The following is a 57,671-nucleotide window of genomic DNA, read 5'->3' on the forward strand; positions in this document are numbered from 1 at the left end:
TCTGGCAGTTCCTAATTCATAATAGGTTACACCGCCTGTTCTGCCAGCAGTATTGACAAAAGAATAAATGTTTTTATTTTTGAAAGCATCAAATTGGGTGTAGTGTGAATTGGCTTTTTCTAAAGCTTCTAATGAGTTATAGTAGGAAGGACTAATCCAGATAGCCGCATCCTTGGCTTTATCAAAAACTACTTCAAAATTTAAAGCTAAACTTCCTTTGCTTTCCGAATTTTTCCACAAATAATCTACGTTGGCATCTTTTAAAAGTTGCGCTTCTGGACTTGTTCCGCTTGGTAAATACCAAATGTCTTTATGCATGGCGCCACTTAAAACACTTGGTTTGCTGGTGGCATTTTCAGCTAAATTTTTAGCTTCTAAATAAGCGGTTTCAATTGATTTAAAAGCAGTTTCAGCTTCATCACTTTTATTATAAAGTGCCCCAAAAAATTTAACCCATTCTGCTTTTGCTAATGGCGAAGTTTCTACCCAATCACCATTGTAAATAACAGGAATTCCTGATTTTCTGATGGTTTCAAAACTTTTATTATTACCATCAATACCAAAACCAATTACCACATTTGGGTTTAGTTCTAACAATACTTCGGTATTAATGCCTTCATTTTTACCGAGTTCTCTAATGGCTTCAGATTCAATTAATTTTCGTGTTTTTTCGGAAGAAATATAATCGGTTCCTGGAAATCCAATTAAGGTGTTTTCAACCTCTAATAATTCCAATGCAGGAATATGCGTTGTAGATGTGACCACCATTTTCTCAACAGGAATAGTAATAATGCCATCGTAATCACTTTTGTTAAATGTACTTACAGCAGCTTGCGCTTTTGTGAGCAAAAGATAACGGTAGTTTTTATCAGAATCTGGCCAAGGATTGTTAATAGTTAGAAGTGTGTAATTTTCATAATTTGTAATGGCAAAACCTGTGGCATAATCAATTTTTACAGATGATTTACTGGTTTCGGGCAGGCTAATTTCTTGCTTGGCTTTGTCTTGACAATTCCAGAAAAATAAACTCAATAGAAGCGTAATGAAAACTATCTTTTTATGTAACATTTGTAACGTTTGAAGAATTAAAAATCACGTAAATTTATAGAAAATTTTTAACTATGCGTGACGGTTCAAATGTAACATTATATATAGTAGCTGGCGCTGTAATCTTTCATTTTTTAGCAGGATTTATTTATTTACTTTATAAAATGACCAAGAAAAAATAGGCTTCATGGTGCTAATCTGAAAAGAATAATTACTTTTGCCGTGAATTTGGTTTGATAGTAAATCAGCATGTTTTTAAGTGGTATTTAAATCCTGTTAAAAACGTTCACGATTGCTACAATTAAAAGGGAATCTGGTTAAAATCCAGAGCTGTTCCCGCAACTGTAAGTTTATACTCAACGCAATTGAGTATCTCTATTTAGAGATGTTATTACTTCAATAACCACTGGTTTTATTACTGGGAAGGTTTAATAGCATAAAACAAGTCAGGAGACCTGCCAACTTCATAACCTAAAAAACGAAGAGCTTTCGGGTAAAAGGCTTCATGGATATGAAACGGCTTATAATTTTTATTTTTATAGTAGGTATTCAATTTGGTGCATGGTCTCAATCAGCGTTAGACTCATTGCAGCAATTAGATGAAGTGATTTTAAAAACCGATATGGGTTTAAATCGCTTTTCTGAAACTCAAAAAACCGAACAACTTTCCGATACTATTTTAACACGAAGTGCCGCATCATTAACCGATGTTTTAAATTATAATTCGCTTATTTATTTTAAGGAGAATGGTTTGGGCATGGTATCTTCGGCTTCATTTCGAGGAACCACCGCACAACAAACGGCTGTTGTTTGGAATGGTATTAATATCAATTCGCAATTTACGGGTCAAACGGATTTCAACACCATAAACATCAGAAATTTTGATGATGTTACTGTAAGGAGTGGCGGCGGAAGCGTGCTGTATGGCAGTGGTGCCATTGGAGGCAGTATTCACTTAAATAATCAGTTGAAATTTAATCAAGGTTTTAAAAACAGCCTGTATTTACGTTACGGCAGCTTTAATACTTGGGATGGCAGTTTTAAATCGGGAATATCTACGGATAAATTAGCTGTTAATTTTGAAGTGAGTCGCAGCAATTCTGAAAACGATTATGACTTTGTAGATTCTAATAAAAAAAACACTAACGGTGCGTATTACAATCAGAGTTTTTCGGCGAATATAGCATACAAATTCAGTGGAAAAAACACCTTAAAATTCTACAGCTATGTGTATGATGGTGAGCGCCATTTTTCGCAAATATTTCCTTCCGAAACACCTACAAAATATCAAGATTTCAACACCCGGAATTTATTGGAATGGGTTGGCTTATACAACCAATTTACATCCCGATTAAAGTTGGCCTACATAACGGAGGATTATAATTATTTTGCAAACATAAACAAGAAAAATTCAACAGGAGCCGAAGCTAAAACACTTATTGCCAAACATGACTTGGCTTTTAAAGTAAATAAAAATCTGCTGCTTAATTCGGTTATTGATATGACGCAAACAACGGCTGAAGGGTCTTCAATAATAAATGAATCGCGTACCATAACAGCTTTCAATCTACTTTTAAAACATAACATAACATCCCGATTGTTATATGAAGTGTCCTTCAGAAAAGAACTCACGGAAAATTATAAAACCCCATTTTTATTTCATGTAGGTGTGAATTATAAACCATTTGATTTTTATACGATGACTTTGAATGGTTCTCGAAATTTCAGAATGCCAACCTTTAACGATTTGTATTGGGAAGGTAGTGGAAATACGGAATTAAATCCCGAAGATTCTTATCAGGTAGAAATGGGACACGCATTTCAATATAAAAGCATCTCATTGTCCGTAACCGGTTATTATAATGATATTCAAGATATGATTCGTTGGGTACCAACAACCTCCTTTTGGAAACCCATTAATACAGACCATGTTAAAACCTATGGTTTAGAAGCGAAACTGGAAGTTAAACAGCAGTTTCATCAGCACCAATTCAGATTAGGAGCCAGTTATGGTTATACCGTTTCCGAGAACCAGGAAACTAAAAAACAACTTATTTATGTTCCCAATCATAAAGCTACGGGTTATTTTAATTACACATTTAAGAGGATGTCCACCTATTATCAACTTCTATATGTTGGAGACGTTTTTACGTTATCAGATAACAACCCAAAATACACGCTTGATGCCTATACAGTTTCCAATGTTGGCGCTGAATATGCGTTGGGTGCAACCAAACAATACAGGTTTGGTATACAACTTAAAAATCTATTTAACGAAAACTACCAGAGCGTAGCAAATCGCTATATGCCTGGTATTAACTATAATTTTTATTTTAACCTCAATTTTTAAACTATGAAACACGTAATTAAATTTTTAATTTTTAGTCTGTTATTTGCATTTGTATTCACATCCTGTAGTAGTGATGATGACAATTTTTCAGAACCCCAAGTGTCACTGGGAGATTATGAAAACGGCATTCTAGTAAGTGCTGAAGGTGGACCCTCATCTGTATCTTATATTTCCAATGATTTTTCTACAATAGAAAACAATATCTTTTTTAATGTAAACGAAGAAGATTTAGGTAATTATTTACAATCAGTAGGATTTAATGGAAATCAAGCTTATATTATTTCTGACAATGTAAACACCATTAATGTGGTTGATCGATATTCATTTAATAAAAAGAGTAGCATTACAGCTGGGTTATATACTCCAAGATACATTGGTTTTGCAAACGGTAAAGGTTATGTAACCAATTGGGGAGATGGGAATGACGCTGATGATGATTTTATTGCTGTAATTAATTTATCTACAAATACAGTAGAAAGTACGATTCCTGTTGGCGAAGGTCCAGAGCAAATAATTGCAAACGGTAATACATTGTATATATCGCATAAAGGAGGGTATGGCGTAAACAATATTATTACGGTTCTTAATACGAATAATAATTTAATATCCACTATTACAGTTAACGATGTCCCAGATGAGATGTTAATTAATGATGAAGGCAATTTGGTTGTATTAAGTGAGGGTGCTAATCAATATTGGTTGTCACCACCAAATATTACGCAAGGATCCATAGCAACAATAAACATGACAGATAATACTATTATGGATTTACATGTTTTTGAGGTTGGCAATCACCCTAGCCAAATGAGTTACGGTAATGGTACTATTTATTATGTTTTGAATAATGAAATTTATGAAATGGCTGACGCAGCAACAAGTCTGCCAACAACATCACTTATTAATTTAGGCGCTATAACAACCTATGGTATGGCTGTAAAAAATGAACATATTTATATTACTGACGCAAAAGATTTTGCATCGTTAGGCGATTTATTGGTTTACGAATTAAGTTCAGGCAATTTAATTCATACGTTTGAAGTAGGTGTAAATGCTTCAAAAATTTATTTTAATTAGACATACAGTTTTAAGCACGTGCTAAACGCCTAAAATTGATAAAAACCACGTTTTCAACTATATGGAAATGTGGTTTTTTGTTTTTCTATAAACGTTAAGGTTTCACGGATTATTCAGTAAAAATTTTATATTTTAAGATGTATTCTGAATCTACTTATAGAACTCCTATGAAATCGATAATTTATTAAGAATTATATTATGCATGCATAAAAAATTAACATCCATTTAACGTTTAAATAAAGCTGTTTGTCGATAACAATCTCATCTATATGGTATAACCTTTTTAATTGTAATATATTGGAGCACTATTAATTTAAAACCAATTTAAAAAATGAAAAAATTTACATTATTATTTTTCACTTTCATATTATGCAGCTATTCGTATGCACAGTGTGATTTTGATGGAAACTCTTATGCTTCCTTGATTCTCGCGAACAGTGGAAATGTGGAAGAAGTTGATTCCTGTAACTTCTTTGGCGAATATTCAGATATTTCAAACCTAACAATAGGTGATAATTATGAATTTGCAGCAGCCGGAGGTTTTATAACCATTATTGATGCTGGAGATGGCGTAAGCGTTTTAGCTAGCGGTGTATCGCCATTAAGCTGGGTAGCAACTGTAGGAGCTGTTGAAGCACACTGGGCTGCTGATGCCGCATGTACATCTGGATCATCATGTGTGGTTACAACTGTACAGAATTTAGATGGTACACCTCAACCAGCTCCTGCCAATGACGAATGTGTTAACGCAGAAACTATTAGCTGTGGTGATACGGTAAGTGGTCAAACTTTAACTGCTACAAATAGTGGAAACAATACAGCTAATGATGTGTGGTATGTGTTAGCTGGAACTGCTAATGGAGAAGAAATTACAGCTAGTTTATGTGGTTCAGATTATGACACGCTTATTAGAGTATTTGATGCTTGTGCAGGAACTCAAGTTGCATTTAATGACGACGCTTCAGGAGTTTGTTCCCCACAATCTCAAGTAACCTTTACTTCAGATGGAGCAACAACTTATTATATTATGGTAGAAGGCTTTGGATCAAACAATGGTAATTTTGATTTAGCTATTACATGCGTGCCACCACCAGCTTGTGTGCCAGCTACTTTTACTTTAGCTAATGGAGTTAACAATTGTCCTACCGAAGAATTCTTTATTGATGTAGTTGTGACTAATTTAGGTACTGGATTATCTGTAGATATTTCAGATGATAGTGGTGTATTAGAAACGGCTGTTGGTCTAGGAACATATTCTGTTGGTCCTTATGCTGCTAGTACTGTAGTTAATTTTACTGTGGAGGATGCAGCAGGTGATACCTGTAATGCTACTGATACTTTCACAACTATAGCAGCGTGTCCTCCAAGCAACGATGAGTGTTCAAATGCTACAGCTTTAACTGTGGATCCAGATTATTCTTGTGCAAGTGTTGTTTCAGGAACTACTATAGCCGCAACACAAAGTTTAGCAGGTTGTAGCGGTACAGCAAATGATGATGTTTGGTATTCTTTTGTTGCAACAAGTACGGATCATAGAATTACAATTACTAATACTGGTGGTGCAACTGATATCGTTACTCAAGTTTTTGATTCATGTGGTGGTGCAAGTTTAGTATGTCAAGATACGCCTAATTCACCAATTAATTTATCAGGTTTAACACCAACAAATACGTATTTCTTTAGAATTTATACGTATAGTTCTTCTGCTTCGACTAGAACAAGTTTTGATGTATGTGTTGGAACCGCGCCAACATGCTATGTGCCTGAAGATTTGGTTGCATCTTTTGTTGCGCCAAATATGGCAGACTTAACTTGGTCAGCTCCAACTAATGGAACAGCTCCTGCAAGTTATAATTGGGAAGTTGTACCTCAAGGAAGCCCTCAAGGTACTGGTGTAGTTGCTAGTGGAAATGTTGCAGGAACTGCTGCTTCAGCTACCGGTTTAACTCCAGATACGTTATATGATTTTTATGTGCAGTCTGATTGTGGTGGCGGTGATTTAAGTGCGTTTGCAGGTCCAGTTACATTTAATGCAGGATACTGTATTCCAAGTGGAACTAACGTAAATACGTATATTGATACATTTACAACTACAGGTCCAGTAAGCAATATTAATAATACGGCTTCTGGTTTATCAACTGATAATTATGGTGATTTCTATGCAAGTCAATCAGTTGCTTTAGCTGCTGAACAAACTTTTGATTTTAATGTGGAAATCGTTTCCGGAACTGTTGGCTGTGCCATTTGGATTGACTGGAATAATGATTTCATTTTTGATGAAGCCACTGAAACAGTATTTAATACTACTGGATTCGGATCAGGTCCGTTTACAGGAACTGTTACAGTGCCATCTGGTACTGCAAATGGTGATTACAGATTGCGTGTTATGATTGATTGGAATGACTCAAACCCTTCGGAAGATGCTTGTGGATTAAATTCTGGTAGAGGTGAAGTGGAAGACTATAAACTAATAGTTGATTCTACTTTGTCAACAGATAGTTTTGATTCTCCAAATGCGTTTACGTATTATCCGAATCCAGTATCAAATGTGTTAAATGTGAAAGCACAAAATAATATTAGTAATGTTGCTGTTTACAACATGTTAGGTCAAGAAGTACTTCGTACGGCTCCTAATACAGTTGCAAGTGAGGTAGATATGTCTAACTTACAAACAGGTGCTTACTTTGTTAAAGTAACTATTGGTAATGCTACCAAAACAATTCGCGTTATTAAAAACTAATAAAACGAAGTAGTTACTAAACTATAGTGTATTGAAAAACCCAGACGAAAGTCTGGGTTTTTTTATTTCAATTAGAACCGCATTTTCCTTCTCTATCAAATATTTGACTCCTTTTTTATTATTTAATCTTTTATAAACGAGGCTATTACCGTCTATGTTGTTAAACTATGAAACTGTTATGAATATTTTAACATCTATAATAAATGTAGTATATTACAAGTCTATTAATTTAATTAAACAAATTTTAAAATGAAAAAAACTACAATTCAAATTTTTATGATTTTAGCTTTTGCCTTCACGTGGCAGGCTAACGCGCAAACGGTCGTTATTGGCTCTGGAACAGATGTTACGGGCTCTACGGCTGCTGACCCAATTCATGGCTTTTATAATGCCATGAGATACCAAGTAGTATATACGGCTGCAGAATTAAGTACCATGATGACGCCCTATGATGAAATTTCAGCTTTAGGCTTTGATATAGTGGGGGATTATGCAGGTGGAGCTTTGTTAGGTTATACTATTAAAATTGGCCATACAGCAGCCATAAATTCAGCAGCGCATAATACATCACCTACCGCAACGGTTTTTGGACCAACAGATTATGATCCTACCGTAACGGCATCTGGTGTTTATGATATGATAACGTTCACATCTAATTTTGTTTGGAACGGTGTTGATAATATAGTAATTGATATTTGTACGGATGGACAGAACCCATTTTCAGGACCTTATGGTCAAGTAGCTACAACTGCAAATACGGCAAATGGCGCTAGAACAGTTAGAAGAGACGGAACAACAGCTTGTGGGTTACCTACTTCAGATGTAATAAACAACAGACCTAACATTCAGTTTAACTATATAGATGGAACGCCTCCTACCTGTACGTTTGCAGTAGTAGACTCTTCTACAGTGGTTCAAGACTGTGCTGCTTCCCAGTATTCTGTAGATGTAGAGTTTACAACTGTTGGAGATGCCACAGGTGTTTCCGATGGAACGACAACATATCCAATTTCAGGAACAACGTCTACTGCGGGTCCTTTTGCTATAGGGAGTACACAAACATTGATGGTGGTTCATTCCGATAATGCATGCGATTTCACTTTAGGAGATTTTTCGTATGATGAATGTCCTAGTATTGTTACGTGCGGAACGCCATTAAATACAACATTTTGTTATGTAGCTAATGATAACACAGACTTCGTTTATGAAAGTAGTGATGGATCTAACTTGAAAGTTATTTTTAATGCAGGTTCTATTGAAGATTGTTGTGATGATTTAGTAATTATAGATAGTGATGGCGTAACGGAATTATATAGAGGTGGAAATGGTGGAAACTTAAGTGGTTTAGAATTTACTGCTTCCGGTTCTTCTATTACGGTAGCTGTAGATTCTGATGGCTCTATTCAAAGTTGTGCTACTGGCGTGGACTGGGATTGGGATGTTATTTGTTTAAACTGTACACCTGGAACGGCCACTACTTCAGTCATTGAAGATTGTGGAACATCAACATACACCATTGAAGTAGTAGTAACTGATGCCGGAGATGCAACAAATATTACAGATGGTGTTTCTCCGCAAGCATTTACAGGAACAGTAACATTTGGTCCTTATGCATTTGGTGTTGATACAACATTAAATGTAGAGCATACAGACGCTGGATGCGATTATACATTAGGAACTTTTGGTTTAGATACATGCCCTCCAACTAATGATAACTGTGCGAATGCAGAAGTTGCTCCTATTGGAATTGGTTCTTGTGGAACAACAGTAACTGGAAATAACACAGGCGCAACAGACTCTGGAGTTGCTCAAGCAGGTTGTGCAACAGCAACTTATGCGGGCGGAGATATATGGTACCAATTTGATATGCCAGCAGGTGAAACAGAACTAGTGTATACTAGAGGTGTTTCTGCTTTTTCTACAACACAACTTGAGTTATTTAGTGGTTCTTGTGGTTCCTTGGTAGAAGTTGGCTGTACTACAGCCATAACAGCTAGCTTTACAGGTTTAACGCCTGCCGCTACATATTATGTAAGAATTTACGATTGGGGTCATGATGATTTTGGTGATGTAACATTTTGTTTAAACACACCGCCAACGTGTCCTGAACCAACAGGTTTAAATGCAGCTAACTTAACAGAAACTACGGCTGATTTGCAATGGACTGAGAATGGAACAGCAACAACTTGGGACATAGAATGGGGAACAGAAAACTTTACGTTAGGAACTGGGACAATGATTACGGGAACTACAAACAATCCGGAATCACTTACAGTTTTATCTGCTTCTACAGCTTATGATTTCTATGTGCGTTCAGATTGTGGAGGAGGCGATACCAGTATTTGGGTAGGACCTTACACATTTAATACACCAGGTCCACCTCCAGCAAACGACGCGTGTTCGGGAGCAATTGCAATTGCAATTGGAAGTACAACATCTGGTACAACTTTTAATGCAACAGGTGCATCCTCAACTTCTTGTAATGGAACAATAGGGAATGATGTATGGTACACGGTTGTTGGAGATGGTGGCGATTTAACTATTACAGTTGATTCCCCTAGCGAAGATTCACAAATAGGTATCTTTGCAAGTCCTGATTGTGCAGGAATAACTCTAGGTACTTGTGATTTTAGTGTAGATCCATTTAATAATCCTGCTGTTTTGACATTTACATCAGTAGTTGGAACTAATTATTATATTCAAGTAGGAGCTTGGATAAATACAGGAGATCCGTCAACTCATAATATTACAATTAATACAACCTTATCAACGCAAGATTTTGAGATTGATTCAGCTCTAACGTATTATCCAAACCCGGTTAATAATTTATTAATGTTAAAAGCTCAAAAAGCAATTCAACAGGTGGCTGTTTACAATATGTTAGGACAAGAAGTACTTCGTACCTCTCCTAATACTGTTGCAAGCGAAGTAGATATGGCTAACTTACAAACAGGAGCTTACTTTGTAAAAGTAACTATTGGTAATACGACTGAAACAATTCGTGTTATTAAAAACTAATAAGTGAAGTAGTTATTAAATTATATTTTATTGAAAAACCCAGACGAAAGTCTGGGTTTTTTGTTTTATAAATTCAAATAGTGTTGGATGAATACGTAATAGTATAATTTTCTAACAACTAACAACTAACAACTAACAACTAACAACTAACAACTAACAACTAACAACTAACAACTAACAACTAATCTACATACATGCCAACAGAAAAAGGTAAGAAATCCGACTTGTCTCCAATTAAATCTAAAGGTTTAATATTAGGAAATGACATACGACCACCATCTAAAATAAGTTGTAAAGCTGTTGCTAGAAGCGGTTCAGTTTCAGAACCAAGTGTTCCCATATTACCGTAATTTTCAGGCTGTGATATAGCAGGAAATAATCCTTGACTATAATCTGTGTTACCAACGGCATTCAATGATTTTAATACTAGAGGTTGCATAGCATATAAATGTGAAGGATTTGCATTCGCTCTGCGAAAATCAGGTGCATCATAAAGCGTAATGGATGCTTGAAATTTACCAGCAGTTTCGGTTCCAATATGAATCACATCTATATAAGGATCTAAACTATTTATAACTAACTCACTAGCAGATGCCGATCGTTTTGTGGTTAAAACATACACCTTGTTCAGATTTAAAATATTTAAAGGTGCGCCAGCATCATTATCTGTAAAATAATTGGTGGTTTGGTCTTCTGATAATTGGGATTGAATATCAGAATTCCACTCCTCTGTACTAAACACATTCCCTGTTTGTCCAGCTATCATACTAGACAATAAGATTGCCGTATTTACAGAACCACCAGAATTGTAACGTAAATCCAAAACCAAATTCTGAATATTATTTGCTTGAAACTCCCCAAACACCGCATTCAATTGTGAATCAAAATCTCTTGTAAACCCATTATACATTAAATAACCCACGTTTTTACCTGCAACTTCAAATATGTCTGTTTTAAAAATAGGATTTTCTGTAATGGCAGATTTTGAAAGTGTGATGCTTTGACCATTTGGTGTAATACTATCATCGCTCGTTTCAGAGGTTCCATTATCATCATAATCAGCTAAATTAATAGTGTAGGTATTGTTTCGTAATAAACTATTAAAATTAGTTGTTGTAAGCGGTGTGCCATCAATAGCATAAAAAATAGTTCCTCTGGAGACGCCTTGATTGTTAGCGCTAGAATTTGGCAATACATAGCCAACATATCCAAATACGTTTTCTGAACCGTTTGGATAGCGCATAAGGCCGTAATCCATGCCGTTGTTTTGTGTTGTACCATTTAATAATTGTTCCAATTGAATGTAATTAGACGTTATCCAACTAAACCTATCTACCGTTTGTGGTTGATAACGTAAATATTCAAACAAGGCTTCAGGTGATGGATAACTGTTTAAAAACGCTTCATAAGAACCTGCATCAAATCGGTCGTTTGCTAAATCTGGCACATTATCCTTGTAGAGATAATAGGTGTTTAAGCCTCGCCAAACAAAATCATTTAAGTCTTGGGTGGATGCTGGATTATCATCTATATCTTCAAAACAACCCGTAAATAGAGCAGATGCGCATATTATCAGCAAGTAAATAGATCGGTTTTTCATAGCCATTTTCATTTTAATTTTTCTTTTTGTCGAATTAAAAGTAGTTACTTTATAACATAATAAAAATTATTTGTAACAAATTAAGTTATCACTCGTCGTAATAGTAAGTAGCCAAAAACCAGCTATTATTGATTAACCACAAATTATGACACAGACAGAATTTTTAAATATTGTCATGCCATTTAAAGATAAAGTCTTTCGTTTAGCCAAACGATTGCTTGTGTCTCGGGAGGAAGCAGAAGATGTCACTCAAGAGATTATCTTAAAATTGTGGAAAAATCAAGAGAAAATAAGCGACTATAAAAACATAGAAGCCTTTTCAATGACCATGACAAAGAATTTTTGTTTAGATAAATTAAAATCCAAACAAGCACAGAATTTAAAGATTGTACACAGCAATTATGAAGATCATAATGTGTCTTTACAAAAGGAAGTTGAGGTCAATGATAGTTTGGAATGGGTAAGCAAGATTATGGCAGATTTGCCAGAACAACAAAAAATGGTTGTTCAGTTACGAGATATTGAGCAATATGATTATGATGAAATAGCTAAAATGCTAGATATGAATCAAACAGCCGTTCGCGTAGCTTTATCAAGAGCTCGAAAAACAATACGTGAAAAATTAACTAATACACATAATTATGGTATTAAATAATATAGAAAAATTACTTGAAAAATATGAAAATGCCGAAACCACGCTTCAGGAAGAAGCACAATTGAAGGCGTATTTTGCACAAGATGATGTAGCACCACATTTAGAGATGTACAAACCTATGTTTGCCTACTTTAAAGCAAATCAGGAAGAAGTCTCTATTAAAGAATTGCCTTTGAAATCGCGAACCATATTTAATTATAAATGGCTGACAGTTGCGGCAATAGCAGTACTTTCAATAAGCTTATATTTCAATAATCCGTTTCAAACACAAGAAGATTTAGGAACCTATGACGATCCCATGTTAGCTTATAATGAAGTGGTCAAATCACTCGAAATGATATCCACACACATGAATAAAGGTTTCGAAAAAGTAAATTATTTGAATGCTGTTAATGATGGCATGTCTAAAGTCAATTACTTAAAAGAAATGGAGAATTCCACAAATAGAATATTTAAAAACAAACAATAAACAGAAATGAAAACAATAGATAATAACAACTATAATACAATCACTGACCGTGAAAAATTAAATAATTTAAAAACAAACCCTATGAAAAAGTACACCCTTATTTTCGTTTTGGCACTTATGATGATGCCATTTGCTTCTCAAGCACAAGATATTTTTGCTAAATACAGCGAAAGCCCTGAAGTAACCTATGTATCCATTAAGCCTAAAATGTTTCAAATGTTAGCAAAAATGGATATTAATACGGATGATCCAGAATCACAGGAATATATCAATATGGTGAATAGTATTACCAGTTTTAAAGTGATTTCAACAGGAGATAAAGCCATTTCTGCCGATGTATCTAAATGGGTGAAATCGAGAAAAGGTGGTTTAGAGGAATTAATGGTCGTTAAAGATGACGGAATGAATATGACATTCTATGTTAAGGAAGGTCGTGATTCGGACCATGTAAGTGAATTCCTGATGTTTGTTGATGGTATTGGAGCTGTTACAAAAGATATGGATATCAATATGAATGGTAAAAAACGTGAATTTGAAACAGTAGTAGTGTCCTTAACAGGAGATATTAACTTAAATCAAATTTCTAAATTGACCCAGAAAATGAATATTCCAGGTGGTGAGCATTTGGAAAAGAAAGATAAGAGATAATAATCAGCATGAAAAAATCAATCAAATATACCCTGTTCAGCTTGTTAGTGGCTATGTCACTAATAAGCTGTAATTCGGGCGAATCATTACAAACGTATTTTGTAGATAATCAGGAAAAAGCCGATTTTGTTACAGCTGATATTCCAACGTCTATTGTAGAGTTGGATGAAGCTACTTTAACCGATGAGCAAAAAGAAGCGTATAAGTCTGTTCAACGCTTAAACTTTTTAGGTTTTAAAGCAAGCGAAACCAATATGGCAACATATAACACGGAATTAGCAAAAGTTAAGGCTATTTTAAGTGATGTAAAATATACAGAACTAATGGAGTTTAGAGACAGTGGGATGACCTTCGTAATTTCCTATTTGGGTGATGATGACAGTGCTGAAGAAGTTATTGTCTTTGGAAGCTCCAAAGAAATGGGCTTTGGCGTTGTTAGAATTTTAGGTGATAACATGCGTCCTGAACAAATTGGAACATTAGCTAGTGCAGTTCAAAATACTAATTTTGAAGATTCTGATCAATTAAAAGATATTGTCAATTTCTTTAAATAATTTTCAGAAAAATAATCTTAAAAAAAGTAGTCTGAAAAGTAATCTCCCATTGTCAAATTGAGCGCAGTCGAAGTTTTTAGTATTGCGAAAATCAGAACATTTCGACTGCGCTCAATGTGGCATTTAGAGTAAAAATTTACTTTTCAGACATCCTTTTTTTGTTTTTGGTTTAAGTCGTTTTGGTCATCCTTCTTTTTATGATGCTTTGTAAGCGTAACAATTATATTGACCAAAATGACTAAGAATAACGCAATGAAAATCCCGCTTACCATATAGTTTTCCAATAAACCGCAAATCCCAGCAACTGAAAATCCGACTCCTACAATTCCACAAAGGATTAGCGATTGTTTATCTGTTAACATACTTATATTCCTGTATAGTTACTAGGTGTAATAGCCTTTAACTCCTTTTTAATTCCATCAGAAACTTCTAATGTATCAATAAAGTTTGCAATGGATTGTTGATTAATTTTTTCATTTGTACGTGTTAAACCTTTTAGAGCTTCATACGGATTTGGATACCCTTCACGACGTAAAATAGTTTGAATAGCTTCAGCAACCACAGCCCAATTGTTTTCTAGATCTTCGGCAAACTTACTTTCGTTTAAAAGCAATTTATTTAAACCTTTTAAAATAGATTTAAAACCAATAATAGTATGTCCAAAAGGAACACCTACATTACGTAAAACCGTACTATCCGTTAAATCGCGTTGTAATCTGGAAATTGGTAATTTGGCCGATAAATGCTCAAAAATAGCATTGGCAATACCTAAGTTCCCTTCGCTATTTTCAAAATCAATAGGGTTTACTTTATGTGGCATGGCCGAACTTCCTACTTCACCTGCTTTGATGCGTTGTTTAAAATAATCCATAGACACATAAGTCCAGATATCACGATCTAAATCAATTAATATGGTATTGATTCGTTTTAAGGTATCAAATAAAGCGGCCATGTGATCGTAATGTTCAATTTGTGTGGTAGGAAAAGAGTGGTGTAACCCTAATTTTTCCTGTACAAATTGACCACCAAAAGCTTTCCAATCTATTTGTGGATAGGCAACATGATGTGCATTAAAGTTTCCAGTTGCACCACCAAATTTTGCAGCACTTGGAATATCATTCAATAAATCAAATTGTGCTTCCAAACGTGTTACAAATACTTGAATTTCCTTACCTAAACGTGTAGGAGAAGCAGGTTGTCCATGTGTTCTAGCTAACATGGGAATGGATTTCCAATCTTCAGTAAGCGTTTTTAATTTATTTAAAACTTCAAAATACTCAGGAACATACACATCATTCATAGCATCCTTAATACTCAATGGAATAGATGTGTTGTTAATATCTTGAGAGGTTAATCCGAAGTGAATAAACTCTTTATATTTTGAAATATTTAAGGCATCGAATTTTTCTTTGATAAAGTATTCAACCGCTTTCACATCGTGATTGGTTACTTTTTCAATCTCCTTAATGGCAGATGCATCAATAGATGTAAAATTTTTATAAATAGCCCGTAAATCTTCAAATAATGCCGTGTTAAAATCGGCTATCTGTGGCAGCGGAATTTCGCATAATGCAATAAAATATTCAATTTCTACTTGAACGCGATATTTAATTAGCGCTTCTTCAGAGAAGTAAGGGGCTAATTTTTCAACTTGATTACGGTACCGACCATCAATAGGAGAGATGGCATTTAAGGAAGATATAGACATGATTGTTGTTGTGTTTTAAAAGCCGCAAAGATACGGAAATCCAAAAGAATAGACAGATTATGACATGTAATTTTTAACGTGATTTTTTTACCCAGAGTGTTGATTGCATAATAAATTCAGCTACTTTTTAATCTTCGTTAAAATATGTTTTGCTCGTGCCTTAAAACCCGAACTCTGCATCTGAAAATCGCGTTCTAAGATTATAACGAGTTCGGGGTGAATCCAATCATAATCGGTTCCAAAAAGATATAAGGTATTCATGGAATATGCTTTAGGTGCAATTTTTTCGTCACGAATGAGATAATCAAAACAGACTTCAATAATACGTTCTTGATGCTGTTTTGTTAGATTGAGTTGAACGGCATTTCGTGATTTTGAATAATATGCTTTGGCTAAATACTCACAAATTTTAGCAACAGGTCTGACAGCAGGATCCAAATGAACTTGATGCATTTTCTCGGTAAAAACATCTAAATGCGGAATCAAATAGAATATATTTTGCCCACACATAAATTCTAAAACCCAAGCTGCTCTGCAGGAAATTTTATCATCAACACGAAATAATATCTCTATTAACTTCGGAATTAAATTTGGGTTGTCTATTACCAAATTGGCATAATGTAATCGTTTTTCTCGTGAATGGTTTACATAATTTAATTCGGTGTAGAGTTGGTCTGTAGTCACTAGTTTTCCCTATTTTTGATAGATAAAATTACATAAAATGAAAATAGTAAAGAAAATTCTGATTGCTTTATTAATTGTATTTGTTATTGCACAATTTTTTGGTCCGGAAAAAAACACAGGCGATCTTGCTTCAGTGCAACCGTTTTTAACGGAAACAAATCCACCAGAAGATGTTGCTGCTATTCTTAAAGAAACCTGTTTTGACTGCCATAGTAACCACACGCGTTATCCTTGGTATGATAATATTACACCTGTAAATTATTGGTTGGCAGAGCATGTGAATGATGGAAAAAAGCATTTTAATGTTTCTGTTTGGAATGATTATTCTGTAAAAAAGAAAGATCATAAATTAGAAGAATTAATAGAGATGGTTGAAGAGAAAGAAATGCCATTAGACTCTTATTTGTGGACGCATGAGGAAGCAAATTTAACGGATGCTCAAATTGAAAGTGTCATGAATTGGGCTAATAATATGCGTGTAATCTATGGTTTAGTGCCAAGACCCGAATAGATTTTTATTTGTTATATGACTAAAAAACTCCTTATAATTGGTTGTGTTTGGCCTGAACCAAAAAGTTCAGCAGCTGGTACACGTATGTTGCAACTTATAAAGCTTTTTCAATCAGAAGATTATAAAATCACCTTTGCAACCGCCACATCAAAAACAGAAAACGCGTTCAATTTATCCACACTCGGAATTCCGGAAGTCGCTATTCAATTAAACGATTCGAGTTTTGATAATTTCATTAAATCTGAAAATCCAGATATGGTATTGTTCGATCGGTTTTTAACTGAAGAACAGTTTGGATGGCGTGTAGCCGAAAATTGCCCGAATGCTTTCCGATTATTAGACACCGAAGATTTACATGGCTTACGAAAAGCACGCGAGTTAGCTTTAAAAGCTAATGATGCCGATTTTAGAAAATACCTCGTAAATGATACGTCCAAACGTGAAATAGCCAGTATATATAGATGCGATTTAAGCCTCATTATTTCCGAAGCGGAAATAGAATTACTTAAAAATTTCTTTAAAGTAGATACCAACTTAATTCATTATTTACCATTTTTATTAGAGACTATCTCTAATGAAATTTCTGAAATGTTACCCGATTTTCATGCCAGAGCAAATTTCATAACCATTGGAAACTTCTTTCATAAACCCAATTACCAATCGGTTTTATATTTAAAAGAAATGATTTGGCCTGGAATCCGTAAGCAATTACCACAAGCGGAACTTCATATTTATGGTGCGTATGCAAGTCAGAAGGTCACGCAATTACACAAAAAACAAGATGGTTTTTTGATTAAAGGTTTTGCAAATCAGGTTTCAGAAGTCATGCAAGCGTCACGAGTCTGTTTGGCGCCATTACAGTTTGGCGCTGGATTGAAAGGCAAATTAATTGATGCTATGCAAAACGGAACGCCAGCAGTTATGAGTTCGATTGCTGCGGAAGGTATGTTCGGGACATTAGATTCCAATGGATTTATTGCTGATGATCAAGACGAATTTATCAACAAAGCCGTGGAACTTTATACCACTGAAACGACTTGGAGAACCAAACAACAAAACGGATTTCACATTATAAATAACCGATTTAATAAAATGCCATTTGAATCTTCTTTTATAGAAACTATCAATAGTTTAAGAGCCAATTTACCAAATCACAGAGAAAATAATTTTACAGGTCAGATGCTGCACCATCAGTCACTCCAAAGCACGAAATTCATGAGTAAGTGGATCGAATTAAAAAATAAATAAGCACTTCAGAATATTTACTAAAATTGACGCGCTTTTTCATAGCTTTGCGCCTTTAAAATTAAAGCCATGATTTCCGTAGATAATTTAGCAGTAGAGTTTAGCGGTCACACCTTATTTAGCGATGTGTCCTTTACCATAAATGAAAATGATAAAATTGCCCTTATGGGTAAAAATGGTGCTGGAAAATCGACCATGATGAAAATTGTGGCAGGTGTTCAAAAAGGAACGCGCGGCCATGTACGTTTTCCTAAAGATGCTGTTATTGCTTACTTACCGCAACATTTATTGACTGAAGACAATTGTACCGTTTTTGAAGAAGCATCCAAAGCCTTCGCTCATGTTTTCGAAATGCGCGACGAAATGGAAGTCTTAAATAAAGCCTTGGAAACCCGAACGGACTATGAGTCGGATGACTATATGAACATTATTACCAAGGTATCCGATTTAGGTGAAAAATACTACGCTTTAGAAGATGTTAATTATGATGCGGAAGTGGAAAAAGCTTTAAATGGTTTAGGTTTTAAACGTTCAGATTTCGCCAGACAAACAAGTGAATTTAGTGGTGGTTATCGTATGCGAATTGAATTAGCTAAAATGCTGCTTCAAAAACCAGACTTAATTTTATTAGATGAACCTACCAACCATATTGATATTGAATCCGTTATTTGGCTCGAAGATTTCTTATTGAACAAAGCCAATGCCGTTATGGTTATTTCCCATGATAAGGCATTTATTGATAATATTACCAATCGTACAATTGAAGTGACTATGGGGCGTATTTACGATTATAAAGCCAACTATACACATTATTTACAATTGCGTGAAGATCGTCGAATTCATCAAGTGAAAGCTTTTAAAGAACAGCAGCGATTTATTGCTGATAATATGGCGTTTATTGATCGTTTTAAAGGAACATTCTCCAAAACGAATCAGGTGAATTCTCGTGAGCGTATGTTGGAGAAACTGGAAATAATTGAAGTAGATGATATTGATACATCCGCTTTAAAATTACGATTTCCAGCCGCACAACGATCCGGTGATTATCCTGTGACAGTAAAGGATTTATCTAAATCTTATGATGATCTTGTGGTGTTTAAAAATGCTAACATGTCCATTTCTAGAGGTGAAAAAGTATCTTTTGTTGGACGGAATGGTGAAGGGAAATCAACCATGATAAAAGCTATTATGGGTGAAATTCCTGTAGATGGTACCTGTCAATTAGGACACAATGTCAAAGTGGGTTATTTTGCGCAAAATCAAGCATCCTTATTAGATGAGAATTTAACCATTTTTCAAACAGTTGATGAAGTTGCACAAGGCGATATTCGAACCCAAATAAAAAATATTTTGGGCGGTTTTATGTTTAAAGGTGATGACATTGATAAAAAAGTAAGTGTGTTATCTGGAGGTGAAAAAACACGTTTAGCTATGGTAAAATTACTTTTAGAACCTGTTAACTTGCTCATTTTGGATGAGCCAACAAACCACTTGGATTTAAAAAGTAAAGACGTTTTAAAAGAAGCCCTTTTAAATTTTGATGGTACATTAATTTTGGTATCTCACGATCGTGATTTCCTCCAAGGCTTATCACAAAAAGTCTTCGAGTTTAAAGACCAACGCGTCATTGAGCATTTTGAAACGATTGATGATTTCTTAATCCGTAATCGTATGGAAAACTTAAAGCAAATCGATTTAAAGAAATAATTAGTTTTAGTTATTTTGGATGTATAACTTCCCAAAATTGACCTATCAAAGATTGATTGTAAAACTTGACTCCTGGAAACGTCAGTTCGAGTGATTTTGAGGCACGAAAAATTGTATCGAGAATTGATTTTAGAACACAATTCTTATTCTCGATACAACTTTTACTCATTTCAATCGTAAAACTCACTCGAATTGACGAATTGTTATTTTGAATTTACCTTTTTATATAAATGTGAAATAGGAATTTGAAAGGCAATTAAGTACCTTTCAATCAGTCATTAATCCTTTTTAATCCATATCATGAAAAACACATTCCTCAAAAAAATGGTTTTACTGCTCTTTGTAGCTGTCTGCGCCATTCCAGTTCAATCCCAAGTTTCAACCAAACAAATAGACTCTGTAGTTAATTATGCTATGTCTAAATTCAACGTTGCTGGTTGTGCAGTGGCTGTGGTAAAAGACGGAAAAATAATTCATGAAAGCGGTTACGGCGTCAAATCTATTGATACCAAAGAACCCGTTAATCCAAACACTAATTTTGCCATTGCATCCAATAGCAAAGCGTTTACCACAGCAGCTTTAGCCATGTTGGTGGAAGAAGGTAAACTGAATTGGGACGATAGAGTAAAAACCCATATTCCAGAATTCACCATGTATAATCCATATGTGGAGGATAATTTTAATATCATCGATTTAGTAACACATAGAAGTGGTTTGGGTTTAGGAGCTGGCGATTTAATGTTTTTTCCACAAGGATCTAATTTTACCATAGATGATTTACTAGCTAGTTTTCAGTACTTTAAACCAGAATCGGCATTTCGTACCAAATGGGATTATGACAATTTATTGTATGTCGTTGCTGGCGAACTTATTGCTAGAAAAAGTGGCATGACTTGGGAAGCCTTTATAGATTCGCGGATTTTTGAACCGATAGTCATGGACAATTCTTATGCATCTTTTGCTGAAATTTCAGACACAAGTAATTTATCCGCTTCACATTCCACTGAAACGGGAACCATGCGTATTATTCCAACGTTTGAAGAAATGATAAATGGTGCAGCAGGTGGTATTTTTTCGAATGTGAATGATATGTCAGCCTGGATGCTATTACAATTACATGCTGGAAAATATGGCGAAGGATTGAAAAAGCAATTGTTTACCGCAGATAATCATTACGAAATGTGGAAAATCCATACCATTATGGACGCGAATACCAATCCACGATACAACAGTCATTTTGCAGGATATGGTTTAGGTTGGTTTCTTACAGACGTAAAAGGCAATATGCAAGTAGAGCATACAGGTGGTTTGCCTGGTATGTTATCTAAAGTGGTTATGATTCCCGATTTGGATTTAGGTATTGTTGTTTTGACTAATACTAGTAATGATGGTGGTGGCATGTTTTCGGCAATTACCCAAACTATTATAGATATGTACCTGGAAATGGACGATTTTCAGTGGATTGATAAATATGCAGCTTATATGAAATCCAATGAAAGTGGCGCAAATGACGTTGTAGAGAAAGTTTGGGATTCGGTTGCTAAAAATGATCAATCTAAAATAAAAACAAGTAATTACATTGGTATGTATGAAGATGTTTGGTTTGGAAAAATGGAAGTGTTTATGAAAGACAAGCAATTGTGGATTAAAAGCCATCGTTCGCCATTGCTAAATGGACCATTACAGTTTTTTAAAGATGAAACTTTCGCCATTAAATGGGAATACCAAGACATGAATGCGGATGCTTTTGCCATGTTCACTTTAGGTGAAAACGGAATAGCAAATGGATTTACTATGAAAGGGATTTCGCCTTATATTGATTTTAGCTTCGACTTTCAAGATTTGGATTTAAAACGGATTGATTAATGGTTTCAGCAATACGAAGAATCAGAAAGAGACTGCTTGAACAAAACCGATTTAAACGTTATGTTCTCTATGCCATAGGTGAAATATTTCTGGTGGTTATTGGAATATTGTTAGCCTTACAAATCAACACGTGGAGTAAAGAAAATCATAATCTTAAATTAGAAAAGACACTATTAGAAGATTTTAAATCAGATTTCATCATTCAGAAAGAATTGATCATTGAGCAGATTGATTATGAGATAGGTATGATGGCTCAAATAGATTCCGCACTTCAATTTATGAGTCCTAATTATAACAAGGCAACTTTGCCAAGAAAACTTCATGAATTAACAGCACGACGTACCTTTAAAGCCAATCGCGCCACATTTAATAATATGATAGCCAGTGGCAGTGTTAATTTAATTTCCAACACAAGTTTACAAAATACGATTATCCGTTATTTTCAACGTTTGGATTATGTGGAATCCGTTGTAAACAATAATAATTTGTACATGGTGGACTCTAATTTTGGGGAGTTTGCTTCTAACAATGCTTTGGGTTTTCAAATAGATGAAACCGGTAAATTTGTTGATACTATTGATTTCACCAACGAACAACGCTATTTATTGGATATGCAATTACGATATAGAAATGGCGCGTCAAAAAGCATAAAACAGATAAGTACAATACTGTTAGAGTTAACCGAAGAACTTATTCAAACCATTGATGCTGAATTAAAACATTAGGTTAACTGTTTTTTATCAACTCAATAGCTTCCTGAACACCTGATGTAGCAGGTTTTGAAATAACTGTTAATTGTTTATTTCTCGTCATACTTGGTTTCGGGTCTATAAAATAAGTTGGCGTATTTTCTGGGACATAATGCATTAAACTAGCAGCAGGATACACTTGCATACTCGTGCCAATAATCATTAAAACATCTGCTGTTTCGCAAACGTCCATAGCTTTTTCTATCATGGGAACCGCTTCACCAAACCATACAATATGTGGTCGCATTTGGTAACCGTTTTGGCACATATCACCAAAATTGATGTCCGTTTTGCAGTCTATAATGGAATCGTCATTAAAGGTGCTTCTAGCTTTTAATAGTTCGCCATGTAGGTGAATGACGTTGGTACTGCCAGCACGTTCATGTAAATCGTCTACATTTTGAGTAATAATGGTGACTTTAAAACCGGTTTCCAATTTCGCCAAATCCACATGTGCTTGATTGGGTTTCACGCTTAAAAGCTGTTTGCGTCTTTGATTATAAAAATCTAGAACCAATTCCGGATTCACCCGAAAACCTTGTGGTGAAGCCACTTCCATAACATCATGGCCTTCCCATAATCCGTCCGCATCGCGAAATGTTTTAATGCCACTTTCGGCACTAATTCCGGCGCCTGTTAATACAACAATATGTTTCATAGACCTTAAAAATATAAAATTGCGTACGAAATTCATATAATAATACGTTTCCGTTTTCAAATACTAGTTTAAATTGTAAATTTATGGCAGATATAAAAAATGTATTTATGAAGAAGTCCTTTTTAATGGTTGTGAGTATTTGCGCCATGTTAGTTCTAACAAATTGTGCAAGCGATGACAATATTACCGAATTAGAATCCAAGCTGATTTCTACAACATATACGTTAAATCCTGTTTCAGATCCAGCAATTATTGGTGATGCGCGCATGATAAAAAACGAAGACGCATCTATTACCATAGAAATTAAATTGTCTGGAACAGCACCAGGAGAAACATATCCAACAGATTTACGAGTCAATACGGCAGCCGAAGGTGGAGTAACAGCCATAAGTTTAGAGGGCTTGAACGGTACAACAGGAAGAAGTACAACCACGTTTACAACCTTGGATGATGGTACAGATATTACCTATGAAGATTTGTTAGAATTTGATGGGTTTATAGATGTCCGATTAAATAACAACGCGCCAGTTACCGTTTTAGCCCAAGGTGATATTGGTCAGAATGAATTAACAGGTGTTTCAAAAACCTATACATTAAGCACACGTGATATTCCTGAAATTAATGGAAACGCCAAATTTTCCGAACGTAAAAATGGCGAAGCACTCGCGCGTATTGAATTAACCAATGCCATTCCGGGCACAGAACATCCTGCACATATTCATTTGAATACAGCACTTGATGGTGGCACTATTGCCTTTACGTTTAATACTATTGATGGTGATACAGGTTTAAGTAGAACCAATGTGTCTGCTTTAGATGATGGAACATCATTTGGTTATGCAGATTTGATAGCTTTTGATGGATATGTAAACGTGCATTTAAGTCCAGCAGATTTAACAACTATTATTGCTCAAGGTGATATTGGAATAAACGGCTTAACAGGTGAATCAGTAGTCTATACGTTAAACGAAGTTGACACACCCGGAATTCAAGGAACAGCAACGTTTTTCAAACGTGAAAGTGGTGATGCATTAGCGGTTTTAGAAATTGAAAATACCATAGCTGGCGATTCACATCCAGCGCATATTCATGCAAATGATATTGTTACGACTGGCGGCATTTTATTGACTTTTAATCCAGTGGATGGCGAAACAGGTATGAGTCAGACTAATATAATTCAGTTAAATGATACCACGCCTTTTGGATATGACGATGTACTTCAAGTTAATGGTTATATCAACGTACACGAAAGTGCAGCTAATATAGAGACGATTATTGCTCAAGGCAATATTGGTGTGAATGTGGATAATTAGAAAAAGCGCTTATATACTAATAAAAACCTGATGTCATGTCAGGTTTTTCCTTTTTACCAATCATGATAGATTTACAATTACTAAACCATTTAGAAGGTTTTTTAACCGATAGCAGACGCGAGAAATTTCTTCGTGTGTTGTCAGGTCGTACCAAACATTTTACGGTAGCAACAGAGGATGTGTATCAATTGCACAATACAAGTGCCGTAATCCGAAGTTGTGATGTGTTTGGAATTCAAGAAGTCCATATTGTAGAAGAAGTAAATAGCAAGCGCATTGATAGCGAAATTGCTATGGGCGCGCAAAAGTGGGTCGATTTAAAACGCCATCACAGTGTTAACGATGCTATTAAAAAATTGAAACAAGAAGGTTATCAAATTATTGCAACCACACCTCATACCAACGATTGCGACTTGCATGAATTTGATGTGACAAAAAAATCTTGTTTTTTCTTCGGAAGAGAAACAGAAGGATTATCTCAGGAGGTTTTAGATGCAGCTGATGGCTTTTTAAAAATACCAATGGCGGGATTTACCGAAAGTCTGAATATTTCTGTTTCCGCAGCTATTATTTTGCAACATGTAACCACCAAGTTAAAACAAACCGATATTCTTTGGGAACTTTCCGAAAATGAAAAGTTAGAAAAACGTCTGGATTGGATTAAGAAAACGGTTAAAAGTTATGATGAGATTTTGGAGCGGTATTATGAGGATAAGAATTTGTAGTGAATTAGCAGAGGCACTTAACCATTTATAAAAATTTGTTTTCTATTATTTTCCAATCATACATATAACCAAATTCTGAAAGTGATTTTGGTTTAGCACTAAACTTTAAAATGTTAGTTTTTTCATCTTCCTCTGAAATATTTCCTATTCGCGTAATGATTTCGTCTTTTTTAAAATCAAAGGAATCAAATTTATAATTTCCAGTGGTTGCATGTATATCATTACTTTCAGCAGATGTTATTAGCAATTGATTACTATTCCATTCAAAAGTATAATTTTGATTTGAACGCGTATACTGATAATAAATAATAAGCTTACCTTTTTTAATTTTTAGTTCGGGTTCTAAATATGGAAGCATACCACCTTCATTGCTTCTGGCAATAAATTTGTTGTTTTGGATTGCGACTATGAGACTATCATTTTTATTAAAAAGAACAAGTATAATTCGTGCTTTATTTTTTAAAATTTTACAGTCATTGCATCTTTTTTCGAAAATACTATCTGTAGATTCTAATATCAAAGCGAAATCCTCAAGTCCATCTTTATTTAAGTCTCCTATGGCCTTTTGAATGGTTTTCCAACCTAAATTATTTTCAATTGATTGTAGATTTTCACCTAGAAAATTTGGTAAAACGTATTGACTTTCTTGAGCATTTAACAAGAAACTGCTTACTAGAAATAAAAATGATACTAAATTTTTAATAAATTTTAATTTCAATGCTTAAATATTTTATCGCTTCTTACGACTACGGCTTAACACTTTGTATTCCTCGTAACATTCGCTAATAGCATCCAATATTTGAAGATCGTTGGCGCTATTTATAAAATCGGCAGAATAGTTACATTGACGCACTATTTCATCTAAATCCACACGATCTACTTGTAGTAAAACTGTTAACATTTCCCGATCAAAACGCGAAGCTAGGAGGTTTCTAATTTCATCATCTTGCTTCATCTGTTTGAGTTTTTTCATCTCATTCGGATTTTTCCCAAACATTTTATAGAGGAAATCAGCAGGATTAAAAATAGCACCCAATGCTTTGGTTATGGCATTGCTACGGTTTCCAGCTTCATAACCTGTAGATGGTAAACCAGAAATACTGTAGCGGTAATTATTATTGATGGGCACATTCATGATATCCACTTCTAGAATCCCTGTTAAGCGGAAGTCATTAATGACCACTTCTTCTAAAGCTAAGGCTAATTCATTTAATTGAATGGTAGAGGTTCCAAACTTTATCCAGTCATTCGTTACACGAACTTTAATGGATTTAAAGCCTAAATAGGAGAGGTGGAGCGTATCATTTGCTTTGGCACGCAAAGTAAATTCACCTTCCACATTGGTTGTGGTACCAATTACCTGTGTTAAATTTACAATATTAACACTTTCCAAAGGTTCCCCTTGTGATGCGTTTATAATAACACCTTTTACATAGGTTTGGTCCTGTGCGAAACCAATAGAAAAGGTAAACAATGCAATAAGTAGGAATAGGTAGTGCTTCATGCTGGCTAAATTAAACAATAAAAGTACTAAACAAAAAAATAGATTTCTCATTTAGTACTTTATTTGACTTATTATTAACAGTTGTGTTTAGCGTCTAGAACGTCTAGGTCTTTCAGAACCTGAATCGTTGCTAGATTCTGTACGTCTTGGTTTAGAATCGCTATCGCTTCTACGGCTACGTCTGCTTCCAGAATCACCACCACGATCACTACGTCCACCAGACGAACGACGTTCGCTTCTTGAACTATCGTCACGTTTACGTCCACCACCAAAGCCGCCTCCGCCACTTCCGCCGCTACGACGTTTGTTTCTGCTAGTTCCTTGACCTTTATCTTCACTCACTTCAACGTTTACAAAACGACCATCGTGCTTGAAATCTGTAAAGAATGCCAATACTTTTTCTTGTAAGCCTTTATCAGTTGTAAAGAATGAAAAACTTTCTTTAACATCAACTTTAAACACGTCATCACGACCTAGCTCTAATACTTCTTTTAAGAAATCTTTTAGCTTCATCCAATCGTAACCGTCTTTACGACCTACGTTTATAAAGTAACGTGTATCATTGGCATTGCTCGTGTAACCACGACCTCCACCATCGCCAGCGCTATCACTTCCACGAGATTCGGTTACATTTTGAATACGTGATTTTGAATAGTAATTAAAGAAACGTGTAAACTCTACCGAGAAGAATTTTTTAATTAATTCATCTTTAGTGGTATCAGTAAACAATTCATTGATACTTTCTAAATACTTATCAATTTCAGGATTGATCTCCGTTTCGTTAATTTTATTTGCAAGCGACATTAACTGTACTTCGCAAATTTCCATACCATCAGGAATTTCTTTTTTAACGAAGTCTTTTTTAATGATACGTTCAATACTTTTTATTTTACGAACCTCACTTTTGGAAACAATAACCATAGAAATACCTGTTTTACCAGCACGTCCTGTTCTTCCAGAACGGTGAGTATAAATTTCAGGTTCATCAGGTAATTGATAATTTATTACGTGTGTAATATCATCTACATCAATACCACGAGCAGCAACATCTGTTGCCACAAGCATTTGTATTTGTTGGTTTCTGAAAGATTTCATCACCAAATCACGTTGGTTCTGACTTAAATCACCGTGTAATGCGCCAGCACTGTAGCCATCTTCAATTAACTGTTCAGCTACTTTTTGCGTATCACGTTTTGTTCTACAGAAAATTACTGAAAAGATATCTGGATTCGCATCTGCCAAACGTTTTAAAGCTGCATAACGATCACGTGCATTAACTAAATAATACTCATGAGATACTTGACTCGTGCTTTCATTTTTATTTCCTACCGTAATTTCAATAGGGTTCGCCATGAATTTCTTGGCAATATTGGAAACCTCTTTAGGCATGGTAGCCGAGAATAACCAAGTGTTTTTATCTTCAGGTGTATGAGATAAGATATCAGTGATATCCTCTTTAAAACCCATGTTAAGCATTTCATCAGCTTCATCTAAAACGGCATATTCAATTTTAGAAATATCTACTAATCTACGCTTAATCATATCTTTCATACGACCAGGAGTAGCAACAATAATTTGTGCACCTCTTTTTACGTCGCGTGCTTGATCTGTAATGCTAGATCCGCCATAAATAGCTACAACATTTAAACCTTTACAGTGTTTACCGTAAGCTTTCATTTCGTTGGCAATTTGTAAACACAGTTCACGTGTTGGCGACAGGATTAAACCTTGTGTTGTGCGACTATCCATCTGGATTTTTTGCAACATTGGAAAACCAAATGCAGCAGTTTTTCCCGTTCCAGTTTGCGCTAGGGCAACCAAATCGGTGTCTTTTTCTAATAAAATTGGAATTGCTTGTGCTTGAACGTCACTAGGGGTTTCAAAACCCATGTCAGTAATAGCTTGTAAAAGGTCGTCATTAAGACCTAAATCTTGGAATGTGTTCATTCGTGTTTAATAAGTAATCGATTATGTTTTGTAGTGTTACAAAAGAAGAGAATCGACATACTTAACCTAAACTTCCAGTAACACATCCTCACCCTGAGGAATTAATTTAACAGAACGTCAGGTTCCACCAAATTTCGTGCAAAGGTACACTTTTATTTGGAATAAAATTATTATGAAAGCAGAAATGTCAAAAATTGAGGTTAGAACTGATGTTGTGGTCGCCTAACGTCTCCCCATTATTGATTTTTTAGCTTTAATTTTTAGGAGCTCTTTTTATAATTAATCGAATTTGTCCCATATGATTTGCTTGATGTTCCATAACATGATACCAAGCCCAATGGTTGTTCATACTAGAATTTTTTACTTTTGAATTAAACCACTTATCATCTTTGGTTTTTAAGAGTCTCAAGGTTTCTTTTCTAACTTCATCCCAAATATCTAGATAGTAGCTAATAGGTTTATTTACTAGTTCGTTTCTTGCAGGTTCGCCTAATTCCAAAGGCAATAACCACGTTTCGTTTTCTTCATTGTTAAAGCTTCTATTTTCAAACGTATATAATTGGTAATACTTTTCGGTGGCTGCCAAATGTAAAATCATGGCGCCAATGCGGTTCGCATCATCATCTAATAAAAAATCGACTTCATTTTGATTCAGATTCACAACACTAGTAGTAACACGCGCTTTTAAATCTTCCAGCATGGACACCATATTTCCTATCTGTGTAGAATAGCCTTTCGGAGCTTCAATTGTATTTTGAGAATATAAATTACTGCTAAAGCATATTACTATGATTGCGAGGTAAAATGCGAATTTTTTCATGAGTGATTTTTTTAGTTGAAATTAGGTTTGAAGTGCTTATTTTACTGCGTTTTATGGAATAGTTTTTTGTGTAATTTTAGTTTAATATTATTTTTTTCTGTTTTATTAAAATTGATTTAACCTTCTTCCGAATTAAATTTGTTCTTTATAGCAGATTCTACTCTAATAAAAAGCACAACAACAAGTGCAATCATGAAACTGATACCAATTAGTGTGGCTGTTTTTTCATTGGCGTGAATTATAAAACCCAGCAACCCAGTTAATGCCAAAATGACTCCCAATTTCATCATTTCTTGAGCGGAATAGTGCTGTGCAAAATCCCATCGCGCTTGGTTTTTCATAGAACTTGACGTGCGATAGCCATACAGGCCATTTATTTTTTTAGGCGGAAACTTCATCATGATGAATCCAACGATTAAGAAAATTAGTCCTGTAGACACAGGTATTATAAATAACGGGTTGCTAGTTGGTAGATCCATTTTATTCTGTTTTTCCACTTTCAATTTAGAGAATTAATTTCTAATTCAAATGATAGGTTGTGTATTTAATATCAAGACAATCAATTTATTGATTTAAATTTTTACTTTTTTCAACATTAAAACTCCCCAAGTTGCTAATACAAAAGGAACAGTTAATGTAATTAATCCTGTCACGGCTATACCTGTTAATGTTCCATTAAATCCATAAAGCCCGTTTTTAATATCGTCTTTTGGATACTTCAAGACATGAGCCGTAACTGTACTTATTATTGTGCCAAATAAGGCTGCCAATCCAAATAACCAAGCGTTGTAGAAAATTCCAATTAAAAATAATAGTCCATAATTTATATTATGAAGACCAGGTTTTAACTTGATCCTTACTAGAAATCTAGACCTTGCTTAAAATGTTTTTTCCAGTAATGGCAATACTGGTAAGTACACCTGAAAATAAAGCACCTGCAACGCCTGCTGTGGCAATGTCTTGACCAGTTAGGTAAAAGTTTTTGATAGGTGTTCTTGGTTTTAAAAAGGGTTGTCTAAATCTTGAAGGACTATGGTCTAATCCATAAATTTCGCCTGTTTGATAATTAACAAAATGCTTGGTAGTTAGGGGCGTTGATAATTCTTGATGAACTATTTTCCCTTCAACTTGCGGTAATTTTTTATACAATTCTATTAAGAGTCTATTGGTAATATTTTCCTTAATGGCTTCGTATTCATCACCTCTTTTTTTCCAGGAGGTATCAGACCATTTCTCAAAGGTTTCATAGGGAATAAGGGTTATAATATCGATAGAGCTTTTTCCCGGATACCGATTAGACCAATCCGGATCTTTAGCACAAGGAAACGAAATATAAACGACAGGAAAAGGTTGTGATAAATCGTTTAAATAATTTTCAACGCAAGTATCATGATCGCCTTCCGCTGGATAAATCCATTGATTTGTTTTCGGAATTTGAAGCGCTTCGGGCGTACCTTCTAAACCTAAATATAAACTCACATGAGCTACAGACGGTTTTACTTTTTGCAACTGTTTATTCAGTTTGTGTTTTATAACAGTAGCTTCGGGCAATAATGTTGTGTACGTGGTTACAATTCCAGCACTACTTACAATGTTTTTAGCGTTAAAAACATGACCATCTTTCATCTGGACACCAATTGCCTTATTGTTTTCAACAATGACTTCTTTAACCTCGGCACTTATTAAAATAGTGCCTCCAGAAGCCGCAATAACTGGATCGATAGTATTTACAACTTGTGATGAGCCTCCAATAGGGAAACTTCCACCTTCAAAATAATGACTAGCCACAGATGCATGCATAGAAAAACTACTTTGTTTTGGTGGTAACCCGTAATCGCCATACTGACCCGTTAAGACTTTTATTAAAGCTTCATTATCGGTTATAGAGCGCAGCACCTCGTACGTTGTTTGATCTGAAAATTTATGAAAAGGGCGTTTTAAATACCATCCAATTAACGTGTTTAAAAACGGCGGAATGGCTTTCGTTAAGTAGAAATTTCTACTTGTTTTAGCCGCTTTAAAAACGGTGTCAACATAGGTGTTTATAGCATGTTCTTCGTCTGGAAACGATGCTATCATACTTTCTTTAAAATTAGAAACACCTTTTACAAAGTCGTAAGGTTTATCACCAATAATAATGCGATCATAAATGGGACCCATATCTGCCCATTCCAACCGGCTATCACTGACATAATTAAAAATTTTGCGTAGGATACTTTTTTCGCTTTGCACGTTTCCTATATAATGAATTCCCACATCCCACTCAAAGCCTTTACGTTTAAAAATATGTGTAAAACCTCCAGCTGTGTAATGACGTTCTAAAACCAAAACCTTTTGTCCTTCTTTGGCTAAAATAGCAGCTGTTGCTAGTCCGCTCATGCCAGATCCAATTATAATAGTATCGTAAATTTCTTGTAATTGAGGTTTTTGCTTATAGGATTGGATCATTTAATATATTTTCAACCAAAATACTATAATTAAAGCAGTTTTTAAGAAACATGATGCGTATTAATTATAACTAATTTAACAAGATGTTTATGTCATGATGCTATTGGAAGTACTTCAGTGGTAAGAGAATCAATTTTTAGTATCCATCCTGATTTAAGTGTATTGCTATCAATTACATAGAGTCAATACTATATTCTTAATTCAATATTTTAGAAACCAAATTGTAATTCTTCGGAAATAATTCCATCAATTTTTTCTAATGAATTAATTGTAGATTTAAGAAGACTAGCTAGAGATATTGACAGTTAAAGATTATCGAAAAGCTGATAAGATTTTAATTGTTTTTTTTACCACAGTTCTTTGTTGTGCTTGCGTTATTTAATAGTTTCACTTATAGAGAGGTCAGTAATTTCAGTTAATAAAACCTTTGCTTCTCTATATTTTTTTTCTAATACACGAGCATTGAAGATATTGTTTTCTATTTCATTTTCAAACTGAACTTCTTGTAATAAAGCTAGATTATTAATATCAAATTTAGAATTTTGAGTATTGTCTTTATAAAAGTCAATATTAACTATTGAGCCTTTTGTCTTTATAATATTTATTGGACCATCATTTGATGTTTCTAGCGCATTTTGCCATTCTAATATGTCTTCATAAAGCCTTTCCCATTTATATAACAACTCTTTTAGTTCTACGTCTTTAATATCAGATAATTTTCCAGAATTTTTAATCTCATTCAAAGTAAATGTACTTGGATTCCAGGTTGGTAATTCAATAGTTTCAAATAAAAGACTATCAATATTTAATTCAGGGATATCCATTTTTTCCTTTCCAAAATAAGTTAGTAATTCGTTACCTGCTGAAATTTTTCTTTTCATGCGAATTAAATCTATTTCTAACTCTTTTAAATTGGTTGTAAACTCGTTGTGTAGATTTTCTGTAAGAATTTTTAAAGAATTCTTTTCGTTTCTATTTTCATTCCAATTATTTATTTGAAGCGCAATTAAAATCCCAACTACTACAAGTATTATTTCTCCTATTGCATATTTAAAATACCTGGCTGGCGGCAAGGCAGGCTTTCCCGTTTTGTTTTCCATAAGCAAGTTTTGGCGAATTTTCCTGAAGAACTTTATCATTGTTTAGCGGTTGGTCATAATGAGGGCTAACGTGTTTATGTATAATTAGTGGCGTGTTTGAGCACCTAATTTAGTGAATAAAACACAGATAGAATCTTCGGCCGGAATGTTCGTAAGTCAGTGAGAACTAGCAATAAACTATATAGGGTGTTGTGTTTCGTTTTTTAACCATCAAAATCACCACAATCGTGAGTTTCAAACTTCATTAAGTTTTCTTTAAATGTATAAAATTCACTAATTCTTAAACTCCTTTTATTAAAGTCATAATTTATTATGTCTAATTTAAAAATTGGTTCTTTTTCAACTCTTGAAAATAGTAAAGTGAATTTTTTAGTTTTAATTTCAATACTTTTTTCTTGATTTTTTAATTCTAAAATATCAAAGATTAAATATTCATTTATATCACAAACATTATAAATAAAAACTTTTCCATTTTCAATTCTAAATTCAGCTAAATCACAATCATAACAATTTCCCGTAAACTCTAACCCATATTTTTTATAAACATTTGTACTTTGTTTTTTTAAAATTTCAATTGGAATTAAGGTATCTAAACTTATTTCAGCTTTTTTTGTTTCTAAAATAATTTTAGCTGTATTATGATTATTCGATTTTAATGTATCAATTTTTGTGCTATGAATCCGGCTTTTAATTGTATCTGTGTTGTTTTTATTTTGTTTACAACTCAAAATAATAGAAAGTGTTAAAAAGAAAATAAAGCGTCTTGTCATGTTTTATGTTTAAATTCGATTTTTAGTGACTCACAACCTGTTTGTGAATGAGTAGTTGCTTAGTTGGCAATGAATTTAGTAAATAAAATATAGATAGAATATTCCGCAGGAATATTCGTAAGTCGGTGAGAACTAGCAATAAATTATATAGGGTGTTGTGCTTTCGTTATTTTTCCGTTCCTTCTAACATTTTTTGAAGTTCAGAATTTGTTTTTTCTCCAATAATGTCAGTTAGTTTTCCTGTTTTGTAATTATACTTTTTAATTATAGTCGGTTCGTTTAAATCTTCGAATTTCCCATCATTGTTTTTATCAATCCCAAAGCTTATAATTAAATCTTTACTTTCATTTAAGAACTTATAAGAAACTATATCCATTTCCGAATTTTCAATTTTCTTTAATTCCTTTTTATTTAATGAATAAATATAAAGTGATTTAAAATCCGATAAATTAATTACTCCATCTTTATAAGTATCTTTTTCAGCAACTTTAAAAAGCAAAAGGATTTCATCAGAAAAATATTCTGAATCAATATTATTGAAGTTAACTCTTTTGTCAAACAATTTGTTTGTCAAATCATTTTGTTGATTATAAATAATCAGGTTGTTATATGCTCCGTAATATTGTCTAGAGTATCTACTGTCATTTGATTCATAACTGCTGCTAGATGTTTTTCTAATATTCAAAAGACCATTAATATTTTCTGACTCATTCAGGTTTTTATGAGAAACAGGAATTATATAAATAGAATTTATAGTATCAATTAGTTTTGGGTTTTGATATGAAATAACTTGCTCTCTTTTATTTTCTTTTTGTAGTTTCTCAATTTTATCATCTGAAAGAATTCCAGTTTCAATATCATCATAACTGTTAAATCTCAAAAGCTCTGAAATAGCTATTCCACCTATTCCTAAAATTGAAACGATAACTAAAATAATAGCAAGTGTTCCAAGAATTGCTAGAATTTTTTGATTGTAGTTTTTTACTTTTTCAATTTTCATTTATAGTTCAGGTTTAATGAAGCGCAACAATTAAATATAGCCAAAAGGCTAGATCCAACTTATACATTCCAAATCTAATCATTTCAAATAAGTTTATTTATAAGTAGTTCTACGTAATTTTTCACAACTCATTTATAAAGGTTACCAATTGCATAATAGCTTTTCCACGATGGCCAATGCGATTTTTTTCGTCTAACGCTATTTCTGCAAAGGTTTGGGTGTAACCATCCGCTTTAAAAATAGGGTCGTAACCAAAACCGTCGACTCCATATTTGGTTTCTGCAATGCTGCCTTTGCAAATACCAATAAAGGTTTCTAACGTTCCATTTAGGTGTAAAGCAACTACGGTTTTAAATTGGGCATTCCGGTTGTTTTTATTTTCTAAATTGGCTAGGAGCTTGTTCATATTATCATGGGCATCGCGTTGTTCACCTGCGTAACGTGCGGAATAAACACCCGGTTCGCCATGCAAGGCTTCAACTTCCAAGCCCGTGTCATCAGCAAAACAGTTATAGCCATAGTGGGTTTTTATATAGTTTGCTTTCTGGATGGCATTGCCTTCAATGGTATTTTGGGTTTCTGGAATATCTACATCACAACCTATGTCTTTCAGACTCAATAGCGTAATATGCTCGGGAATTAATTGTTGAACTTCTTTTAATTTATTTAAGTTGTTTGTAGCGAAAACGAGTTGCATATTCTATAATTTAATGTATTTTTAACTGATAGCAAATGTACTTTAAAATCTGGAATCAGATAAACTTTAACCTCCTTATGCGCAACGCTTTTCTACTTTTTACTTTCTTTTTTTTGTGTTATTTTTCAATGCAATCGCAAATATTGAAAGACGTCGATTCCACCAAAGTGTATAAGATGGTCGATAGCTTGTTTATTGATCGGGATTTAGAAAATTATTCGGTACGGCTGTTTTCAAACTACAAAGTCAAACGTTTTACCCTTCGTGATGACGATTCAAAAACACGTTTTATTCCAAGCAATCCGATTGGTGTTGGCGTTGGTTTTGCCAGTAGAAAAATAGTAGTTGATATTGCCTTTAATCTGAAAAGCAATAAGGACAGGATTACTAATAAGTTTGATATGCAAGGCACAACTATTATTGGTAAGAATCATTTTGTTAACTTCTATGTGCAAACTTACAAGGGTTACAATGTGAAAAACAACTATAATGAACCTACTGTTTTTCGAGGTGATATCAAGTCGGCAACCGTAGGTTTTAACTACCTATTTACATTGTCTGAAATTGAATTTTCTTATGCCATGCTAAAAGCCGGTGTTTCAAAACGGAATAAAAACGTGCATATAACAGGTGGTTTGGGTACTTTTGCTGTTTTCGATTACTTTTCAGGGAATGAAACTATTTTATCAGATCAAGGTGCCTTGTATTATAATGAGCAAGCCAATATAAAACGCTATAGCTCTAATGGAATTGGTGTTTTAGCCGGATTTATTTCAGCTTTTATGTTGCCTAAAAACTTGATAGCTTCCTTTAATGTTATGCCAGGAATTGCCGTTATGAATAAACGTGTAACTATTGTAGATGACACCTACAGACCATCCAACCCAATGCTATATAAAATAGATTACACAGCGGCTTTAGCGTATAATGCGGAACGTTATTATGTAAGTCTTATTTATAATGGCAGTGCTTATTCTACAAGCTTGGATTTTGATAATAAACAACTTTTTAGTTTAAGTAAAGCTAAATTGGCTTTTGGCTATAAATTATGGGCTAAAAAGAAGAATAAATAGTTAATCCTTTGATAAAATTAAGCTGAAATACGAAATAATTGGTATTTTTATGTAAATGATATACGATATATGAGTATATATGATACATATCATATTTAAATTGACAAGTAGATAGTAAATTTGAATATTAACAATCCAAAAATCTTATAATTATGACAATAAACTTTCAATACGTTAATCTAGATACGAGTGAAGCTTTGACTGCCTTTACTACAGAAAAATTACAATCGCTTATAAAAAAATACGACTGGTTAATTAATTGTGATGTACAGTTTAAAAAAGAACACAGCACCAAAGAAGAAGGTTATATTTGTAGTATGGAATTAAGTTTGCCAGGACCTAGAATTTATGCTATTTCTAATGAAAAGAATTTTGAAGCGTCTGTAAAAGAAACCATCAACGATTTAGAAAAACAACTTAAAAAACGCAAACATACATTTTCTGTTAAATAACAAACATCTTACCTATGGTGATACGGTTCGTTTTTTAATATGGTAAACGCACGATAAAACTGCTCCACCATAAACAACCGTATCATCTGGTGAGAAAATGTCATTTTTGAAAGTGATAACTTACCTTGGGCCTTTGCGTAGACAGTTTCCGAAAATCCATAAGGTCCACCAATAACAAATACCAATTGCTTTATTCCAGAATTCATATACTTCTGTAAGTATTCTGAAAATGCAACAGAATGCATTTGCTTGCCATTTTCATCTAATAATATGAGCGTGTCTGTAGCATTGAGTTTGGAGAGAATCAGTTCGCCCTCTTTGTCTTTTTGTTGGGCTTCACTTAAATTCTTTACCTTTTTTAAATCAGGTATTATTTCAAATTCAAACTTGATGTAATGAGATAGTCGCTTTTGGTAATCGTCTATCAAGGCTTGTAGTTGTTTATTATCGGTTTTGCCAATGGCAAGAAGTTTTATAGTCATGTGCAAATTTATCGATTTTTTCGGAAATTATAGTTTGAAAATATGGGATGGTTTAGTCTATTAAAAACCTGTAAATGTATCAGGTTTATTTTTTTTGAATTCATTAAGTCGGTTTAATTAAAAATGCTATATTTTCGTAGTGTCTAAAATAATAAAAAATGATAACCCAAGACCAATTCAATACAGAAATAGACTTAATAATAACCAATGCCATTCGTGAAGACGTTGGTGATGGCGATCATAGCTCATTAGCCTGTATTCCAGCAGAAGCAACAGGAAAAGCAAAACTACTGGTTAAAGACAAAGGCATTATTGCAGGTGTGGAATTTGCAAAACAAGTATTTGCTTATATTGATAAAAACCTAAAAGTAGAAACATGTATTAACGATGGTAGTCCAGTTAATTATGGCGACATTGTATTTTATGTGGAAGGATCTTCACAATCCATTTTAAAAGCCGAACGTTTGGTATTAAATGCCATGCAACGCATGAGTGCTATTGCAACAAAAACCAAACAGTTTGTAGATTTATTGGAAGGCACAGGAACCAAAGTTTTAGATACCCGAAAAACAACACCTGGCATTCGCGCATTAGAAAAATGGGCCGTTAAAATTGGAGGTGGTGAAAATCATCGGTTTGCATTGTATGATATGATTATGCTTAAAGATAACCACATAGATTTTTCTGGAGGTATCACCAAAGCCATTGAAAAAACCAAGCAATATTTAAAAGACACCAATCGCGATTTAAAAATTATTGTTGAGGCTAGAAACCTAGATGAAATACAAGAAATTTTAAAAACCGAAGGTGTGTATCGTATTTTAATAGATAACTTTAATTATCAAGATACCAAAAAGGCAGTTGCGCTAATTGGCAACAAATGCTTAACTGAAAGTTCAGGTGGTATTAATGAGCAGACTATTAGAAACTATGCCGAATGTGGCGTTAATTATATTTCATCAGGTGCTTTAACACATTCCGTTTATAATATGGATTTAAGCTTGAAAGCTGTTTAATACATTGCAAAAAACCCCTAAAAAAAATAAAACCCTAAATGTCGAAACCTGTAGAAGATAAATTGGCCAAAATTCCCGTTGTCAATCTGTTGGTTAAATTTTTAAAGAAATTCAAACTACCTGGCCTGGAAGGCTTGTCCTTGTATGATTTAATGGAACTCTACACAATTGGCATTGTAAAAGGCGCTTTAACCACACGTGCTAGTGCTATTGCTTTCAACTTTTTTACGGCTATTTTTCCGTTTTTATTATTTGTGTTGATTGTTATTCCCTACATTCCTATAGACGATTTTAAAATAGAATTTCAACGGTTTCTAAATTCGTTTTTACCACCAAGCACCTCCGATTTTTTCTTTGCTAATATTTTCGAAAACATTGATAGTACAGAACGTGGCGGATTTTTATCCTCTGTTTTTTTAGTGTCTATTGCTTTAATGGCAAATGGAATAAATGCGGTTTTTGCCGGTTTTGAAAGCTCCTATCACGAACAATTAAGTCGAAATATTTTTAAACAATACATGTATGCTTTGGGTGTAGCATTAATTCTTGCGTTTCTCTCTATTCTTACCGTTGCGTTTTTTGGGTATTTTCAAATCTATATAATAGGCAATTTGCAAACCTATGGTTATGTAGATGCAGAAAGCACAGTTGTTTGGGTGCCCATTGTTAAATATGTGTTTTTTGTAATCATGATTTATTTGGCAGTTGCCACCTTATATTATTTTGGTACCAGAGAAGGCAAAGAGTCCAGATTCTTCTCCATTGGCGCCTTATTTACAACCTTATTAATTATTGTAACGTCTTATTTTTTCGGATTATATATCACTAATTTCTCTCAATACAATAAGCTTTACGGCTCAATTGGAGCACTTTTAATATTGCTTTTTTATCTGTGGCTAAATAGTAATATTCTACTCATGGGCTATGAATTAAATGCGTCTTTGAATCGTTTAAGAAAAGGGTTTTAATATGAAAGATTTTTTTATAGACGTTATATTGCCTATTCCTCTTGAAAAGAGCTTTACGTATCGCATTACACCTGCCGAATCCGAGTTTATAAAACCAGGCATGCGTGTGTCTGTGCCTTTCGGAAAAAGTAAAATTTACACCGGAATTGTTCAAGCTATCCATACCAACGAACCGTTGATTTATGAAGCGAAAGATATTCATCAAATTTTAGATGAAACACCAATTGTTACCCAAGCGCAATTCCGTTTATGGGAATGGATGTCCAATTATTATATGTGTACAGTTGGCGATGTGATGCGAGCAGCACTTCCGGGCGCTTTTATTTTAGATAGTGAAACCATTATCTCCAAAAATTTGACTTTGGAAATTAATGAAGCCGATTTAAAAGATGATGAGTTTCTAATTTATGACGCATTACAGCATCAAACTTCATTAAAAATCCAAGACATTAGTAATATTGTCGATAAAAAGAATGTGCTACCATTAGTGAAACGCTTGTTAGAAAAAGAAGCGATTTCAGTTCACGAAGAAATTTTCGATAAATATAAACCCAAATTGGTTCGTTATGTAAAACTTCAAAACAAGTTTCATGCGCAAGCGGCTTTACAGGAATTATTAGAAGAGTTAAGTCGCGCGCCAAAACAGCGCGATGTGGTAATGACACTGTTCTCATTAACAGCAAAATCGAAAAAACCCATTCCAGTTTCCGATTTAACAACAGCTAGCAATAGTTCATCAGCTATTGTGAAATCGTTGATAGATAAGAATATTCTGGAGGAATATTTTGTCCAAACAGATCGTGTGCAATATGACGATCAGGAAACGGAAGGTTCCAAACATTTAAATGAAGCGCAAGAAGTGGCTATGAAAGATATTTTAGAATCTTTCAAAAGTCAGAATATTGTTTTACTACATGGCGTGACATCATCTGGGAAAACAGAAATATATGTCAAGCTTATTGAAAATGCCTTGCAGCAAGGAAAACAGGTCCTATATTTACTTCCAGAAATTGCCCTTACAACGCAATTAGTATCTCGATTACAGAATTATTTTGGCGAGCAAGTAGCTGTTTACCATTCTAAATATTCCACCAACGAACGTGTTGAGGTTTGGAATCAGGTTTTGAGTAATTCGCCAAAAGCACAAGTTATTTTGGGTGCACGATCGTCTGTTTTATTGCCATTTCACGATTTAGGTTTGATAATTGTAGATGAAGAACACGAACAATCCTATAAACAATTTGATCCTGCTCCACGATATCATGCGCGTGATACAGCAATTGTTTTAGCAAGTATTTTTAAAACCAAAACATTATTAGGTTCGGCAACACCAAGTCTGGAAAGCTATTTTAATGCGCAACAGCAAAAATATGGATTGGTAGAATTAACCACCCGCTTTAATGATGTGATGATGCCAGACATTGAATTGGTAGATATAAAAGACAAGCAGAAGCGCAAACGGATGAAAGGCCATTTTAGCGATCGGTTGATTCAGGAAATGACGGAAACCTTGGAGGATGGTCATCAAATTATCTTATTTCAAAACCGGAGAGGGTATTCGCCAATTATTGAGTGTGAAACCTGTGGACATTCGCCACAATGTCCAAGTTGTGATGTGAGTTTAACCTATCATCAATATCGCGATCAGCTGCGTTGTCATTACTGTGGGTATCACAGTGTCATGATTAAAAAATGCGAAGCTTGTGGTGGTGTGGAATTAGATAATAAAGGTTTCGGAACCGAACAGGTTGAGAAGGAGGTAAGCATCCTATTTCCAGATTATAAGGTGGCACGTATGGATTTAGATACCACACGTGGCAAATATGGTTACGAAAAAATTATTACCACCTTTGAAAATCAAGAAGTCGATATTTTAGTAGGAACACAAATGCTTACCAAAGGATTAGACTTTAGAAACGTAAAATTAGTTGGCGTTATGAATGCTGATAACATGCTTAATTTTCCGGACTTCAGAGCGCATGAACGCAGTTTTCAGTTGCTATTGCAAGTTTCAGGACGTGCCGGACGTACAGACAAGCGTGGAAAGGTATTAATTCAGACGTATAATCCACATCATAATATTCTGCAACAGGTTTCTAACAACAACTATTTACAGATGTTTAAAGAGCAGATGGACGACCGATATAATTTTAAGTATCCACCAGTTTATCGCTTGATAAAAATTACGTTAAAACATCGAGATTATAATAAGGTAAATGTTGGAGCGGATTGGTATGCTAAATCCTTACGACAGGTTTTTAAACAGTATGTTTTAGGTCCTGAATTTCCGCCCGTTTCTAGAATTAGAAATCAATATCATAAAAATATATTGGTTAAAATTCCGAATAAACAATCGCTAGCCAAAACAAAAGCGGCTATTTTAAAAATAAACACAAGTTTTTTAAGCGTAAAGGATTTTAGGCCAATTCGGGTAATTCTGAATGTAGATAATTATTAAAAAACTAGAAAAAAGAGAGAATAAAAGAGGAAAGAATAAAGATGCATCTATAATTTCATAGGATTTCAACTATCACGTCCTATATATCCTAAAGCTCCAGAGGAGCGACATATTAATAGAAGGATTGAGATTCTCAAGATCGGAAAAGCTCCAGAGGAGCGGAATATTAATAGAATAAGTTTTCGAGAATAATGCCAAGCTCCACAGGATCGGTATATTATTTGACAATAAAAATTATAGAAATATCAAATTAATGATTTTAGATAATTGATTACATCCAATCTTAAACCGAAGCTATAAAACAAAAAAAATCCTGATGTTTAGATCAGGAGTTTTATTAAATATTGTTTAGTGCATCGACCAATTGGGTCTTTTTATTTCGACTTAAAGGAATTTCATAAGCGCCAACTTCAACGTTTTTACTATTGAATCGGTCCACTTTATCTAAATTCACGATATAAGATTTGTGAATCCTTAAAAATTTCCCTTCAGGAAGTTCATGTTCAAAAGCTTTCATAGTAGAAAGGACAACAAGGCTGGTTTCTTCAGTAACTAATTTTACATAATCGCCAAGTGCTTCAATCCATTTAATATCTTTAATATAGACTTTACGTTTTTTCAAGTTACTTTTCACAAAAATGTGTTCACCTTCAGTTTCGTTAAAATCTAATTTAAGTTTATGTTGCTCAACGGCTTTATCAACAGCTGTATTAAAGCGTTCGCGTGTAATAGGTTTGTGTAAATAATCCGTAGCATCATAATTAAATGCTTTAAAGGCGTATTCCGTTTTACCAGTTACAAAAATAATTTGGGGTTTGTTATTTAAAACATCCAACAATTCAAAACCATTTAATACAGGCATTTCAATATCCAAGAAAATTAAGTCTACTTTATGGGTATTTAAGCCGTTTTTGGTTTCTAACGCACTATTGTACTCGGCAATTAAATTAAGAGAGGGGTGATTTTCAATTAATTTAACAATCGAGAGACGTTGAATCGCGGAGTCGTCAACTACTACACAGTTTAATGTCATAACATTATGTTTTATTTCGGTTAAGATATCGACAATAGTACAAAAAATTCGGTTAAAAACCAAATAACACCGATAAAACGTTTATTTTAACATTTCGTTAACAAGAATTCATTGAAATAATTAAAATACGAATATACTTTGGAATTATGTTGTAATATATGAAATAAATAATTACTTTTGCACCCATTTTTAACTATAAAATTTAGATTTTTATGAATCATTATGAAACTGTTTTCATCTTAAATCCCGTTTTATCTGAAGTTCAGATAAAGGAAACAGTACAGAAATACGAAGAATTTCTTGTTTCTAAAGGAGCGAAGATGATATCCAAAGAGGATTGGGGCTTAAAAAAATTAGCGTACCCAATTCAAAACAAAAAAAGTGGTTTTTACCACTTATTCGAATATCAAGTTGATGGCGAAGTTATCAATCCATTAGAAGTAGAGTTTAGACGTGATGAGCGTTTTATGCGTTACTTAACAGTTGCTTTAGATAAGCATGCTGTATCTTGGGCAGAAAGAAGAAGAGTTAAACTTAAAGAAAAAGCGTAATTATGTCATCTATAGAGCAACAAGCAAAAGGAAAGAAAGACGGTGAAATTAGATATTTAACACCGTTAAATATAGACACGAACAAAGCGAAAAAATACTGTCGTTTTAAGAAATCTGGTATCAAGTATGTGGATTATAAAAATCCAGACTGGTTATTAGGATTTGTAAATGAACAAGGTAAAATTTTACCAAGACGTTTAACAGGAACTTCTTTAAAATACCAAAGAAAAGTATCTGTAGCTGTAAAAAGAGCACGTCATTTAGCATTAATGCCATACGTGGCCGATTTATTAAAATAAAATACTCATAACAATGGAACTTATATTAAAACAAGACGTTGAGAATCTAGGATTTAAAGACGATGTTGTAACTGTAAAGAATGGTTATGGGAGAAATTTTTTAATTCCTCATGGTCAAGCTATTTTAGCAACTACTTCTGCAAAGAAAGTATTAGCTGAAAATTTAAAGCAACGTGCATTTAAAGACAAGAAAATTATTGATGATGCTACTAAAATTGCTGAAGCAATCAAATCTCTAGAGATTAAGATTACTGCTAAAGCTACTGAAGGTGCATCAGCTGGTGATAAATTATTTGGTTCAATTACCAAAGCAGATTTAGTTGAAGCTTTTGAAAAAGAAGGACACACTATTGACAAAAAATTCATTACTATCACAGGTGGTAGTATTAAGCGTTTAGGTCAGTATGATGCGGTTATTCGTTTACATAGAGAAGTAACTGTAGAATTACCATTCGAGGTTATTGCACAAGCGTAATTTAACACTTTGCATAGTACAATAAAAACCGTTTAGAATGGCTCTAAACGGTTTTTTTAATGTCAATTTTTAAAGATTATTACCCTAAAATGCTTACCATGAGAATATCATTAATACTCGTTTTTTTAGTCCTCTTTTCATGTAAGGATAAAACCAATGAACCAAATCAACCAATTCAATCAAATGACACGGTTAGTTCTACTTTTAAACCTTCAGCTTTAATTGAAACGTTTCAGTACCAACCCAATGCATCACCTTTAATTAGTGTGCATAGAGGTGGAGTTGGTTTAGCAAATTATCCTGAAAACTGTTTGGAAACTATTAAATATGTGAACGATAGTATTGCCGCCGTTTTTGAAATTGATGTGGCTAAAACAAAAGATGGCGTCTTGGTTTTAATGCATGATAATACCTTGGAACGCACAACAACAGGAACGGATAAATTGACAAACTATACGTTTGATGAACTTCAAGCTTTTTATTTAATTGATGACTTTGGAAATAGTACCAATTTTAAAATTCCAAAATTTACAGAAGTCCTTAAATGGTCCAAAGCTAATAATGCCATTTTAACGATTGATATTAAAAAAAGTGTGGATGTTGCTGAAGTTATTCAAGCCATTCGTGAAAACCAAGCTGAAGATATTTCTATAATTATCACGTATGATATGGAACAAGCTAATAAAGCATATCAATTAGCACCCGAATTATTGCTATCTGTTTCTGCCAGGAATCAGCAGGAATTAGATTGGTTATTGGAATCTGAAATTCCTACGAAGCATATGATTGCCTTTACAGGAACCAGATTATCTGACACCACATTATATACTAATTTGCATAAAAAAGGAATTAAAACCATGTTAGGAACACTTGGTAACTTGGACAAACAAGCGGAAACCAAAGGCGATATACTTTATATGAAATGGCAAAAGCTAGGTATTGATGTTTTTGCAACCGATAGACCATTTGAAGCAGCCAACGCGTTGAATATTTTAAAATAATAGAATAATAAATTAATTAGTACTCATGAAATACGCAAGATTAACCAAAGAACAATTTGAAGAATTACATCAAGAGTTTATAAATTTTCTAGCGACACAGACCATCACAGCAGATGAGTGGACCGATATTAAAACCAACAAACCCGAAGTAGCTGAACAGGAATTAGACGTGTTTAGTGATCTAGTTTGGGAAGGTGTTTTAAATAAAGTGGATTATATAGAACATATTTCGCCACAACAAATGCATCTGTTTCATTTAAAAGAAGACAACATGCAACTGATAGCTGTGAAGTTGAAAAATCCAATCGATTTAACCACAACAGACGGTTTTAATTGGTTGCGTGAGAATTTAATGGATGATGATGTGGAGTTTCTTCAAGCGAAAAAAGACTATACAGACGATAAAAATGCTGATAAATTTCAACTCATTCAACAAGGCGGTGTTATTACTAAAGGCGACTTGTTTCAGTATTTAGATAGACTGATTAATTAATAGTAGCATTGTCATTGCGAGAAACGACGATAGGAGTGACGTGGCAATCTTTATAATTTACGTTCTGCATATTTTTAAAAAGATTATCACGCTTATTTAAAGGAAAAAGAGCGTAATGACAGCTGATTATTAATTATTTTTGTTAAGAAGTTAGTATAAATAAGTCCTGATGTTTGTCGGGATTAAAAAGAGATTTCCACTTTCGTGGTAAAAGATTATGGCACAAAAACCAAGCATACCAAAAGGCACACGCGATTTTAATCCAGAGCAAGTAGCCAAACGTAATTATATATTTCAAACCATCCAGACCCAATTTGAAACTTTCGGATTTCAACCAATAGAAACCCCTAGTTTTGAAAATTCGGATACCCTTATGGGAAAATATGGCGAAGAAGGTGATCGGTTGATTTTTAAGATTTTGAATTCAGGCGATTATCTGAGTAAGGTTGATGATGGGTTGTATTCTGAAAAAGATTCAAATAAAATAACAGCTAGCATTTCTGAAAAAGCTTTACGTTACGATCTTACCGTTCCGTTTGCGCGCTACGTTGTTCAACACCAAAACGAAATTGAGTTTCCATTTAAACGCTACCAAATGCAACCTGTTTGGCGCGCGGATAGACCGCAAAAAGGACGTTTTAGAGAATTTTTCCAGTGTGATGCCGATGTGGTTGGATCAACATCCTTATGGCAAGAAGTGGAATTCGTCCAATTATATGACAGCGTTTTTTCAGCTTTAAAATTAGAAGGTGTTACCATTAAAATTAATAACCGTAAAATATTATCGGGTATAGCCGAAGTTATTGGTGCCAGTGATAAACTTATCGACTTTACCGTTGCTTTAGATAAATTGGATAAGATAGGTGAGGAGAAGGTAAAAGCGGAAATGCTGGAAAAAGGTATTTCGCAAGATGGAATTGATAAATTAGAGCCGTTGTTTACATTGTCTGGCGACTTCAATTCGCAAATAGAACAACTTAAAACTATTTTGAGTGCTTCAGAAGCAGGTAGAAAAGGTCTTGATGAATTGGCATTTATTGATAAAGCCATTTCAGAACTCGGTTTACAATCTGCCAAATTACAATTGGACGTTACTTTAGCGCGTGGTTTAAATTATTACACAGGTGCTATTTATGAAGTATCTGCACCAGAAGGTGTGAATATGGGATCCATAGGTGGAGGTGGTCGTTATGATGATTTAACGGGAATCTTCGGTCTTAAAGATATGAGTGGTGTTGGAATTAGTTTTGGGTTAGACCGCATTTATTTAGTATTAGAAGAACTGAATTTATTTCCAGAAACGGTTACTAAAAATATTGATGTTTTGTTTATCAATTTTGGTGAAGCGGAAGCGCTGTTTAGTTTAAAAGCTATTAAGCAATTGCGCTTAAAAGGTATTAATGCCGAACTGTATCCTGATGATGCTAAAATGAAAAAACAAATGAATCACGCAAATAAGCGAAACATTCCTTTTGTGGTTTTAGTAGGTGATAACGAAATGGAGCAGGATACATACACGTTAAAGAATATGATTTCAGGTGAGCAATATGAATTGTCATTAGTTGCTTTGGCTCAAAAATTAGCTTAAAGCTATTGTAAGTAGAAGCAAAAATAATCCATAAAAAAAGCCCTGAAAATTTCTTTTCAGGGCTTTTTTATTTATAATATATTATGATTATTTCACTATTACTTTTTTGGATATGATGCTCCCATCGGTTTTTTCAAGATTAATGATATAGGTACCCGTACTTAAACCATTCACTTTAATTTCTTGATAGTTTGTATCTTCTAAAGTATCAATTCGAATTATAGATTGTCCTAAAATATTGAACATTTCAGCAGCATCTAAATGGACCCTTTTCGGGTTGTGGATAATGATACTTCCTTTGGTGTTAGCGAAGTAAACTTGTAAGTTTTCTTGAACCGTAACATCTTCAGTACTTAACGAATAGCCATCTCTAAATGTAATTTCAAAACGATCAGTATATTCACCAGCATCTAAATAGATTTCATAGTCGCCATTTGTACGTAGATTATGATAAATATCTAACGCAATATCACGTACAAATATGTCTAAATCATTCGGAATGTTTTCTAAACTATCGATCGTTATGTTATTTAAACCGGCATCACTAGTAATGATGTTTAATGGTAGAACCGTATCTTCCGTAAAGGTATTAATACCTTGAATCGTATATTTATCTGCATGTATTACCCATGACATTTCGTCAATTTGGACTTCATTTAATAAGCCATCAAATCCCCAATCGTAATCTATAGAGGCACGATCATCAGCGGTAACTAATAATTGTCTGTGAATGGTATTCGAGGAGTTGAAACCTAATCGGATTTTCATACGTGTATCCACAACATCAATATTGTCTTCCGTAGATCTCATAAATACAGAAGCAGTACCGCCTTCTTTTTGGAATTTACGTTGTCCGTTATTAAACACGACGCTACCATTAGACTCGCCTGCAACAAAGAAACCTTGTCCAACCGGAATATAACGTCCTGGAGTTTTAGTAGCTGTGCCACCAGTTCCACCATCGGGATGATTTGAACCCATAGATGCTGCAGGTGTACCACCCGAGAAATTATAAGTACCATAACCACCTTGGTATTCAGCGGTAACATGTGAGCCTCCGCCCCAATGTTCCCAGAAATAAAGCGTACCACTAATAGCAGGATTTGCTCCAGATCCTGAAATGGTAGGGCCATTATCTGTTATAAATTGTTCTGCATCAATGGCAGAAGCATAAGGATTACCAACTAAATATTCATTACCAGCATTAATAGATAAGCCAACATTTCCGTTATTCGGTTTTCCATCAAACACATAGTTTTGTTCTAGCGATACGACTCCAGACGTATTAGTAACACCTTTCATGGTGAATCCTTCTCCGGCTAATAACGTTCCTGTATTTCTAACATGCTGCCAAGACGCGTAATTATCTGCAATACGGTTATTGTATTTCCATATCCAATAGTGCGCAATTTTAAGATCGGCATCACTATTAGAACCATTATATCCACCTACATAAGTTATGTTCGCTGGTGCTCCTGATGATGTACCATCTTTCATAATGTTATTATTCAACGAATAACTAAAATTATTTGAATTTGCCGTTGCCGTGTTTCCTACAGGCGCACTCCAATAGTTATAAGTGAATACGTCGAGTGTACCTTGTTGATCTTTTTCAAGAGAACCCGAAATACCGACATTTAAATCACTATCAATGGTTTGTATTAATTGCGACTCACCTTCTAAATCTATTTTTCCTAACAAATTTAAGTAGTGCGTAACGGTTACACCATTTCCTGTTTCTGCTGTGTTATCTCCATCTAAAGTTAATTTGCTAGATTCCACAAATAAAGCTAAAAGGTTTCGGTTTCCTAAATTCCCTGCTGTTAAACTACTATTGTCCATGGTAACGTCATCGTTAATCTCAACAATGTTCCAATCTACAGTAATCGTATTATCAACTAAAGAATTAGCTCCAGGTATGGTTTGTAAATTTCCATTTAACCAAGTCGTATGCAGGCTCCAATCACTCGTTCCCGTACCGATGGTTTTATAAGGTAATGGGGCAGTTTGTCTATCTACCGTTCTTAAGCTACGTAAAGCACCTTGGTGGCCATTACCAGATTCATCTTTCGTGTTGGTATACGTGTAAGTAGACATTGGGTAATAACCAGCCAAGCTAGACCAAGGAATAGCAGCAACTTCATCTTTTGTAGGTGTTACGCCTTTACTCAAGAAATAAGCCCCTCCAACAAATCCAGAGTTGTTTGCAATTTCCTGATTCATGATATAGCGCAATTGTTTAACCGTTAAAGCTGTATTCCAAACGCGTACTTCGTCTATATTTCCTTTAAAAAATGCTTGAGGAATTAATTTGGATGCTGCGCCAATATAAAATGATTGATCTGTATTATTAGGTGCTGTTTTGGCAGCTTGTTTATCTAATATGCCATCAATATATATATAAGCAGTTCCACCTTGATAAATAACTGCTACTTGATGCCATTCATCTTCAGGGATAATGGTATTAGAGGTTGTTCTTTGGATTGCTCCGGAAGCTGTTTTCCAAGAAGCTTCAAACTGACCAACAGCGTTTATTTTTAAGTCGTAACCTTCAGTAAATGCTGCATCACGTTTTGAAACGATAGATTTATTTAAAGAGTTTACATCACGTCTAATCCATGATGAAATAGTGAAGGCCGTTGGATTAACATCCAAAGCATCTTCCATGTCCATATAGTTTGTAGTTCCATTGAAATATACTGAACGTTCAAACGTACGCTCTGGTGCCCAACCAAAAGTGATGTATTTGGTGTCATCAAAATCATAATTCGTTTTTAAAATAGCTTCACCTAATTCGTTTGTTCCTTCTGTCATAACACGGTAATCGGCCGTTGGATCAAAGTTTGGTGTATCAGAAATAAACATTAAATAACGACCATTTGGAGGTGTTGCAGTTCTTACAGCGCTTCTTAGAATAGCGACTTCTACAGTAGGAATATCGCCTCCACTACCAACATTCTCCACAACCTTCCATGTTCTACTGATAGCAGAAAATGACACATCTGTTGTAAGGGCTGGTGAAATAGCCGAACTCATATTTACTGTAATATCTGGTGAGGCCGTATCTAAATCAATGCCATTATTACCCCAAACTAGGAATTCTTTATCATCTAATTCTGAATTAGCATTTAAATTGTTGGTGTTAGAAATAGCTCCCATACCAATGGTTAATACACCTTGTGCTCTAAAGCCACCATCAACTGCGTTATTGACACTACGAGATTGTTTTTGTAATAAATCAGATGCATCATCACGACCTATTCCGGCAATATCATAGTTGAAAACATCTTCTGCAGGTGTACCTGTATTCGCATCCCAAATCAGTGTTCCATCACTATCTACATAATCTTGAGAGGTTCCATTAGCACCTAATGTAATACCATATTTAATGGCTAAATAGGATTGGATACGGTTGCGTTCTTGCGTTTGATTGGCATCATCTTTTTTAGCCGAGTATGTGATAACTTCAGCAATTCTACCTTCGTAACTACCTTTAAACGCTTCACTTCTTCCTAAAAAGTATCTGGAGTTGGTAACATTTTCAAATTGTGGCACTCCTACTTCTGTATTTCCTATATCATTAGCATTATATAATAATACACTACTTGTAGGGGAGTTTGAATTATTTTTGGAGTTAATAATACCTACATTGTTATAATTATCTGATGTGCCGGTATGTGCAATTCCGTAACCTCTATCAGCCACAGGTACAGTTGAAGTTGATGTTGTGTTAACACAATATGAAATAATTTCATTGTCAAATCGTACAGAATATTTACCATATCCAATACCAGATCCATCCCTTTCGTTAGTTACAGGGTCTATGTCTCCACAAAAGACATCCATACTGGCTAATGACGAAGTAACATTTACATCAGGAATAACCACCACAAACATATCTTGTGTATAAAAACCTTCTGTTCCTACTAATGTATTTCTGTTGGTGTCCGAAAAGTCAAAGTCTTCTCCGGCAGTGTCATAATCATTATCAAAATCTACAACAGGATTAAAGTTTACATTGAATAAAGGGGCATCGCGGTAGGTTGGTTCTAATCCCGTTGGAGCAGTTGCGTTAGCACCGCGGCCTTGGTCAGCCCACAAGGAAACTGGTTGCCCGTCTGTGTACGCTAAACCATCGGTTCCTTTTAACCATAGGGCTAAATCGCTAGTGACTCCACCAGGACCTTCAGTTAATGGCGCAACGCCTGTTCCTTGAACCCTAAAATTATAAGGGTTTTCATTACTATCATTATTGTCAATTGAAATATTGGCTGTCACTATTCCAATGGCCGTAGGGGCAAAGCGTACTACAAATGTGCGACTGTTTCCAGCAGCTATGGTGTTTCCTCCAGGTTGTGTTAGAATGGTAAAAGCTGCATTTCCAGAAATATCAACTAGCGGTGATCCACCGGTTAAATTTAAAGTAGCTGTTCCTCGATTGTGTATGGTAAATGTATGATCTGCTGTAGATCCTGATCCTACCGTTCCAAATTCTGTGTCATCGGCAGTAGATGGTGTAGTATCACCATCAGGTATGGAGATTGTTAGTCCTGTGATGTCTATTTCTGGTTGAGGAACCGCTATGTTTCCTTCAATTAATATTTCATCAAAAGCGACACCTGTCCTAATCACATTTCCATCGGAAGCAAATAAAATTCTAAACCTAACTTGTGTACTCGTTTCAAAATTTATATTCTCCGTTGACAAATTAAGATTTCGTGTTATCCAACCTGCACTACTTCCTGACCAACCATCTTCACCATTATTGAAGGCATCCACATCCGTGTCATTATACCAATTGGTATTAGTAACAGATCCTAAATCACTCCAAGTAGAACCGTTATTAAGCGAGTACTCTATTTTCATGCCGTCCCAGGCTGCTTCCGTATCGTACCAGATATCAATTTCTAAATTTAGATTGGTATAACCACTTAAGTTTATGGTAGGACTAGTTGCTGTTATAAATGTATTGTTGTTATATTGAGATGTGTATTTACTAGAATGAATATAGTTTCCCGTATTACCCGTGTTATGAGATACGTTTGTGCCTCTTAACCATTCACCAGTTCCAGATCCCGACGAAGAAACAGTCCAGCCCCCAAAACTACTTTGGAAGTTTTCGGAATAAAGGGTTGTTTGAGAGAATGAGTAACTTGAAAATAAAAGTACACTAAATAGTAATAGGTACTTTCGTACGTGGATAGTAGAATTTTTCATAAGTAGTCAATTTATTAGTTTTGGGACTAATTAATTTTTATTAATAGCTTGGGGACAAATATAAGAGAAATATTCCATGAAATGCAAATATAATCGACGAAATGCAAATATAATTTTTAACTCATTGATTTTTAGTGCTATAAAAATGGCAGGTTTTTGTAGACCTGCCATGATTTTATCACTTAATTGATTATTAGAACCTTATCAACTTTTTAACCACGCTATAACCATTGTTTTTATTAATTAATTTTATAAAGTATGGACCTTGTTGTAATTTGTCTAATCCTTGAACCGCAAGGGTTCCTTGTTTACCAGATTGTATTTGGTTATACACCAATCTGCCATTTACGTCGAAAAGTTGAATTGTAAATAGATCATTAGCAATAGACGTCGGTAAACTGATTTGTATATAATTGTTAAACGGATTTGGCTGAATGCTTACATTCTCATAATCAAATTTTGGGTTACTTAATGTGGATTCCATAACCGTAACTATGGCGTTACAATTTGAGGTGTTGCCACTGTTATCTGTTACGGTAAATACCACATTGTTGTCACCAATGTCATTCGAATCAAATGTATTAGGGGTAACAGAAATGGTATCTATATCACAAGCATCAGTTGATCCATTATCAATTTGATCAGCTGTAATGGTTGCATTTCCAAATGCATCTAATTCAACCGTTATATTCTGAATATTACAAACAGGATCTACAGTATCCCCATCATTAGTAACATCCCAAACACAGGTTGCCGTATTAAAGGTTGCTGTTTCCCAACATTCTAAACCGGTTGGTTCAGCAGGTTGCGACCCTTGATTTTCCCAAGTACAGTTCCCAGTGTTGAATACATAACTATCCCAACAGTTGGTTGCTGTTGGTTCCGCAGGTTGCGTTCCTTGGTTTTCCCATGAACAGTTCCCGGTGTTGAATACGTAATTATCCCAGCAGTTTGTTGCTGTTGGTTCCGCAGGTTGAGATCCTTGGTTTTCCCAAGTACAGTCACCTGTGTTGAATACATAGTTGTCCCAACAGTTTGTTGCGGTTGGTTCAGCAGGTTGTGAGCCTTGGTTTTCCCAAGTACAGTTTCCTGTGTTGAATACGAAGTTATCCCAGCAGTTCGTTGCGGTTGGTTCAGTCGGTTGCGTTCCAGTAACGATCCACTCACAATTGGTGTCATCGAATGATCTGGTTTCCCAGCATTCTAAAGCAGTTGTTGGTTCAGTAGGTTGCGTTCCTTGATTTTCCCAAGAACAGTTTCCAGAGTTGAACACATAATTATCCCAACAGTTTGTCGCCGTTGGTTCAGTTGGTTGTGATCCTTGATTTTCCCAAGAACAGTTTCCAGAGTTGAATACATAATTATCCCAACAGTTTGTCGCCGTTGGTTCAGTTGGTTGTGATCCTTGATTTTGCCAAGAACAGTTACCTGTGTTGAACACATAGTTATCCCAACAGTTCGTCGCGGTTGGTTCCGTGGGTTGTGACCCTTGGTTTTCCCAAGTACAATTTCCTGTGTTGAATACATAATTATCCCAACAGTTCGTAGCCGTTGGTTCAGCAGGTTGCGTTCCTTGGTTCTCCCAAGCACAATCTCCTGTGCTGAATACATAGTTATCCCAACAGTTAGTAGCCGTTGGTTCAGCAGGTTGTGAGCCTTGGTTTTCCCATGAACAGTTTCCAGAATTGAATACATAATTATCCCAACAGTTTGTTGCGGTTGGTTCAGCAGGTTGCGTTCCTTGGTTCTCCCAAGCACAATCTCCTGTGTTGAATACATAGTTATCCCAACAGTTCGTCGCGGTTGGTTCCGTAGGTTGTGACCCTTGGTTTTCCCAAGTACAATTTCCTGTGTTGAATACATAATTATCCCAACAGTTCGTAGCCGTTGGTTCAGTTGGCTGTGAGCCTTGGTTTTCCCATGAACAGTTTCCAGAATTGAATACGTAATTATCCCAACAGTTCGTAGCAGTTGGTTCAGCAGGTTGCGACCCTTGGTTTTCCCAAGAACAGTTTCCTACATTAAACACATAGTTATCCCAACAGTTCGTCGCCGTTGGTTCCGTAGGTTGTGACCCTTGGTTTTCCCAAGTACAATTTCCTGTGTTGAATACATAATTATCCCAACAGTTCGTCGCGGTTGGTTCCGTAGGTTGCGTTCCTTGATTTTCCCAAGAACAGTTTCCAGAGTTGAATACATAATTATCCCAACAGTTTGTCGCCGTTGGTTCAGTTGGTTGTGATCCTTGATTTTGCCAAGAACAGTTTCCGGTGTTGAATACGTAGTTATCCCAACAGTTTGTTGCGGTTGGTTCAGCAGGTTGCGTTCCTTGGTTTTCCCATGAACAGTTTCCAGAATTGAATACGAAGTTATCCCAGCAGTTCGTTGCGGTTGGTTCAGTCGGTTGTGACCCTTGGTTTTCCCAAGTACAGTTACCTACATTAAACACATAGTTATCCCAACAGTTTGTTGCCGTTGGTTCAGTCGGTTGTGATCCTTGGTTCTCCCAAGTACAGTTTCCGGTGTTGAATACGAAGTTATCCCAGCAGTTCATTGCGGTTGGTTCGGTAGGTTGTGATCCTTGGTTTTCCCAAGTACAGTCTCCAGAGTTGAATACGTAGTTGTCCCAACAGTTTGTTGCGGTTGGTTCAGTCGGTTGCGTTCCTTGGTTTTCCCAAGTACAGTTTCCGGTGTTGAACACATAGTTATCCCAACAGTTCGTAGCGGTTGGTTCAGTCGGTTGCGTTCCTTGGTTTTCCCAAGTACAGTTTCCGGTGTTGAACACATAGTTATCCCAGCAATTAGTCGCGGTTGGTTCAGCAGGTTGCGTTCCTTGGTTTTCCCATGAACAGTTTCCAGAATTGAATACGAAGTTATCCCAGCAGTTCGTTGCGGTTGGTTCAGTCGGTTGCGTTCCTTGGTTTTCCCAAGTACAGTTTCCGCTGTTGAATACATAATTATCCCAACAGTTCGTCGCCGTTGGTTCAGCAGGTTGCGACCCTTGGTTTTCCCAAGTACAATTTCCAGAGTTGAATACGTAGTTGTCCCAACAGTTTGTTGCGGTTGGTTCGGTAGGTTGTGTACCAGTATTTTCCCAAGCACAATCTCCCGTGTTGAATACATAATTATCCCAACAGTTCGTAGCGGTTGGTTCATCTTGTAAAGTAACTGTTACCACGGCAATACACGTATCTGAATTTCCATTTGCATCCGTTACGGTTAAAGTAACGTTGTTTGTACCTACGTCGGCACAAGTAAATGCGGTTTGAGACGCAGAAATAGAGGCTATTCCACAGTTATCTGAAGAACCATTATTGATTTGAGACGCTGTTATTGTAGCGTTACCACTGCCATCTAATTGAATGGTTAGGTTTTTGCAAATAGCATCAGGGTTTTGATTATCAACGGTTACATTTACATTAAATGAAACTGTATTTATATTTCCTGAATCATCGGTTACGGAATAGCTGATTGTCGTTATGCCATTCGGGAATAAATCACCACTATTTAAACCCGTACCATCCGTTCTTGTAACTGTTAATGTGTTATCACAATTATCAGTAGCTGTAGGGTCCGTCCATGTCGGCTGATTACTTCCACATGTTAATAAAATATTAGCAGGAATATTCTCAAATTCTGGATCGATTTGATCAACGACAGTAACTGTGGCATTACAAGTATCTGATTGACCTTCTGCATCTGTAACAGTAAGTGTTACATTTACGGGCGTACCAATATCACTGCAGTCAAATGAATTAATATCAATGTCGTAATCGGTAATGGCAACATCATCAGTAGAACCCCCATCCACATCTGTAGCTATAATCGTTGCATTCCCTGTATTGTCTAGTTGCACTGTGATGTTTTGACATACTGCTGTAGGAGGTGCAGAGCTAGACGCTAAATCTGCAGAAACTTGAACCTGGTCGATTGCCATATCGCTGCTCCATGTTGATCCCGTTGTTCCAGAAAAACGTAATTTGATGACTTGACCATCATAATTACTCAAGTTTATAGCCTGTTTTAACCAAGGACTTCCTTGATTTGTTTGTTGTTGACCAATTAAAATTGGTGTATTTGTCACTGTGTTTCCAGCAGCATTTAGTTGATTCCAAATAATTCCATTATCCAGACTTACTTCAACTGAAATAGTACCCATTGTAGCCCCGACCATATGATAATAAAATGAAAAGTTTGCATTTTCATAAGCGGTTAAATCGATACATGGACTAATTAGGGTTACTGTAACACCTTGTCCGATATTGGTCGATGCATTGGCATCAGAGGCTTCTGTATATAAATAGTTGCCACCTCCAGTGAAATCATCGGTTGGGCCAGTTTCAGTAGAAATTGTTGATCCAGCATTTAAAGTCCAATCTTCATAATTAACTCCCGGAATATCGTTCAATCCTTGAGACCAAAGGCCTAGGCCACCATCAAATGTTTCAGTATATGGAAAGGACGAAACAGCACTACCAATACATGGTATAGGTGAGGTTGTTGTAAACTGTTGAGAACTAGAATAAGCAGTACTATTAGAACCACAATACGATTTTACTTGAAATTCGTAGGTGGTATTAGGGGTAAGTCCTGTAATTTGATACGGGTTTGTAACACCTAATACTTCTGTCCATGTTGGCGCGGAAAGCGTTCTGTATCTAATATCAAAACTATCAGCAGTTGCAGCAGACCAAGAAGCATTTGTAGAAATTGTATTTGTTCCGGAAGTGCTTAAACTTGAAGGAGCAGTTGCTGTTAATGGTGTTAATAAAATATCGCCAAGAGATTTTGTCTGATAATTAGCAATCGTTTCATTAGATAATGTTAAAGAATTATAGCAAGGCGCTTCAATTAAAATATTGTAAGTTCCTGCAAAAACCGGTCTGTAAAAATCGCCATGAGGCAAAGAACTCACTGTATGCGAACCTAAAGCATCATGACCTACAAGTTTAATGGTT

At 34.9% G+C, this 57,671-nt stretch carries 46 protein-coding genes and 1 riboswitch (2 of these 47 running past the window's edge); of the genes, 26 read left to right on the forward strand and 20 right to left on the reverse strand.

Annotation, left to right across the window (positions count from 1 at the left end; translation table 11 throughout):
* Window positions 1–1,068, reverse strand: partial view of an ABC transporter substrate-binding protein gene (locus tag ES675_RS15035; RefSeq protein WP_066252672.1) — the 5' portion only. 90 nt of this gene lie to the left of the window's left edge; 1,068 of the gene's 1,158 nt are visible here — the first part of the coding sequence; its start codon is at window positions 1,066–1,068; its stop codon lies off the left edge, out of view.
* 223 nt (window positions 1,069–1,291) lie between these two features.
* Window positions 1,292–1,524, forward strand: a riboswitch (cobalamin riboswitch).
* A gap of 34 nt (window positions 1,525–1,558) precedes the next feature.
* Between ES675_RS15035 and ES675_RS15040 the strand changes: the two genes are divergently transcribed.
* The 4 genes from ES675_RS15040 (at window position 1,559) to ES675_RS15055 (ending at window position 10,229) form a co-directional block, all read left to right on the forward strand.
* Complete coding sequence (locus ES675_RS15040) at window positions 1,559–3,397, forward strand: TonB-dependent receptor plug domain-containing protein (RefSeq protein WP_066252740.1); 1,839 nt, start codon at window positions 1,559–1,561, stop codon at window positions 3,395–3,397.
* Window positions 3,398–3,400: 3 nt separating this feature from the next.
* A complete protein-coding gene (locus ES675_RS15045; protein WP_066252669.1) occupies window positions 3,401–4,471 on the forward strand; it encodes a YncE family protein in 1,071 nt (356 codons plus the stop codon).
* A 331-nt stretch (window positions 4,472–4,802) separates the two neighbouring features.
* Entirely contained in the window at window positions 4,803–7,211 is a 2,409-nt protein-coding gene (locus ES675_RS15050) for a GEVED domain-containing protein (protein WP_066252666.1), read from the forward strand.
* 249 nt (window positions 7,212–7,460) lie between these two features.
* Complete coding sequence (locus tag ES675_RS15055) at window positions 7,461–10,229, forward strand: T9SS type A sorting domain-containing protein (protein WP_148367539.1); 2,769 nt, start codon at window positions 7,461–7,463, stop codon at window positions 10,227–10,229.
* A 181-nt stretch (window positions 10,230–10,410) separates the two neighbouring features.
* Here ES675_RS15055 and ES675_RS15060 read toward each other — a convergent pair whose 3' ends face one another.
* Window positions 10,411–11,829, reverse strand: a complete 1,419-nt coding sequence (locus ES675_RS15060; protein ID WP_066252739.1) for a S41 family peptidase — start codon at window positions 11,827–11,829, stop codon at window positions 10,411–10,413.
* 145 nt (window positions 11,830–11,974) lie between these two features.
* On the opposite strand from ES675_RS15060, the gene ES675_RS15065 reads away from it, so the two are divergent.
* From ES675_RS15065 to ES675_RS15080, 4 genes are all read left to right on the forward strand, one after another.
* The gene (locus ES675_RS15065; protein WP_066252660.1) at window positions 11,975–12,484 is read left to right on the forward strand and encodes an RNA polymerase sigma factor; all 510 of its coding nucleotides are present in this window, start codon (window positions 11,975–11,977) and stop codon (window positions 12,482–12,484) included.
* The gene (locus ES675_RS15070; RefSeq protein ID WP_066252657.1) at window positions 12,471–12,953 is read left to right on the forward strand and encodes a hypothetical protein; all 483 of its coding nucleotides are present in this window, start codon (window positions 12,471–12,473) and stop codon (window positions 12,951–12,953) included. Before ES675_RS15065 ends, ES675_RS15070 begins: the two co-directional genes overlap by 14 nt.
* 81 nt (window positions 12,954–13,034) lie before the next feature.
* Window positions 13,035–13,601, forward strand: a complete 567-nt coding sequence (locus tag ES675_RS15075; RefSeq protein WP_066252737.1) for a DUF4252 domain-containing protein — start codon at window positions 13,035–13,037, stop codon at window positions 13,599–13,601.
* An 8-nt stretch (window positions 13,602–13,609) separates the two neighbouring features.
* Complete coding sequence (locus tag ES675_RS15080; protein ID WP_066252654.1) at window positions 13,610–14,155, forward strand: DUF4252 domain-containing protein; 546 nt, start codon at window positions 13,610–13,612, stop codon at window positions 14,153–14,155.
* A gap of 364 nt (window positions 14,156–14,519) precedes the next feature.
* On the opposite strand, the gene purB is transcribed toward ES675_RS15080, so the two are convergent.
* Complete coding sequence (purB, locus tag ES675_RS15085; RefSeq protein ID WP_066252649.1) at window positions 14,520–15,863, reverse strand: adenylosuccinate lyase; 1,344 nt, start codon at window positions 15,861–15,863, stop codon at window positions 14,520–14,522.
* 120 nt (window positions 15,864–15,983) lie between these two features.
* Entirely contained in the window at window positions 15,984–16,547 is a 564-nt protein-coding gene (locus tag ES675_RS15090; RefSeq protein WP_066252646.1) for an adenylosuccinate lyase, read from the reverse strand.
* A gap of 37 nt (window positions 16,548–16,584) precedes the next feature.
* Here ES675_RS15090 and ES675_RS15095 point away from each other — a divergent pair, with 37 nt between their 5' ends.
* From ES675_RS15095 to ES675_RS15115, 5 genes are all read left to right on the forward strand, one after another.
* Entirely contained in the window at window positions 16,585–17,058 is a 474-nt protein-coding gene (locus ES675_RS15095; RefSeq protein ID WP_066252642.1) for a heme-binding domain-containing protein, read from the forward strand.
* Between the two features lie 15 nt (window positions 17,059–17,073).
* Window positions 17,074–18,306, forward strand: a complete 1,233-nt coding sequence (locus tag ES675_RS15100; protein WP_066252640.1) for a glycosyltransferase — start codon at window positions 17,074–17,076, stop codon at window positions 18,304–18,306.
* 66 nt (window positions 18,307–18,372) lie between these two features.
* Complete coding sequence (locus ES675_RS15105) at window positions 18,373–20,010, forward strand: ABC-F family ATP-binding cassette domain-containing protein (RefSeq protein WP_066252635.1); 1,638 nt, start codon at window positions 18,373–18,375, stop codon at window positions 20,008–20,010.
* Between the two features lie 300 nt (window positions 20,011–20,310).
* Window positions 20,311–21,876: a serine hydrolase gene (locus tag ES675_RS15110; RefSeq protein WP_066252633.1), complete on the forward strand. Its 1,566-nt coding sequence runs from the start codon at window positions 20,311–20,313 to the stop codon at window positions 21,874–21,876.
* Window positions 21,876–22,601, forward strand: a complete 726-nt coding sequence (locus tag ES675_RS15115; protein WP_066252630.1) for a DUF6090 family protein — start codon at window positions 21,876–21,878, stop codon at window positions 22,599–22,601. The genes ES675_RS15110 and ES675_RS15115 overlap by 1 nt, the downstream gene beginning before the upstream one ends.
* Window position 22,602: 1 nt before the next feature.
* Here the strand turns inward: ES675_RS15115 and ES675_RS15120 are convergent, their stop codons facing one another.
* Entirely contained in the window at window positions 22,603–23,283 is a 681-nt protein-coding gene (locus ES675_RS15120) for an SIR2 family NAD-dependent protein deacylase (RefSeq protein WP_066252626.1), read from the reverse strand.
* Between the two features lie 83 nt (window positions 23,284–23,366).
* Here ES675_RS15120 and ES675_RS15125 point away from each other — a divergent pair, with 83 nt between their 5' ends.
* Both ES675_RS15125 and ES675_RS15130 read left to right on the forward strand, forming a co-directional pair.
* Window positions 23,367–24,596 (forward strand): CHRD domain-containing protein, encoded by a 1,230-nt coding sequence (locus ES675_RS15125; protein ID WP_231931294.1) that lies wholly within the window; start codon window positions 23,367–23,369, stop codon window positions 24,594–24,596.
* A 62-nt stretch (window positions 24,597–24,658) separates the two neighbouring features.
* Window positions 24,659–25,321: a TrmH family RNA methyltransferase gene (locus ES675_RS15130; RefSeq protein ID WP_066252733.1), complete on the forward strand. Its 663-nt coding sequence runs from the start codon at window positions 24,659–24,661 to the stop codon at window positions 25,319–25,321.
* A gap of 25 nt (window positions 25,322–25,346) precedes the next feature.
* Here the strand turns inward: ES675_RS15130 and ES675_RS15135 are convergent, their stop codons facing one another.
* The 11 genes from ES675_RS15135 to ES675_RS15185 form a co-directional block, all read right to left on the reverse strand.
* A complete protein-coding gene (locus tag ES675_RS15135) occupies window positions 25,347–26,039 on the reverse strand; it encodes a hypothetical protein (protein ID WP_148367541.1) in 693 nt (230 codons plus the stop codon).
* Window positions 26,040–26,051: 12 nt separating this feature from the next.
* Window positions 26,052–26,825 carry a carboxypeptidase-like regulatory domain-containing protein gene (locus tag ES675_RS15140; protein ID WP_066252621.1) on the reverse strand — a complete coding sequence of 258 codons (774 nt, stop codon included), beginning with the start codon at window positions 26,823–26,825 and terminating at the stop codon, window positions 26,052–26,054.
* 87 nt (window positions 26,826–26,912) lie between these two features.
* Window positions 26,913–28,772 (reverse strand): DEAD/DEAH box helicase, encoded by a 1,860-nt coding sequence (locus tag ES675_RS15145; RefSeq protein WP_066252620.1) that lies wholly within the window; start codon window positions 28,770–28,772, stop codon window positions 26,913–26,915.
* Between the two features lie 253 nt (window positions 28,773–29,025).
* Window positions 29,026–29,592, reverse strand: coding sequence for a DinB family protein (locus ES675_RS15150; protein WP_066252617.1), 567 nt, complete (start codon window positions 29,590–29,592; stop codon window positions 29,026–29,028).
* Window positions 29,593–29,708: 116 nt separating this feature from the next.
* Window positions 29,709–30,071: an SdpI family protein gene (locus ES675_RS15155; protein ID WP_066252731.1), complete on the reverse strand. Its 363-nt coding sequence runs from the start codon at window positions 30,069–30,071 to the stop codon at window positions 29,709–29,711.
* A 93-nt stretch (window positions 30,072–30,164) separates the two neighbouring features.
* Complete coding sequence (locus tag ES675_RS15160) at window positions 30,165–30,446, reverse strand: urea transporter (RefSeq protein ID WP_082985927.1); 282 nt, start codon at window positions 30,444–30,446, stop codon at window positions 30,165–30,167.
* 13 nt (window positions 30,447–30,459) lie between these two features.
* Window positions 30,460–32,040, reverse strand: coding sequence for a phytoene desaturase family protein (locus ES675_RS15165; protein WP_066252613.1), 1,581 nt, complete (start codon window positions 32,038–32,040; stop codon window positions 30,460–30,462).
* A 374-nt stretch (window positions 32,041–32,414) separates the two neighbouring features.
* A complete protein-coding gene (locus ES675_RS15170) occupies window positions 32,415–33,140 on the reverse strand; it encodes a DUF6090 family protein (protein ID WP_066252611.1) in 726 nt (241 codons plus the stop codon).
* Window positions 33,141–33,343: 203 nt separating this feature from the next.
* Window positions 33,344–33,910, reverse strand: a complete 567-nt coding sequence (locus tag ES675_RS15175) for a hypothetical protein (RefSeq protein ID WP_066252608.1) — start codon at window positions 33,908–33,910, stop codon at window positions 33,344–33,346.
* A 166-nt stretch (window positions 33,911–34,076) separates the two neighbouring features.
* Complete coding sequence (locus ES675_RS15180; protein WP_066252605.1) at window positions 34,077–34,910, reverse strand: hypothetical protein; 834 nt, start codon at window positions 34,908–34,910, stop codon at window positions 34,077–34,079.
* A gap of 121 nt (window positions 34,911–35,031) precedes the next feature.
* Entirely contained in the window at window positions 35,032–35,607 is a 576-nt protein-coding gene (locus tag ES675_RS15185) for a non-canonical purine NTP diphosphatase (RefSeq protein WP_066252604.1), read from the reverse strand.
* Between the two features lie 143 nt (window positions 35,608–35,750).
* Here ES675_RS15185 and ES675_RS15190 point away from each other — a divergent pair, with 143 nt between their 5' ends.
* Window positions 35,751–36,680 carry a DUF4421 family protein gene (locus ES675_RS15190; RefSeq protein WP_231931293.1) on the forward strand — a complete coding sequence of 310 codons (930 nt, stop codon included), beginning with the start codon at window positions 35,751–35,753 and terminating at the stop codon, window positions 36,678–36,680.
* 152 nt (window positions 36,681–36,832) lie between these two features.
* A complete protein-coding gene (hpf, locus tag ES675_RS15195) occupies window positions 36,833–37,132 on the forward strand; it encodes a ribosome hibernation-promoting factor, HPF/YfiA family (RefSeq protein WP_066252599.1) in 300 nt (99 codons plus the stop codon).
* Window positions 37,133–37,140: 8 nt separating this feature from the next.
* On the opposite strand, the gene rlmH is transcribed toward hpf, so the two are convergent.
* Window positions 37,141–37,614 carry a 23S rRNA (pseudouridine(1915)-N(3))-methyltransferase RlmH gene (gene rlmH, locus ES675_RS15200; RefSeq protein ID WP_066252597.1) on the reverse strand — a complete coding sequence of 158 codons (474 nt, stop codon included), beginning with the start codon at window positions 37,612–37,614 and terminating at the stop codon, window positions 37,141–37,143.
* A 158-nt stretch (window positions 37,615–37,772) separates the two neighbouring features.
* On the opposite strand from rlmH, the gene nadC reads away from it, so the two are divergent.
* The 3 genes from nadC to priA are packed head-to-tail and all read left to right on the forward strand — an operon-like array spanning window position 37,773 to window position 42,056.
* Entirely contained in the window at window positions 37,773–38,630 is an 858-nt protein-coding gene (nadC, locus tag ES675_RS15205; protein WP_066252595.1) for a carboxylating nicotinate-nucleotide diphosphorylase, read from the forward strand.
* 38 nt (window positions 38,631–38,668) lie between these two features.
* Entirely contained in the window at window positions 38,669–39,598 is a 930-nt protein-coding gene (locus tag ES675_RS15210) for a YihY/virulence factor BrkB family protein (RefSeq protein ID WP_066252594.1), read from the forward strand.
* 1 nt (window position 39,599) lies between these two features.
* Complete coding sequence (priA, locus tag ES675_RS15215; protein ID WP_066252591.1) at window positions 39,600–42,056, forward strand: replication restart helicase PriA; 2,457 nt, start codon at window positions 39,600–39,602, stop codon at window positions 42,054–42,056.
* Window positions 42,057–42,393: 337 nt separating this feature from the next.
* Here the strand turns inward: priA and ES675_RS15220 are convergent, their stop codons facing one another.
* Window positions 42,394–43,089, reverse strand: a complete 696-nt coding sequence (locus ES675_RS15220) for a LytR/AlgR family response regulator transcription factor (RefSeq protein WP_048331193.1) — start codon at window positions 43,087–43,089, stop codon at window positions 42,394–42,396.
* Window positions 43,090–43,301: 212 nt separating this feature from the next.
* Here ES675_RS15220 and rpsF point away from each other — a divergent pair, with 212 nt between their 5' ends.
* The 6 genes from rpsF to hisS all read left to right on the forward strand — a co-directional run bounded on the left by rpsF (window position 43,302) and on the right by hisS (window position 47,496).
* On the forward strand, window positions 43,302–43,640 hold the full coding sequence (rpsF, locus tag ES675_RS15225) for a 30S ribosomal protein S6 (protein WP_048331169.1): 339 nt from the start codon (window positions 43,302–43,304) through the stop codon (window positions 43,638–43,640).
* Window positions 43,640–43,939: a 30S ribosomal protein S18 gene (rpsR, locus tag ES675_RS15230; RefSeq protein WP_197072705.1), complete on the forward strand. Its 300-nt coding sequence runs from the start codon at window positions 43,640–43,642 to the stop codon at window positions 43,937–43,939. Before rpsF ends, rpsR begins: the two co-directional genes overlap by 1 nt.
* A 13-nt stretch (window positions 43,940–43,952) precedes the next feature.
* Complete coding sequence (rplI, locus tag ES675_RS15235; protein ID WP_066252587.1) at window positions 43,953–44,414, forward strand: 50S ribosomal protein L9; 462 nt, start codon at window positions 43,953–43,955, stop codon at window positions 44,412–44,414.
* Between the two features lie 98 nt (window positions 44,415–44,512).
* Window positions 44,513–45,415 (forward strand): glycerophosphodiester phosphodiesterase family protein, encoded by a 903-nt coding sequence (locus ES675_RS15240; protein WP_066252727.1) that lies wholly within the window; start codon window positions 44,513–44,515, stop codon window positions 45,413–45,415.
* Window positions 45,416–45,440: 25 nt separating this feature from the next.
* Complete coding sequence (locus ES675_RS15245) at window positions 45,441–45,908, forward strand: DUF6495 family protein (protein WP_066252586.1); 468 nt, start codon at window positions 45,441–45,443, stop codon at window positions 45,906–45,908.
* Between the two features lie 217 nt (window positions 45,909–46,125).
* The gene (hisS, locus tag ES675_RS15250) at window positions 46,126–47,496 is read left to right on the forward strand and encodes a histidine--tRNA ligase (RefSeq protein WP_066252584.1); all 1,371 of its coding nucleotides are present in this window, start codon (window positions 46,126–46,128) and stop codon (window positions 47,494–47,496) included.
* Between the two features lie 87 nt (window positions 47,497–47,583).
* Here hisS and ES675_RS15255 read toward each other — a convergent pair whose 3' ends face one another.
* Entirely contained in the window at window positions 47,584–52,713 is a 5,130-nt protein-coding gene (locus tag ES675_RS15255; protein ID WP_066257139.1) for a LamG-like jellyroll fold domain-containing protein, read from the reverse strand.
* A 193-nt stretch (window positions 52,714–52,906) separates the two neighbouring features.
* On the reverse strand, window positions 52,907–57,671 hold the 3' portion of the coding sequence (locus tag ES675_RS15260) for a M14 family zinc carboxypeptidase (RefSeq protein WP_148367545.1). Its footprint extends 1,316 nt past the window's final position; the window shows 4,765 of its 6,081 coding nt (coding positions 1,317–6,081); its start codon lies beyond the right edge, outside the window — the gene reads right to left on this strand; the stop codon is at window positions 52,907–52,909.

The organism is Algorimicrobium algoritergicola (assembly GCF_008086165.1).
In the GTDB taxonomy this organism is placed as follows: domain Bacteria; phylum Bacteroidota; class Bacteroidia; order Flavobacteriales; family Flavobacteriaceae; genus Algorimicrobium; species Algorimicrobium algoritergicola.

Bases quoted from the DNA above. Each gene is read 5' to 3' on its own strand.
- ES675_RS15165 (WP_066252613.1), bottom strand. From the start codon at position 32,040: ATGATCCAATCCTATAAGCAAAAACCTCAATTACAAGAAATTTACGAT.
- ES675_RS15185 (WP_066252604.1), bottom strand. From the start codon at position 35,607: ATGCAACTCGTTTTCGCTACAAACAACTTAAATAAATTAAAAGAAGTT.
- hpf (WP_066252599.1), top strand. From the start codon at position 36,833: ATGACAATAAACTTTCAATACGTTAATCTAGATACGAGTGAAGCTTTG.
- priA (WP_066252591.1), top strand. From the start codon at position 39,600: ATGAAAGATTTTTTTATAGACGTTATATTGCCTATTCCTCTTGAAAAG.
- ES675_RS15065 (WP_066252660.1), top strand. From the start codon at position 11,975: ATGACACAGACAGAATTTTTAAATATTGTCATGCCATTTAAAGATAAA.
- ES675_RS15050 (WP_066252666.1), top strand. From the start codon at position 4,803: ATGAAAAAATTTACATTATTATTTTTCACTTTCATATTATGCAGCTAT.
- ES675_RS15245 (WP_066252586.1), top strand. From the start codon at position 45,441: ATGAAATACGCAAGATTAACCAAAGAACAATTTGAAGAATTACATCAA.
- ES675_RS15060 (WP_066252739.1), bottom strand. From the start codon at position 11,829: ATGAAAAACCGATCTATTTACTTGCTGATAATATGCGCATCTGCTCTA.
- ES675_RS15145 (WP_066252620.1), bottom strand. From the start codon at position 28,772: ATGAACACATTCCAAGATTTAGGTCTTAATGACGACCTTTTACAAGCT.
- ES675_RS15175 (WP_066252608.1), bottom strand. From the start codon at position 33,910: ATGACAAGACGCTTTATTTTCTTTTTAACACTTTCTATTATTTTGAGT.
- ES675_RS15130 (WP_066252733.1), top strand. From the start codon at position 24,659: ATGATAGATTTACAATTACTAAACCATTTAGAAGGTTTTTTAACCGAT.
- purB (WP_066252649.1), bottom strand. From the start codon at position 15,863: ATGTCTATATCTTCCTTAAATGCCATCTCTCCTATTGATGGTCGGTAC.
- ES675_RS15150 (WP_066252617.1), bottom strand. From the start codon at position 29,592: ATGAAAAAATTCGCATTTTACCTCGCAATCATAGTAATATGCTTTAGC.
- ES675_RS15255 (WP_066257139.1), bottom strand. From the start codon at position 52,713: ATGAAAAATTCTACTATCCACGTACGAAAGTACCTATTACTATTTAGT.
- ES675_RS15040 (WP_066252740.1), top strand. From the start codon at position 1,559: ATGAAACGGCTTATAATTTTTATTTTTATAGTAGGTATTCAATTTGGT.
- ES675_RS15180 (WP_066252605.1), bottom strand. From the start codon at position 34,910: ATGAAAATTGAAAAAGTAAAAAACTACAATCAAAAAATTCTAGCAATT.
- ES675_RS15055 (WP_148367539.1), top strand. From the start codon at position 7,461: ATGAAAAAAACTACAATTCAAATTTTTATGATTTTAGCTTTTGCCTTC.
- nadC (WP_066252595.1), top strand. From the start codon at position 37,773: ATGATAACCCAAGACCAATTCAATACAGAAATAGACTTAATAATAACC.
- ES675_RS15170 (WP_066252611.1), bottom strand. From the start codon at position 33,140: ATGGAAAACAAAACGGGAAAGCCTGCCTTGCCGCCAGCCAGGTATTTT.
- ES675_RS15095 (WP_066252642.1), top strand. From the start codon at position 16,585: ATGAAAATAGTAAAGAAAATTCTGATTGCTTTATTAATTGTATTTGTT.
- ES675_RS15155 (WP_066252731.1), bottom strand. From the start codon at position 30,071: ATGGATCTACCAACTAGCAACCCGTTATTTATAATACCTGTGTCTACA.
- rplI (WP_066252587.1), top strand. From the start codon at position 43,953: ATGGAACTTATATTAAAACAAGACGTTGAGAATCTAGGATTTAAAGAC.
- ES675_RS15115 (WP_066252630.1), top strand. From the start codon at position 21,876: ATGGTTTCAGCAATACGAAGAATCAGAAAGAGACTGCTTGAACAAAAC.
- ES675_RS15140 (WP_066252621.1), bottom strand. From the start codon at position 26,825: ATGAAGCACTACCTATTCCTACTTATTGCATTGTTTACCTTTTCTATT.
- rpsF (WP_048331169.1), top strand. From the start codon at position 43,302: ATGAATCATTATGAAACTGTTTTCATCTTAAATCCCGTTTTATCTGAA.
- ES675_RS15080 (WP_066252654.1), top strand. From the start codon at position 13,610: ATGAAAAAATCAATCAAATATACCCTGTTCAGCTTGTTAGTGGCTATG.
- rlmH (WP_066252597.1), bottom strand. From the start codon at position 37,614: ATGACTATAAAACTTCTTGCCATTGGCAAAACCGATAATAAACAACTA.
- hisS (WP_066252584.1), top strand. From the start codon at position 46,126: ATGGCACAAAAACCAAGCATACCAAAAGGCACACGCGATTTTAATCCA.
- ES675_RS15210 (WP_066252594.1), top strand. From the start codon at position 38,669: ATGTCGAAACCTGTAGAAGATAAATTGGCCAAAATTCCCGTTGTCAAT.
- ES675_RS15100 (WP_066252640.1), top strand. From the start codon at position 17,074: ATGACTAAAAAACTCCTTATAATTGGTTGTGTTTGGCCTGAACCAAAA.
- ES675_RS15110 (WP_066252633.1), top strand. From the start codon at position 20,311: ATGAAAAACACATTCCTCAAAAAAATGGTTTTACTGCTCTTTGTAGCT.
- ES675_RS15240 (WP_066252727.1), top strand. From the start codon at position 44,513: ATGAGAATATCATTAATACTCGTTTTTTTAGTCCTCTTTTCATGTAAG.
- ES675_RS15125 (WP_231931294.1), top strand. From the start codon at position 23,367: ATGGCAGATATAAAAAATGTATTTATGAAGAAGTCCTTTTTAATGGTT.
- ES675_RS15220 (WP_048331193.1), bottom strand. From the start codon at position 43,089: ATGACATTAAACTGTGTAGTAGTTGACGACTCCGCGATTCAACGTCTC.
- ES675_RS15045 (WP_066252669.1), top strand. From the start codon at position 3,401: ATGAAACACGTAATTAAATTTTTAATTTTTAGTCTGTTATTTGCATTT.
- ES675_RS15105 (WP_066252635.1), top strand. From the start codon at position 18,373: ATGATTTCCGTAGATAATTTAGCAGTAGAGTTTAGCGGTCACACCTTA.
- ES675_RS15120 (WP_066252626.1), bottom strand. From the start codon at position 23,283: ATGAAACATATTGTTGTATTAACAGGCGCCGGAATTAGTGCCGAAAGT.
- ES675_RS15070 (WP_066252657.1), top strand. From the start codon at position 12,471: ATGGTATTAAATAATATAGAAAAATTACTTGAAAAATATGAAAATGCC.
- ES675_RS15075 (WP_066252737.1), top strand. From the start codon at position 13,035: ATGAAAAAGTACACCCTTATTTTCGTTTTGGCACTTATGATGATGCCA.